The following is a 57,671-nucleotide window of genomic DNA, read 5'->3' on the forward strand; positions in this document are numbered from 1 at the left end:
CTAATACGCGTTCGCTCGCCGCTACTAGCGTAATCACTTTTGTTTTCTCTTCCTCCGGGTACTTAGATGTTTCAGTTCTCCGGGTTCGCCTCCTTTCGGATACTATATCTTCAATATAGTGGGTTGCCCCATTCGGATATCTGCGGATCAATTTGTATGTGCCAATCCCCGCAGCTTTTCGCAGCTTATCACGTCCTTCTTCGCCTCTGAGAGCCTAGGCATTCCCCATACGCCCTTAATAAGCTTGTATGCTTTTTACCTAATATGCTCGCACAACCACCTTAACGATGGTCGTTAACTTTTTTGTTTTGCTATTATTACAATAGAATTCTTACAAACCCTATCTCATAATAAGCGTTAGTTTCTCGTATTCTTTATTTCTCAATATGTCAATGAACGATCGCGAGTCGCGATAGACGTATAAACAATCTATGCTTCCCACTGCAAACTCTGAAGATTATCTTTCAAATCTCCAGGCATTGCCTGGTGGAGAATATCGGAGTCGAACCGATGACCTCCTGCGTGCAAGGCAGGCGCTCTAGCCAGCTGAGCTAATCCCCCATTTTCAGTGATCAGTTAACAGTTATCAGTTAACAGTACTTATAACGGCTACTCAACCTCTAAAATTTCCTTTTTGTTATTTCAAATGAACTTCCGTGTCTCAAGTTTAACTTTAAACTTTTAAACCTTCAACTTTAAACTCGCGCTTTGCGCGGTCGTAGTCTCAGGCAGACTCGAACTGCCGACCTCTACATTATCAGTGTAGCGCTCTAACCAGCTGAGCTATGAGACTGTCCATAACAGTTTTAAAGTTTACCAGTTAAAAGTCACAAAGCAATACTACTTTCTACTTTTCAACTTTTTACTTTAATACTGTAGTTTATCGAATTGACATTAAGAATCAAGACCTTAAAGGCTTGCTTTTGAACTTCCCTTTATTTAATTGCGATTCTCTTTTGAAAGAGAATGCTCTAGAAAGGAGGTGTTCCAGCCGCACCTTCCGGTACGGCTACCTTGTTACGACTTAGCCCCAGTTACCAGTTTTACCCTAGGCCGCTCCTTGCGGTAACGGACTTCAGGTACCCCCGGCTTCCATGGCTTGACGGGCGGTGTGTACAAGGCCCGGGAACGTATTCACCGCATCATGGCTGATATGCGATTACTAGCGATTCCAGCTTCACGTAGTCGAGTTGCAGACTACGATCCGAACTGTGATAGGGTTTATAGATTCGCTCCTTCTCGCGAAGTGGCTGCTCTCTGTCCCTACCATTGTAGCACGTGTGTGGCCCAGGACGTAAGGGCCGTGATGATTTGACGTCATCCCCACCTTCCTCACGGTTTGCACCGGCAGTCTGGCTAGAGTTCCCACCATTACGTGCTGGCAACTAACCACAGGGGTTGCGCTCGTTATAGGACTTAACCTGACACCTCACGGCACGAGCTGACGACAACCATGCAGCACCTTGCAATCTGTCCGAAGAAATATCTGTTTCCAAATACGTCAGACTGCATTTAAGCCCTGGTAAGGTTCCTCGCGTATCATCGAATTAAACCACATGCTCCACCGCTTGTGCGGGCCCCCGTCAATTCCTTTGAGTTTCATTCTTGCGAACGTACTCCCCAGGTGGGTTACTTATCACTTTCGCTTAACCACCCAGCCCTCAATTAGGCCGGACAGCTAGTAACCATCGTTTACGGCGTAGACTACCAGGGTATCTAATCCTGTTCGCTACCTACGCTTTCGTCCATCAGCGTCAATATAGTATTAGTGATCTGCCTTCGCAATCGGTATTCTGTGTAATATCTATGCATTTCACCGCTACACTACACATTCTAACCACTTCATACTAATTCAAGGTCTACAGTATCAATGGCAGTTCTACAGTTAAGCTGCAGACTTTCACCACTGACTTATAGACCCGCCTACGGACCCTTTAAACCCAATGATTCCGGATAACGCTTGGATCCTCCGTATTACCGCGGCTGCTGGCACGGAGTTAGCCGATCCTTATTCATAGAGTACCGTCAGCTCCTTACACGTAAGGAGGGTTCTTCCTCTGTAAAAGCAGTTTACAACCCATAGGGCCGTCTTCCTGCACGCGGCATGGCTGGATCAGGCTCTCGCCCATTGTCCAATATTCCTCACTGCTGCCTCCCGTAGGAGTCTGGTCCGTGTCTCAGTACCAGTGTGGGGGATCTCCCTCTCAGGACCCCTACCTATCGTAGCCATGGTAAGCCGTTACCTTACCATCTAGCTAATAGGACGCATGCTCATCTCTTACCGTAACCTTTAATCATAAACTGAGGCCAGTCTATAATACTATGAGGTATTAATCCACGTTTCCATGGGCTATCCCTCAGTAAGAGGTAGATTGCATACGCGTTACGCACCCGTGCGCCGGTCGTCAGCAGAGTGCAAGCACTCCCTGTTACCCCTCGACTTGCATGTGTTAGGCCTGCCGCTAGCGTTCATCCTGAGCCAGGATCAAACTCTTCATCGTTGTTTCATTAATATGTGACAACTAAATAAATGTTTTCCTTCTCAAGAAGTCTAAAGCTCAAAAGTTTGACTCTTTATAGTCTTAATTCTTAATCTTTACGCTATACCAATCTTAATAAATTAAGATTGATATCGTCTAGTCAATTCAATATGTCAATGAACTTATTCAAAGTCCGGGTTCCTAAAAACCCTTTCGGTAGAAATTAAGGAATCGAACCTTACCAACACCCCATCCGGTATCTCCTAGTCACTCAGTATATTAAGAGCATTTTTACTTGTTCTAAAAGCGGTTGCAAATGTACAACTAATTTTTAAACTCACAAGAAAAAATTAAAATTTATTTTTTCTTAATTTTAAACCCTCAACCCTTCCAAAGAACCTCGCCGTTAAAGCGGCTGCAAATATACAACTCTTTTTCTTTAACCACCAAAACTTTTTTTAAGTTTTTTTTCAGTCTAAAATATCACGCTATCCCAATGAACATCCGCCATAACACCCTATCTACTCCGGCGTTAAGCGGCTGCAAATATACAGCCTTTTATTTCTTTCCTGCAAAACTTTTTTAAGTTTTTTTTTAGAACCTTTTTTCACTATACCTCTCAATGAACATCCGCCTCCAAAATACCACCTCAGCGGCTAAGCGGATGCAAATATATATCCTAATTTCGATTCAGCAACATAAAAATCAACAAATTTTAAAATTAATTTAATACCTAATTATACTCTGTTAATTTTCAACTATTTAAAATGAAATAAAAATTGCGTTAGGGATAGCAACGGCATCCTTGGTGCAACTGTCCTCAAATATTAATAGATTTTGATATCCTACTTACACCTTATGTATAGTTGTGACCACCTATAATATAAAAGCACCAAGATATAGTGAATAGCCCGATCACTATATAATAGTGAAACGTCCATAAAATACTAAATACTTGTATTGCGCAAACAACTACAACCTCTTATCTTTGCCAACTATAATAACGACTATAATATATAGACATGATAAAGGTAACATTGCCGGATGGCAGTATTAAGGAACTTGAACAAGGCTCTACTCCTATGGATGTGGCACAAAGTATAAGTGCCGGGCTTGCGAGAAATGTGATTTCAGCAAAATATAATGACACCATTGTAGAAACCTCTACTCCTTTAACAACAGATGGTAATCTTACCCTATACACCTGGAACGATGATGAAGGGAAGAAGGCTTTTTGGCATTCTACCTCTCACGTTATGGCACAAGCTATTCAGGATTTATATCCTGGAGCTAAATTAACCATCGGACCAGCCATTGAAAATGGTTTTTACTATGATGTTGATTTTGGGGAACAAAAAATTTCTGAAAGCGATTTCTCTAAAATCGAAAATCGCATGTTAGAAATTGCTCGTGGCAAACATGATTTTAAAATGCGCGAGGTTACCAAAAAAGAAGCTTTGGATTATTATAAGAAAATTAATAATCCTTTTAAAGTGGAATTAATCGAAAATCTTGAGGACGGCACTATTACTTTTTGTGATCATGACACATTTACCGATTTATGTCGTGGAGGTCATATTCCAAACACCGGAATTATAAAAGCAGTAAAACTTATGAACGTTGCCGGGGCTTATTGGAGAGGTGACGAAAAAAATCCACAACTTACCCGTGTGTATGGTACAAGTTTTCCCAAGCAAAAGGAATTAAAAGAATATTTAGAACTTCTGGAAGAAGCTAAAAAAAGAGATCATAGAAAACTAGGCAAGGAATTAGAGTTATTTACTTTTTCCCAAAAGGTTGGACAGGGGTTACCTTTATGGTTACCTAAAGGAGCTGCTTTAAGAGAACGCCTGGAAAATTTCCTAAAAAAAGCCCAGAAAAAAGCTGGCTACGAAATGGTCGTTAGCCCACATATAGGTCATAAAGAGCTATATGTAACTTCTGGCCATTACGCTAAATATGGTGAAGACAGCTTCCAACCTATTAAAACACCCCATGAAGGTGAGGAATTTTTACTAAAACCGATGAATTGCCCTCACCATTGTGAAATGTATAATTCGCAATCATGGAGTTATCGCGATCTTCCTAAAAGATTTGCGGAGTTTGGCACCGTATATCGTTATGAGCAAAGTGGAGAGCTACATGGTTTAACCCGGGTACGTGGATTTACTCAGGATGATGCTCATATTTTTTGTACTCCAGAGCAATTGGATGAAGAGTTTAAAAAAGTTATTGATCTTACATTATATGTATTCGACAGTTTAGGTTTTGAAAACTTCACAGCCCAGGTTTCTCTACGTGACCCTGAAAACAAAGAAAAATATATTGGAAGTGATGATGTATGGGAAAAAGCGGAAAACGCAATTATCAATGCAGCTAAAGAGAAAGGTCTAAACTACGTTATCGAGACTGGTGAAGCTGCTTTTTACGGTCCCAAGTTAGACTTCATGGTAAAGGATGCTTTAGGCAGAAGCTGGCAACTTGGCACCATTCAGGTAGATTACAACTTACCAGAGCGTTTTGACCTGACATATAAAGGAAGTGACAATGAGTCTCATCGCCCGGTAATGATTCACCGAGCGCCATTTGGAAGTATGGAAAGATTTATCGCTATTCTTTTAGAGCACACCGCAGGGAACTTTCCGCTATGGTTAATGCCTGAGCAGGCTATCATTCTCTCACTCAGCGAGAAATACGAAAAATATAGCCAAAAAGTTTTAAGTTTATTAGAAAATCACGAAATTCGCGCCGTACTTGATAACCGAAACGAAACCATTGGTAAAAAAATAAGGGAAGCCGAAGTGCAAAAGTTCCCTTATATGCTTATTGTTGGAGAACAAGAAGCAAAAGATGGTACGGTTTCTGTACGAAAACACGGCGAGGGAGATATTGGTACAATGCCAGTTGAAGAATTCGCTCAAATAATTAAAAATGAAATCGAGAGGACGCTTAAAGCGTTTGAAGTTTAACTAAAATATTGAAGCCATAGCAATACGAAGAAAAAAATCGAGACAACAAAGAACAACTCGTAAAGAAGATCAACACAGAATTAACCAAAAAATTCGGGCTAAAGAAGTTCGTTTAGTAGGTGATAATGTTGAAATGGATGTATATCCTATCGAGAAGGCTTTAGCCATCGCTGAAGATCTTGGACTTGATTTAGTGGAAATTTCTCCAGATGCCAAACCACCAGTTGTAAAGGCAATGGACTATAAGAAGTTCCTTTACGAACAAAAGAAACGTGAAAAAGCCATGAAGGCTAAAGCTAGTAAAGTTGTCGTTAAGGAAATTCGTTTTGGCCCTAATACAGATGATCACGACTACGAATTTAAAAAAAGAAATGCTGAAAAGTTTCTTAAAGACGGGGCTAAATTAAAAGCATTTGTATTCTTTAAAGGTCGTTCTATTGTATTTAAGGATAAAGGAGAAATACTTTTACTACGTCTGGCCACAGATCTAGAAGAGTTTGGAAAGGTGGAACAGATGCCTAAACTTGAAGGTAAACGAATGACAATGTTCATGGCACCTACAACCAATAAAAAGAAATAATAAATTAAGAGAGTTTTAATTATAAAAAAAGGATAGCATGCCTAAAATGAAAACAAAATCCAGCGCTAAAAAGCGTTTTAAGCTTACAGGTACTGGAAAAATTAAAAGAAAGCACGCGTTTAAAAGTCACATCTTAACAAAGAAGTCTAAAAAACGTAAGCTTGCGTTGACGCACAGTACATTAGTATCTGATGCTGATACCAATAATGTTAAACTTCAATTACGTTTAAAGTAATCTGAAAGCTTAACGGTTTAAATCATTTATAAACCCTGGAGTTGGGCAAATTAGAGTTTATCCTCTAATTTAAAAGTATCGATTTAAGATCGCCTGCTACAAAATTTTAAAATTATGCCAAGATCAGTAAATTCTGTTGCAAAAAGAGCTAGAAGAAAAAAGGTTCTTAAGCAAGCAAAAGGCTACTTTGGAAGACGTAAAAACGTTTGGACAGTAGCAAAAAATGCAGTTGAAAAAGCTATGCTTTACTCTTATAGAGATCGCAAAGCTAAAAAACGTAATTTCCGTTCATTATGGATTATGCGTATTAATGCTGCTGCTCGTCAACAAGGAATGTCTTATTCGCAATTTATGGGTAAAGTAAAAGCTAATGAAATTGGATTAAACCGTAAGGTTTTAGCTGATTTAGCAATGAACCACCCAGAGGCGTTTAAAGCAATTGTTGATAAAGTAAAATAAATAAAAACAATTATTACTCTCTTATAAAAAAACCGGTTTCAAAAGAAGCCGGTTTTTTTATAAGAGAGTAATAATTAAAACTCCTAGTAATGTCCCGATAGTTAAATTGTGATCTCTTTTGTAAAAGAAACAAAGCATATGCACAAAATTGATCATTTGATTTTATCCAAGTTTACAGATGCTACATATACTTATAAAATAATCAAAAGAAACCTGGGAAACATAAAGGCCAACCACCTACGCACTAGAAAACCTGTCTACTGCTTTAAAAAATTCCCAAAATTATACCCGAAATACGATATCCTTTATCTTTACCCACTAACATGAAGCTCTAAAGTAAGCGAAAAGAATTTGCTGAAATATAGCATACGGTAATTGCAAGCAAGCATATCCTTTCCCTATCATTATTTCTAAAAATTGGTTACATTGACCATTGATCTTTACATTCATTCCTCTCAACTAAGCTAAAACGACACATCATCTAAAAAAAAATTAAAGCAGCTCAATGCTTATTATTTTTACCCTATACAAAAGATGAAAAATTAGTGGTTAGGTGATAAAAAGCAGTAGCGGAATTTGTTATAATTGGTGAATTATAAATGTTTTCATTATAATGCTACTGCTTTTTTTAGAATCTTACTTAAAAAATAAAAGCTCCCTTTAGGAGCTTCTTTTATAACGTCAAATATATTTAGCTAATTGCAGAAAGTCTTCAACCGGCAAACACTTCCAAACATAGCTAATTCTAATGATTACTACCTGGTTCAAAAAATTAAGACTCAATTATTCAGAAAGAAAAGTAGTGGTCGCGCTATCTAAAATAACAACCTCTTCTACTTCTTGATCGCTTTGGTCTATAATTGGAATCAAAAAGACCTACTGCAAGACTCACCATGAATTGATGAATCCTTCTGTTTTCAAAAGAGGCAAGATTAATTCTATAAGCACTCTCAATCATATCGATGGTATAAGGCTCATTAGAACTAAAGTTATACTCATAACGCGCATCCAGTTCAAACCGACCAAAATGTGCTTTTAAACCAATATTCGCTGATAGATAACTACTCGCAATATCTACCACACCTCCCTGAGTTTCCATACCTTCTAATGTAGCATCTCCAACCATACTATTATAAGCAGGCCCTATATAAGCATCGATAGGCCCCCAAACATGATATCCAAATAAAAGAGGAACATTAATTTTATTCATCTTATACTCTGCAGGCCTGGCATCAAAAGGAAATTCTGTCACTACTGTGTTATACAGACCCTCAAGTCTTAAGAAATATTTCCCCAAATTATACTGTCCAAAAATCCCGCCATGAAACCCTTCACTTGGATTCGAAAAATAAGTATCTCCCGTATAATTTGCTCCTGAAGTTAAGCCTTTAATTTCACCACCATGACCAATATTAACACCTCCTTTAAGGCCGATCCTAAAATCCTGTGAAAAAGCACTGTGACTAATAAATAAAATAAAAATAAAAAGAGTAATAATGTTTTTCATTAACTAATAAGTTTAGTGAAAAGTTAATGAGGTAAATATATTAATTCTGAAATAAACTCATTAATTTTTTTTAAAATTACCTAAAAAGAAACATCCAATACAATCTATTGATTATGAATATAATAAATAAAAATAACTCAATTAAATGCAAAAAACACATCAATAAATTAAAAATAAAAAATGGAGGTAAGCCAAAAAATAATTAGATCGCATTTATATCATTTTCCGCTATCCAAACAAAATACTAATTTCATATCGCCACCCACTTCAAATCATAAAAAAACCTCACAGCGGGTAACTGTGAGGTTCTTGTTTCAGTATAAAAGATCAATTAAATAATCTTATTTCTTTTTCTGTCGTTTTCTGTCAGATAAATCTTTCTTAGACGTAAGTGATTTGGAGTAACTTCTACATACTCATCTTTTTGAATATATTCTAAAGCTTCTTCCAAAGAGAACTTAATTGCAGGAACGATCTTCGCTTTTTCATCAGCTCCTGAGGAACGTACGTTAGAAAGCTTTTTGGTTTTGGTAATATTTACCACCATATCATCCTGGCGTGAATTTTCACCAATCACCTGACCTTCATAAATATCTTCTCCCGGATCCACAAAAAACTTCCCGCGGTCTTGAAGTTTATCAATAGAATAAGGAATTGCAGTACCTTTTTCCATAGAAACTAAAGAACCATTTAAACGCTCTGGAATTCCACCTTTTAAGGGTTGGTATTCTTTAAAGCGGTGTGCCATAATCGCTTCTCCGGCAGTCGCAGTTAATAACTGGTTACGTAAACCTATAATTCCACGAGAAGGAATAATAAATTCACAAACCATACGCTCTCCTTTAGCCTCCATAGATAACATTTCTCCTTTACGAAGCGTTACCATTTCTACCGCTTTACCAGATACATTCTCTGGAAGGTCGATCGTTAGTTCTTCCACCGGCTCACATTTTACACCATCAATTTCCTTAATGATTACCTGTGGCTGTCCTATTTGTAGTTCGTAGCCTTCACGACGCATTGTCTCGATAAGTACCGATAAATGCAATACCCCACGACCATACACTAAGAATTTATCTGCACTATCTGTTTCATTAACCCGCAATGCAAGATTTTTCTCTAATTCTTTAGTTAGTCTTTCTTTAATATGTCTCGAGGTTACAAATTTACCATCTTTACCAAAGAAAGGAGAATCGTTAATAGTGAAAAGCATACTCATTGTAGGCTCATCGATAGCTATAGTTTTAAGACCTTCAGGATTTTCAAAATCAGCAATAGTATCCCCAATTTCAAAACCATCTAATCCAACTACCGCACAAATATCACCAGCTTCTACAGTCTCTATCTTACGCCTACCCAGGCCTTCAAAAGTATGAAGCTCTTTTATTTTTGTTTTCTTAATAGAGCCGTCTCTTTTAACCAAAGAAACATTCATCCCTTCTTTTAAAATACCTCGTTGTAAACGACCAATTGCAATTCTTCCTGTAAATGAAGAAAAATCTAAAGAAGTAATAAGCATTTGTGGTGTTCCTTCTTTATCTACTTTTGGAGAAGGAATATGCTCGATCACCATATCCAGTAATGGCTCGATATTTTCAGTTTGGTTTTTCCAATCTTCACTCATCCAGTTGTTCTTGGCAGAACCATACACCGTTGGAAAATCTAACTGCCATTCTTCAGCTCCAAGTTCAAACATTAAGTCAAAAACTTTTTCGTGTACCTCATCTGGCGTACAGTTTTCTTTATCGACTTTGTTTATAACAACACAAGGCTTAAGACCAAGATCAATTGCTTTTTGTAACACAAAGCGAGTTTGCGGCATAGGCCCCTCAAAAGCATCTACCAAAAGTAAAACACCATCTGCCATATTTAGCACACGCTCTACCTCTCCACCAAAATCGGCGTGACCAGGAGTATCGATAATGTTAATCTTTGTATCTTTATAAACTACAGATACATTCTTAGAAGTGATGGTAATACCACGCTCTCTTTCAAGATCGTTATTATCCAAAATAAGATCACCTGTATTCTCGTTTTCTCGAAATAAACGACAATGGTACATGATCTTATCAACCAGGGTAGTTTTACCGTGGTCTACGTGCGCAATAATTGCAATATTTTTAATAGCTGCCATAAAAGCCTGTTTTTAAAGGGCGCAAATATACAGCTATTTTTCGCCAAATAAATATTATTTAAAAAAATAATTTAAAAGTAACATTTTGTTTCACAAACACTTACACACCAGATAAGCTTTTAAATTTCAATTAGCTATAAATCCGGGCTATTTACCTCTTAACAACAGAAGTAAATAAGTAGTCTAACATTTTCCCTTTCTTTAACGAAAATCACACGGTGAGCATTAGAATAGAATTTAAATTACTAGAAATCAAACCTTCTATATCTCATAATCATTTGCCGTTATCTTAGTCCAGTATTTGCGGGAGAAGGATGATAGGAAAAATAGCCATGGAATAAAGTTAGAAACTAAGTTTTCAATATGAAATAAATAATACCCCAAAGTACTTTTTAGTGCGCTAATTTTATGCTTACTTTTGACCTAAAGCTCCTGCTATGTCCATTTCAGTAGAAAACATATCAAAATTTTATGGGGATCAAAAAGCCCTAAATCAGGTTTCATTTTCTGTTAATAAAGGAGAAATCGTGGGTTTTCTTGGCCCCAATGGCGCCGGAAAATCGACACTTATGAAAATCCTAACCGGTTATTTAAAACCTTCTAAAGGTACGGCCAGCGTAAATGGATATGACATCGAAACCCAATTAAACGATTTACAAAAAAGTATTGGCTACCTGCCGGAACACAATCCTTTATATGCTGAAATGTATGTACGCGAATATTTAGCTTTTAATGCTAAAATCTACGGTACCGAAAAAGAGCGTATAGAAGAGGTGATTAAATTAACCAATCTCACTCCCGAAGCCAATAAAAAAATTGATCAGCTTTCTAAAGGATATCGCCAGCGTGTGGGTCTGGCGGCCGCATTATTGCACAACCCTCAGGTGCTTATTTTAGATGAACCTACCACTGGTCTTGATCCCAACCAACTTGTCGAAATTCGTAGCCTGATCAAAAATATTGCTAAAGACAAAACCATTTTTCTATCTACCCACATTATGCAGGAAGTTGAAGCCATCTGTGATCGAGTAATTATCATTAATCATGGTGAAATTATCACCAACCAGAAATTAGTCGATCTTAGAAAAGGCCAGGAGCAAATAATCGAAGTAGAATTTGATTATCGTATTGAAATGATCGCCCTACAACAGCTTCCGCACTTAAAAGATGTAAAAAATCCCGCTGGTTTTGTGTATGAACTCACATTTGAAACCGCTGAAGATATGCGTTCAACAGTTTTTGATTTTGCACATGATAACGGACTAAAAACACTTCAACTGAATCAAAAAACCAAAAATCTGGAGAGTTTGTTTACTGAACTTACTCAAAAAAGACATTAATATTTTACTGATGACAAAACACTTTTTCTACTTGATTTCCCTTTTGATGATATCGGTTAGCTGCAATAACCAGAATCAGCAAAACGCTTCAAAAAAATCAGAAACTACAGTAGATAATGTTTCTACACCTATTCAAAAAGTTAAGAGAGACACTTTAAAATCTACTTTACCGTCACAACATTCTACAACCTATTATAGTAGTCAGGATTCTCTAGCTGGTATTGAAGTTAAAAAAGATTCGCTCATCATGTTTTATACAGGTAACACAACTAAAGCTTCAGATCATTATCAAATGAACTTTTCCGATACTTTATATAAAGACGGTACACTTCTAAAAAAAGGTCCATTTTTAACCTTAAAGAACGACTCCTCCGCCCTTCAATATATCGTTAATGAGTGGAACGATACTATTATTTCATTAATCTATTTAGAAAGGGGAAACACCTTAACCTATATTAAAAACTAAACTTAATTGACCAGTATACGTTTGGCTGGGATATCAAAAGTAATTATTTCACCAATCCAGTTAATTCCCATAATCCCTTCGTAGATTAGTCCGTCGATAAATGTTGCTCGAAAACCAATCTGCTCAGCATTTACTTTTAAATCACTAAGCCTGGATACTTCCGCAAAATAATACTGATTTCCTTGTTCGGGCTTAAAAGAACTCGGGATATATTTAGATTCTACCTGTGTAGAATCAATCCCAAGGGCTTCCATATATCTGGAATTAAAACGATAAACATCAAAACCGGCACCGCTATCTAAACCAACGTGTAATTCTAAAGAATCCAGTTGTACAATTGTTCCAACACTCACTTTTACATTTCTGTCATTATTAATTTCCAATGGCATTTCGAACTTTATATTCTCTTTCCTTCGCCGAAGTGATTCTTCAGATTCAATAACCAGTTTATTTTCTTCAAAATTGACCGTAAAAGCTTTGTGCTGAAGTGGGGTTAAAGAAATTAATCCATCTAACGGAAAATCGATATCATACACTGCAAATTGCTCATCTTCTATGCTGAAGTTTGCTATTTTTAGTACCTCAGATTGATATAAATCTGAAGTTATCGCTTCACCGGTGGCGCGATGACCGGTATAAAAATGAGTTGTTTTTTCAAGACTATCGATTTTATCGGCAAAATCTTTGGTGAGCAAATTCATACCCGCCCCAGTATCGAAAACAAAATTACCGGGAACGCCATTTACACTTGCCTTGATCATAATATGCCCATTAGGACTCAGTTTAAACGGAATTTCAATCTTTTCTTTGGTATAATGCTGTGCGTAAAAAACAGTTGAAAACAATAAAAATGTAACTAGTAAAAATCCTTTCTTCATAACTTCCTCTTTATTATTCCACGAATTAAAAGAAGATTTGTTACAAAAAAAGCCTCATATTTTATGGAATATGAGGCTTTTGGCATTTCAATTTTCAGCAATTAAAGCCTACTATTTCTTTTCTGAAAGTTTTAAAATATCACCAAATACACCACGAGCAGTTACGGCAGCACCCGCGCCAGCTCCCTGAATCACGATTGGGCGATCGCCATAGGATTCGGTATAAATTTCAAAAATAGAATCGGCTCCTTTTACCTGCCCTAAACTACTTTCATCAGGCACAGAAACCAGTTTTACTTCTAACTCTCCTTTATCCTGCTGCAAATCTCCCGACAAATCACCTATATATCGTAAAACATGATTAGGTTTTTGCTCTTCTTTTATTTTCTGATAAGTCTCATCTAATTCTTCCAATTTCGCTACAAATGTTTTTGCATCACCACCACGTAAATCTTCCGGCACCAGATTATTTATTTTCACATCAGTAAACTCATTATGAAGGTCAAGTTCCCTGGCCAAAATCAATAATTTTCGACCAACATCATTTCCGTTTAAATCTTCCCGAGGATCCGGCTCAGTAAATCCTTTGTCGATGGCTTCTTTCAACACACTACTAAAGGATCGATCTTCCGCAGAAAAAGTATTGAATAAATAACTTAGAGTTCCTGAAAAAACACCACGAATCCTGGTAATATTCTCTCCGGAAAGATGTAAAATTCTTATGGTATCAATTAAAGGTAAACCTGCACCAACATTGGTTTCATATAGATATTGTTTCTGATTTTTCTCTAAGTTTTCGCGCAGTGCTGCATAAAAATCAAAATCTAAAGTATTTGCAATCTTATTGGAAGAGACCAAATCAAAACCATGATCTACCAGTTTATTATAATGCTGAACAAACTCCTTACTGGCCGTATTATCTACCGCAATCAGGTTTTCCAGGTGGAATAATTTCGCGTATTTAATTACTTCATCAATTGAAGCTTCTTGCTGCGCCTCTTCCAGTTGCGTTTTCCATTCTGAACCAATTCCGGTAGCATGAAGCAATAATTTTCTGGAATTCGAAACAGCAAAAATATTCAGTTTTACCTTTTTACGCTCCTCGATTGAAGCAGCCGAATCTAAAATCTGACTTATTAGAGTGCCCCCAACCGTTCCGTGACCAAAAATCGCGATATTAATCTTTTTACAAATCTCAAAGATCTCTCCGTGAATTACGTTTAAGGCTTTGTTAAGCTGAGATTTTTTCACCACCAAACTCACGTTTTTCCCCGTTACCGTATTATTGAAAAGCAACGGCACGATCTGGTTCCTGATTAAGGCATCGTATGGTTTATGGAAAGTACTTAGATCCTGACCAACGATTGAGATCACCGAAACATCATCGACTACTGAAATTTTGTTGACGTCTTTAGAATAAAAATCACTTTCAAATTCTCGTTCTAAAGCTTTTACGGCCCGTATGGCATTTTCAGCATCAACCACCAAACCAATCCCTCTTTCCGAAGAACCCTGGGAAATAATACTTACACTTATTTGTGCATCCCCAAGCGCTCGGAAAATCCTTGCATCCACACCAGATTTCCCGAGTAGACCACGACCTTCTAGATTTAGCAAGGCTGTATGCTCCAAAACCGAAAGGGATTTCATTCCTTCTTTATTTGGTTTTGCCGTGATCAAAGTGCCCTGATTATCATTATTAAAGGTATTCAGGATACGAAGCGGAATATTCTTTTCGATTAACGGAATTATTGTTTTTGCATGTAAAATCGTCGCTCCAAAATTCGCAAGCTCATTCGCTTCGTTATAAGACAGCTGTTCGATGCGTTGTGCACTTGGCACTAAATCTGGATTTGCTGTATAAATTCCATCTACATGCGTATAATTTTGTAACTCTTCGGCATCCAGGTAATTCGCGATTAAAGAAGCCGTATAATTACTACCATTCCTCCCCAAAGTGGTGGTTTCATTTTTAGCATTCGACCCAATAAAACCAGTCACGATATTCACCGTTTTACCATTGAATTCTTCAAAATGCTTTACGACATTTTCTTTAGAAAGCACCTCTAAAGGCTGAGCATTTCCAAAAATATCATCGGTTTTTATCAACTGGCGGCTATCGGTAAAATTGGCTTTATAACCACGTTTTTTTAAAATTTCAGTAATCAATTTAGCCGACATTAGTTCTCCCTGAGAAAGTAACTGATCCTTAATTTTAGGGCTATAATCACCAAGCAAACAAACACCTTCAAGTAGCTTCTCGATACTTTTAAATTCTTCGGAAAAATCTACAAAATCATATTCGGAAATCTGATAGGCTTTAAACTTCTCGAAAGCTGAAGCAAAATCTTCGTTCTCTGATGCTTTCTCCAGTAAATTTTCAAGCTGATCTGTGGTTTTTCCTCGTGCTGAAACCACCACTGCAATACGCTCTTCATTTTGAATCTTTTCTTCTATAATTTCTAAAACCCTATTGATACCTTCTCCGTTGGCTAGAGATTTTCCGCCAAACTTTACTACTTTCATTTTATTTGCTTTTTGAAAAATGCCTGCAATTATATTCTCCAGTTGTTTAAATTCGATTAAAAATGCATCATGACCGTGTAATGAATGAATTTCGCCATACGTCACTTTATTGCTGCTTTGCGCTAGCTGCTTATAAGTTTCCCTGTTTTCTTCTGCTGTAAAAAAGAGATCTGAATCGACCCCAATAATGCAAATATTGGCTTTAATACTCTCCAATACTTTGTCCAATTCTGGACGGCCACGGGAAACATCGATAGTTTTTAAAAGTTGATTCATTAATTTGTAAGCTCCCACCTGAAAACGTTCCTGAAGTTTCGCGCCGTGATGTAGCAACCAGCTTTCTACATTAAAAACCTGAAGTTCCTCATTTGTGGTTCTTTTAAAACGGGATTTAAACGACTCCGGGGTTCGGTAACACAGCATCGCATGCATGCGCGCATCATGCACCGGATTTTTAGAATTATTTAAAAACAATTCCTGAATCTGGCAATTGGCGATAAGCCAGTCAGTCGATTTCCAATCTGTGGCCACCGTGATTAAATTATCGGTAATTTCTGGACTAAGCGCCGCCATTTCCCAGGCAATTCCGCCACCCAAAGAACCACCAACTAAGGCAAAAAGATGATCGATTTTTAATGAATCTAAACCTAAAAGAAATATTCTGGCAATATCTCTTGCGACAAAGTCTTTATAGTTCTCGATTAAAATACCGTCATAACCATTTCCTGGAACATTAAATGCCAGGATGGTATATTTATCGGTATCTATACATTTTTCTTTACCAACCACATCTTTCCACCAACCGGTTTCACCGGCAACTTCAGAATTCCCTGTAAGCGCATGATTAATCATCACAATAGGTGCCGAATGTAACGGCTGACCGAATATATGATACGACAGGGTAATATCTTGTGTACTGCCACTTAATGTGGTAAAATCTTTAAGCTGTAATTGTAATAGATCTTGTTTCAACTTTTCTATTTTTTAAACTTTTAAAGCTTAAAACAGACTGACATCAGCATACATCCTTGTGATAGGAGTGCGCTTTGTTACGATCAAGAAAAGTTTTTGCGATTAATTCGGTGAAGAATCATTCTGTTATCTATCCGAAAATCGGTAGAACGTAGCACCTTCTTTGTTTGCAAAGGGTTGCTAAGGCTTCTGCGGGTCTATTCCCTCAGCCTTTCTTGATAACAATCAGTAAGTTTCTGAACTTTGTAACCACAAATTACGGTAATAATTTACGATCAACCAACATTTTTTTGGGTTTAGTTTAGTAGGTATTATAGAGAATTGAGTAGTGATACTTTTTTGGGTTCTGCCTTGAGCTATCAGCGGAAAGATTTCGCCGTTCGGCTATGCTTCACTTGCCTGTTAGCAAAATTCAAGACTAATAAGAATTCAATATACTTTCTTTCTTTTTGATTGCTTTGAAAAAGCTATTTTTCAATTCTTTCTATTCTTTTTTTTATCCACTTTTCAATTCAACCTTCAGCATTCAAAATAATTAAGTCCTGACTCTTGATTCTCCAAATCTAAAAGCGCAGCGATCTAAATTCTAACTACTAACAGCTTTAGCGGTCTAACTACTAAAATACCGCTTCAGCAATCTTTTTAATATTCGAGCTTTTTCCCATCGAATAGAAATGTAGTACCGGTACTCCCGCTTCTTTCAATTCTTTTGTTTGTTGAATCGCCCATTCGATTCCCACTTCTCTGACTTCTTTATTATTCTTACAAGCCTCTACATTATCAATTAGGTCTTGTGGCAGATCAATGCTAAATACATGCGGTAGCAATTGTAAATGCTTCTTTACAGCAATAGGTTTAATGCCAGGGATTATAGGTACATTTATGCCCATTTGCTTTGCTTTCTCTACAAACTCAAAATACGCCTGATTATTAAAAAACATTTGAGTCACCACATAATCGGCGCCGGCATCTACCTTTGCTTTTAATTTTTTAAGATCGGTTTCTAAAGAAGGTGATTCTAAATGCTTCTCAGGATAACCGGCCACCCCAACACAAAAATCGGCATGATTATCAGAATCAATAACTTCATTTAAATATTTTCCTTTGGATAGGTCTTTAATTTGACCTACAAGCTCATTGGCATAACAATGTCCACCAGTTGTAGGTTCAAAATAACGCTGATGTTTCATCGCATCACCTCGTAATGCCATCACATTTTCGATTCCTAAATAATGACAATCTACTAACACATATTCGGTTTCTTCTTTTGTAAACCCACCGCAAAGCACATGCGGAATAGTATCTACATCGTACTTTTGCTTTATTGCCGCACAAATACCAACTGTACCGGGACGCATTCTGGTAATTTTACGTTCTAGCAATCCATCTTCCCGCTTAATGTAGATATGCTCTTCTCTAGAAGTCGTTACATCTATAAATGGCGGATTAAATTCCATTAAAGGATCGATATTATCGTATAATTCCTGAATATTTTTTCCCTTTTGTGGAGGAACAATTTCAAATGAAAAAAGAGTTTTTCCTTTTGCGTTTTCTATATGCTCGGTTACTTTCATTGTCTTAAGCTGCTAATCGCTGATAGCTGTTAGCCGTCAGCTCATTTTTAATCTGCAATATTTGGGTTAAGCCATTTTTCGGCCTTTTTATAATCAATGCCTTTACGTTCGGCAAAATCTTTAACCTGATCTTCTTTTATCTTTCCTAGTCCGAAATACCTCGCTTCAGGATTTGCAAAATAATAACCACTTACGCTAGCTGCGGGCCACATGGCTAAACTTTCAGTAAGTTTTACGCCAATGCGCTCTTCAACCTTTAAAATATCCCAAATGGTTAATTTCTCTAAATGATCTGGACAGGCCGGATATCCAGGTGCCGGACGAATACCTTTATAATTTTCTTTAATAAGTTCTTCGTTAGTTAGATTTTCTTCGGAAGCATATCCCCAATCTTCTTTTCTGATTTTTTTGTGCAAATACTCAGCAAAGGCTTCGGCAAAACGATCGGCTAGCGCTTTGATCATAATCGAATTATAATCGTCATGATTTTTCTCAAATTCGGCTGCTAATTCCTGCGTTCCGAATCCCGTAGAAACACAAAAACAACCCATATAATCTTTAATACCGCTTTCTTTTGGCGCGATATAATCTGAAAGCGCGAAATTAGGTTTTCCGGCATGCTTTTTTAATTGTTGTCGTAGCGTTCTAAAAATGGCTGTTTTTTCTTCAGAATCTTGATGATAATACACCTCTATATCATCATGATTTACGGTATTCGCTTCAAATAAACCGTAAATTGCTTTCGCTTTTAGCAGTTTTTCATCTAAAATACGCTTCAACAAAACTTTAGCATCTTCAAAAAGCGATGTTGCCTGCTCTCCTACTACTTTATCTTCTAAAATATTAGGATAACGACCATGTAGATCCCAACTTCTAAAAAACGGACTCCAATCGATATAAGGTACTAATTCATTTAAATCGAAATCTTCAAGAATCTGAATTCCTAAACGATTTGGTTTCGTGATATTGGTTGTTTTCCAATCTATTTTATAATTGTTTTCTCGAGCTTCTTCAATAGACAGAAAACTTTTTACTTTACTACGTTTTCCAAAATTGTTTCGGAAAACCTCGTATTCTGCCTTAAGGTTTTCTTTATAGGTTTCCCTTGTCTTTTTATTCAACAAATCACCAACAACCGTAACTGCTCGTGAAGCATCGTTAACATGTGCCACAGCGTGCATATATTGCGGATCGATTTTTACCGCCGTATGTGCTTTAGACGTTGTAGCCCCACCAATAAGTAAAGGCACATTAAAGTTTTGTCGTTGCATTTCTTTAGCCAAAAAAACCATCTCATCTAAAGAAGGCGTTATTAGTCCGCTTAAACCTATAGCATCAACATTATTCGCTTTTGCTGCATCAATAATTTTCTCTGGCGGTACCATTACGCCAAGATCAATAATTTCGTAATTATTACATCCTAAAACTACGCTTACAATATTTTTACCAATATCGTGAACATCTCCTTTTACGGTGGCCATCAACACTTTTCCGGCAGGTTCTCGTTTACTAGTTTTATCATTTTCAATAAAAGGTAATAAATAAGCTACGGCTTTTTTCATTACCCGTGCCGATTTTACTACCTGTGGGAGAAACATTTTCCCACTTCCAAAGAGATCTCCAACCACATTCATCCCTATCATCAACGAGCCTTCAATTACATCGATAGGCCGCTCTGCTTCCAGTCTGGCTGCTTCTACATCTTCAACAATATAAGCATCTACTCCTTTAACAAGCGCATGGGTTATCCGGTCTTGAATACTACCCTCTCGCCAACTTAAATCGACTTTACTGGTTTTTGCGGTTCCTTTTACTGTTTCAGCAAAATCCAACAAACGCTCGGTAGCATCGTCTCTACGATCTAAAATTACATCTTCTACATGCTCTAGTAAATCTTTTGGAATTTGATCGTAAACCTCCAATAATGCGGGGTTTACAATTCCCATATTCATTCCGGCCTTTATGGCATAATAAAGAAACACAGAGTGCATAGCTTCCCGTACAGGATTATTTCCACGGAAAGAAAAAGATACATTACTTACCCCACCGCTTACGCTACAATACGGTAAGTTTTCTTTTACCCATGCCGTTGCCTCAATAAAATCTATAGCATTTCTACGATGCTCATCCATACCTGTTCCTACAGGAAAGATATTTAAGTCGAAAATAATATCCTCTGGTGGAAAATTTACTTTATCTACAAGGACGTCGTAGGAACGTTTTGAAATTTCAATTCTGCGATCGTAATTATCGGCTTGCCCAACCTCATCAAAAGCCATAACGATAACAGCAGCACCATAACGCTTTATTTTCCTTGCATGTTCTATGAATTGCGCTTCACCTTCTTTTAATGAAATAGAATTCACTACGCATTTCCCTTGTACCACTTGCAAACCAGCCTCGATAATTTCCCATTTAGAACTATCTATCATTATCGGAACACGAGCAATATCAGGCTCGGCTACAATCAAATTTAGGAACTTTACCATGGCTTCTTTACCATCGATAAGTCCGTCGTCCATATTAATATCGATAATCTGTGCACCACCATCTACCTGATCTCTGGCCACATCTAAAGCTTCATCAAATTTTTCTTCCTTGATTAACCTTAAAAATCGTTTAGAACCGGCTACATTAGTACGTTCTCCTACGTTTACAAAATTGCTATCTGGAGTAATAATTAAAGGTTCCAGACCCGACAATTGTAATGGTCGATAATCGGTTTTTCCTGAAGTATTATTGGCTAAATTATGATCTAATCCTTCCATTTTTAGGCCGAAGCTTTTTTATGTTGAAGACTTTTTATAGGTCTAGGTTTGTAATCTTTAGCAATATTTGCAATTGCTTTTATATGATCTGGTGTTGTACCGCAACATCCTCCTAAGATGTTAACTAAACTTTTATCGAGATATTCTTTAGTTTGAATCGCCATTTCATCGGGAGATTCATCGTACTCTCCAAAAGCGTTTGGCAAACCGGCATTGGGATAGGCCGAAACACCATATTGTGTTTTATAAGACAATACTTCTAAATGCGGAGTTAGCTGTTTTGCCCCCAATGCACAATTAAAACCAATACTTAATAATGGAATATGTGAAACTGATATAAGAAAAGCTTCTGCGGTTTGCCCAGATAAGGTTCTACCTGAAGCATCGGTAATCGTACCGCTTACCATCACCGGAATATCCAAATCTAATTCTTCTTTAAGTTCATCTATTGCAAAAAGAGCTGCTTTAGCATTTAAAGTATCGAATACGGTCTCTACCAACAAAATGTCTACTCCTCCTTTTATTAAGGCTCTTGCTTGTTGTTTATACGCGACTCTAAGTTCGTCAAAAGAAATTGCCCGATACCCGGGATCATTTACATCTGGAGACATACTTGCTGTTTTGTTTGTAGGTCCCATCGCTCCGGCAACAAATTTAGGTTGATCGGGATTTGCTTCAGTTAATTCTGTAGCTACTTGTTTAGCGATTTTAGCCGACTCGTAATTTAATTCATCAACGAGTTCTTCCATTTGATAATCGGCCATAGCAATGGTAGTTCCCGAAAATGTATTAGTTTCCACAATATCGGCTCCTGCCTGAAAGTATTTCTTATGGATCGTGGCTATTGCCTCGGGTTGGGTGATAGAAAGGAGATCATTATTTCCCTGTAATGACACCGGCCAATCTTTAAAACGATCGCCACGGAAGTCTTCTTCAGTAAATTTATATTCCTGAAGCATGGTTCCCATTGCTCCATCAAGGATTAATATTTTTTCGGCTAGTAATTCTTCTAATTTCGACATGTTATTCTGTTCTAAACGCTATCAAAAAAGAAGAAAAAGGAAGTCTTGATGTTATCTATCTACGAAAAAAACGTAGTAGAAGGTAGCACCTTCTCTATAATACACAGAGGGTTGCTAAGGTTTCACCGGGTCTAATCCCTCAACCTTTCTTGATAACGCTATTATGTTAATGAACTCAGCCCGCTAATATACGGTGTTCTCTTATAATTACAAGAGAATGAGCGAAAATCTTGATTATCTTCTTTTCAATTTTTACTGAAGAAGGTAGCTAATTCATCAATCCTTTACTGAAATTCATTCTGTTCATTTTTTCCATTGATAAAAAAACAACCAAAAAAAATATAGACTGACGAATCTTGCTTGAAATTGTATGTTCTGAAGTTAAATTTTAGAAACTCGCTTCGCTCAAACAACCTTGTGTTTTTTATGCTTCTCTCCCTTCCAATTTTATAAGGAATTTTCGATAGGCCAAGAATCATTAAAGATCAAAAAGAAAATCAATTATTACTTTACAACTTCCCCATTTACATATACTTCGTAAGATATTTCAGCAGCTTTTTCCAGCATTTTTGCTACCGAGCAGTATTTATCCATTGAAAGCTCTACGGCACGCAGTGCTTTTTGTGGAGTAACATCTCCTTTCAGCATAAAATTTAAATGAATTTTTTTAAAAACATTTGGCACAGCTCCATCTTCTCTAAAGCCTTCTACTTCTACCTGAAGATCTTCTAGCTCTATTTTCTGCTTTTTAAGAATCATCACCACATCAATACTGCTACAACCGGCAATACCACGAAGTAACATATCCATTGGGCTACCTCCCTGTGGGTTTTCTTCAGATTTATTATCTAAATGAACAATATCTCCACGTTCATTTTTGGTCTCAAAGTGATAGGCATCGTTAAGCCTTTTTAGAAAGATTTTCATAGGTCTCAATATTCTTACTATTCTTAAATTAGCTCATTAAAATCTGAGAATCTATATCTAATTAAAAGATCTCATTTCTTCTATTTTAATTCGGAATCAAATATACGAAACGTGCAATGATTCTTTTGTAACCTTTGCTACTTTGAAGTTAGTTATAAAAAACGCCATTTCTGATTTATGAAATGACGTTTTTTACAATATAAGATTTAGATTTCTCCGCTTCGCTACGCTTCGGTCGAAATGACATTGATATCACATTAACACATCACCAAATTGTCTAATTTCTAACAGCAAAGCGATCTAAAGTCTAACTCCTAACCTATACTCTGTACTACTTCTTTTTTGGCTTCTTTTTTAGATCCATCGAATCCTTCTACTCCACCTACCGTAGTATATTTAAGCACATACTTTTTATCTGGGAAAATTCTTTGGTACGCACTCTGACACATAATCGCTGCCTCATGAAAACCGGATAAAATCAGTTTTAATTTTCCTTTATAGGTATTTACATCTCCAATCGCATAAACACCGGGAATATTGGTCGCATAATCATAAGAATTATCCACTTTAATGGCATTCTTTTCGATTTCTAATCCCCAATTTCCAATTGGCCCTAATTTTGGTGATAATCCAAATAGTGGAATAAAATGATCTACATCTCTGAATTCTTCTCCACGTGCTTCATCTTTATGACGAATCACTACCTGTTCTAACTCATTTTCTCCGTTAAGACCCACCACCTCAGCATTAGTGATCATTTCAATTTTACCGAGTTTGGACAATTCAGATACCTTTTCTACAGAATCTAAAGCGCCCCTAAATTCTTTTCTTCGGTGTACCAGGGCTACTTCTTCAGCAACATCAGCTAAATAAATGGCCCAATCTAAAGCAGAATCTCCACCACCGGCAATCACTACTTTCTTATCGCGATATATTTCAGGGTCTTTAATAAAATATTCTACGCCTTTATCTTCATAATCAGTAATATTTTGAATTGGCGGTTTACGAGGTTCAAAAGAACCTAAACCTCCTGCAATGGCTACTACGGGAGCCTGATGCTTTGTTCCTTTATTGGTAGTTACGATAAAGGTTCCATCGTCTAACTTTTCTAAAGTCTCTGCACGTTCTCCTAAAGTAAATCCAGGCTCAAAAGGTTTTATTTGTTCCATCAGATTATTCACCAAATCCCCGGCATTAATTTCCGGGAATGCAGGAATATCATAAATCGGTTTCTTTGGATAAATTTCTGAACATTGCCCACCCGGCTGGGGTAAGGCATCGATTAAATGTGTTTTCAATTTTAATAATCCCGCTTCAAAAACGGTAAATAATCCTGTGGGGCCTGCTCCTATAATTAGGATATCTGTTTTAATCATTTTTATCTCTCTTTACGATTAAGGATTCGGTTATAGTATTTAATTGTTCCACCTTGGCTTCAAAATCGCCTTTAATGGTTTTACGATATTCATTAAGATTTTCGACCATTCGGTTAACATCCTCCGGAATCACTTCTTCAAAAAACTGACGTAAGCGCTTGGCCGTTGTTGGTGATTTTCCGTTGGTGGAAATCGCTATTTTCACATTGCCTTTATTGACAATACCTCCCATATAAAAATCACATAACTCGGGCGTATCGGCAATATTAGCCAGCAAATACCTTCGCTTGGCATGTCGATGTACTCTTTTATTTAACCGGGCATCGTTGGTCGCGGCAACTACAATATGACGTTTTTTTAAATATTTCTTTCGATATCTGCCTTTGATTAATTTTATATCGTGTTTTTTGGCAAGTGCTTCGGTTTCTGGAGCAAACCATTTGGCCACGACCTCTACATTCGCATTAGGACTTGACTTCAATAAGAAATGTAATTTCTCATGCCCTACATTTCCCCCTCCTACAACAAGAATGTTTAGGTTATTTACTTTTAAAAAAACAGGATATAATTCGTTTCTTGCTTTCATATTTTTCTAGCAATTAGCCTTCAGCAAAAATTTCAAAATTCCATGTTTAAAATTCAACAAAACATGATATAGGTTCTTTTTTTTGAAAAAATTTACTTTTTGGTTTTAACAATTAGCTTTAGCAGAAATAACTTACGGTTAACTATCAAAGAGCTTTTAGCTACCTGCCAGCAGTTTTTCTCTAACCTTAATACTAATTTTTCATTAGCTTATTTTCACATCTTCAAATTACCACATTATCACGTGCTATTCTCTTGTCTATGTTCTAACAGCGCAGCGGTCTAATCTCTAACTTCTAATTATGCTGCCCCTATTTTTAAAAATTTTGAATAGGCCGAAGCTGAAAATCCGCTAACTTCTTTGAGTTCTTTAGGCAATTGATGGCTTTCTTTTACAACCTCACCTATTACGATGATTGAAGGTGCAGTAAGTTGTTTTTCTGCAACGACTTTTTCAATAGTCTTTATAGTTCCAAAACCTGATTTTTCATTGATAGTGGTTCCATTTTGAATAATACCCACCGGTGTATCTTCTTTCCCGAATTCACTAAAAATCTTTACGATTTCGGAAAGCTTACTCATTCCCATTAAAATGACAACTGTTGCGGTAGATTGCGCGGCCAGATATACATCACTCGATAATTTCCTAGCAGAAGTTGTTCCTGTAATCACCCAAAAACTTTCTGCAGTTCCGCGCTGCGTAAGCGGAATCCCAACGTTGGCCGGAACAGAAATAGACGAGGTGATTCCTGAAACCACTGCAGTATCTAAGCCTTTACTCCGGGCGTAATTAATCTCTTCAGAACCTCTCCCAAAGATAAAAGGGTCTCCACCTTTAAGTCGAACTACGTGACCACGCTCATTCGCATAATTCACAATAAGATCATTGATTTCATCCTGAGAATATCGATGTTTATTTTTTCGTTTCCCAACATATATATGCTCAGCTTGTGGCGCATAGTCCAATAATTCTCTATTGATAAGCGCATCGTATAAAACTACTTTAGCTGATTTTAGTGTATTTAAAGCTTTTAAAGTGATTAGCTCAGGATCACCCGGACCGGCACCAACTACACTTAATTTTGGTAGATTATACATCTTGTACCTCCTTCGTTCTATAGGCATCTACCCTTTTTAAGAATAAACGCGCATCTTCGATATATTTCTGAGCAAATTCTTCGCTAGGTTCATGTTCATTTAATTGATACGTGAACTCTTTAAAAGAAGTTGAAAGTTCAATTTTACCGGTTTCTACAAATAGCTCGTCAAATTGCGCTATTATTCCGGCTTGGGTATTGGTTTTTACATCGTCGGCTAACAACAATGCTTTTGCTGAATTTACGATTGAAGTATAGGAATGGTAAATAGAATCTGCCCATGCTTTACGATCTAAAGCGCTTTGCGCGTTGTCAATCTTCTCTTCACTTTCAAAAAGTAAGGTGGCAATAAGATCGATCACCACACCGGCACATTCTCCTACTCCAACCGCTTTGATATAAGGTTTTTCATGCCCCCAATCGATAAAATCATTTTCGCTAAGATCTGAGGTATCTGCCAAGTCTTTTAATAAATCGTAGAAATAAGTTTTCCCTTGTCGATCATAATATTGGATAAATTTTTCATCACTTCTTGCATTCGCATCAAAATCATTCAATAAAACTCTTAAGGCTTCCGGGCCGCGTTTACTGGGAACTTTTACCACTTTATCGGCAAAGCGGCCTTCTCCATTTCCTAAAACACCGCCCCCAAGTAATACCTGTAATGCAGGTGCTACGGCTTTCCCCGATTTAATCGACATTCCCTGAAAACCGATTTCAGCCATATTATGCTGCCCGCAGGCATTCATACAACCACTTATTTTTATAGTAATATCCTTCCCATTAATAAACTGCGGATATTCTTCTTTTAAAACATCTTCCAAAACATCTGCAATCCCGGTACTACTGGCAATTCCTAAATTACAAGTATCCGTACCTGGGCAAGCGGTAATATCTACCGTTTTATCGTAACCGGTTTCTGCATACCCCAATTTCTTTAATTCAGTATAGAAAAAGGGTAATAGTTCTTCCCGTACATGACGAACTAAAATATCCTGACGTAAGCTTAGGCGAATTTCGTTTCCCGCGTATTTCTTAATCAAACCGGCTAATTGTCTGGCTCCTCCGGTATAAAAATCACCTAAAGGTACACGTATTCCAATAGCAAATAGTCCTTCCTGTTTCTGCGGGATAACATTGGTATTTCGCCAAACCTTGTAATCCTTTTCATCTTCAATTTTTATTGAAGGAACCTCAATATCCTGAAGTGGTGGAGCAGCCTCGAATTTATCGATATGAAATTCTACTTTTTCTTGAGATAAAGCTTTTTTCTGTTCATCAACTAATTCTAAGAAAGCTTCTAAGCCTATATCCTTGATTAAAAACTTCATTCTCGCTTTTAACCGTTTTGCCCGTTCCCCGTGACGATCAAATACTCGAAGAACCGATTCTATAAGCGGAATAATTTTTTCAGCTTCAATAAAATCATATAATTTATCGGCATGGCGCGGTTGTGAACCCAGTCCGCCACCCAACATTACTTTAAAGCCTCGTTTTCCGTTTTTTAACTTCGGAATAAACCCAAGATCATGGATATAGCTTAAGGCCGTATCCTCATCTGTTGCAGAAAATGCAATTTTAAACTTACGTCCCATTTCCTGGCAAATTGGGTTCCGTAGAAAAAATCGAAAAGCAGCATCAGCATAAGGGGAAACATCAAAAGGTTCATCAACATCAATCCCGGCTGTTGGCGACGCCGTAATATTTCTTACAGTATTTCCACAGGCCTCACGGAGTGTAATATCATCCTTTTCAAGCTGCGCCCAAAGTTCGGGCGTACGATCTAAGCTTACATAATGAATCTGGATATCCTGGCGGGTAGTGATATGTAGTCTTCCGGTAGAATATTCATCAGATACATCAGCAATACGATGTAATTGCTCTGAAGTTACTTTTCCAAAAGGCAGTTTTATACGAACCATTTGTACACCAGCCTGCCTTTGGCCGTAAACTCCACGCGCAAGGCGCAGGCTTCGGAATTTCTCTTCATCTGCTTTGCCTTCGCGAAACAGTCGAATTTTCTTTTCTAAATCGATGATGTCTTTTTCGACAACAGGATTTTCAATTTCGGTTCTAAAACTTTGCATGGATAATTTATTTTAATTGAGAGGAATCTGTTTAAAACAGAAGGAAACAAAAAAGTCCTTTTCAGTTTACACTTAAAAGGACTTTATATATAACTAAATACAATGATGACTTTTAAGTGCATATTATGCTACGCAAACACATCGATTTAAACCACATCACTTTTGTATTTACAATAAATTTCATCTTTAATATTGCTTAAATTAAATATCACTTTTATTACGCGTGTAGTCCACATTCTCTATTGGACAATACTTTTGTCGGATCAAAATATTTATGCTCATTAGGAAGATTATACTCTTCTAAATAAAGATCCAGTTTTTCATCACTCCAATGATAAAAAGGACTTACTTTTAAAAGACCATCCTTACTGTAGCTAAGAATATCGATACTATCACGGAAAGCAGTTTGTCCTTTACGGAGATTGGTAAACCAGATATCCGGCTGCTGCTCTCTCATCGCTCTTTGAAAAGGTTCTAATTTTACCTGACGGGTAAATTCATCGTGATCTGAACTATCTACCTGCGGAATTCCACCAAACATCGCATCACGATAGGCAGCAGTTTGCTTGGGTATATAAATTTTAACATTTAGATCCAGAATATCAATCACCTCTTTAGCATGCTTATAGGTTTGCGGAGTATTATAGCCGGTATCACACCAAACCACCTGAACATCAGATTTGATTTTAGAAACGGCATGTAAAATTGCCACCTCATAAGGTCTAAAATTAGTTGTTACTACGGGTCGCTTACTGTTTAAAATCACCCATTGGATAATTTCTTCAGGGCCTATGCCTTTTAATTGCTGATTAAGGATTTTTAATTCTTTCTCTGTATACCTTTTCATAATCTTATCTTTCCTGAAGTCCACTTTTTCATCTAATTCCACTAAACCTATTGTCCTATAGATTTAGTAGGTTAATAACACAAAAGTAAACTTCCTTTTTTTATACACCAACAAATTGTTGGTTATTTTTTGATTTTTAACATTTTTTATTTAAAAATACATCTAGCTTAAATCGGCCAGTGTATTTTCACCAAGCACATTTAAGGTGCTATCACGAACCTGAATCATTAATTTATGAACAGCACAGGTTTGCTCATCAGGGCAGTCTTCGCATTTTTCATAATAATTAAGACTTACACAGGGAACCATTGCTATAGGGCCTTCTAATACTCTAATGATGGCAGTCATTTTAATATCTTCGGGTTCCTTAATAAGATAATAACCTCCGCCCTTGCCTTTTTTTGAGCCTAAAAATCCCGATTTACGCAGTATTAATAGAATACTTTCCAGAAACTTAAGCGAGATATTTTCACTCTTCGCAATTTCCGAAGTTTGCACAGGATTTCTTTCTGGTTGCCTTGCTATAAAGGTTAAGGCTTTAATTCCGTATTTTGTTTTCTTTGAAAGCATACGGCGAAGATAAATAATTTTAATATTTCAACTTCACCATACACTTTCTCAAAAATTCATTTAATGTTGAAGAACGTACTGATGGTCGCCATCTGCCATCTTAACTGAAGGGACTTAAGATAAGGCTTGTTTTATATCTTCAATAATATCATCAATATGTTCTAATCCAACCGAGGTTCTAATCAATCCATCAGTTATCCCTACTTCTAAACGATCTTCTTCACTTAACTTGCTGTGGGTTGTACTTGCCGGATGGGTAACGATGCTTCTGGTATCCCCTAAATTGGCACTTCTAGAACACATTTTTACTGAGTTTACGAATTTTCTCCCGGCAGCGATCCCTCCTTTAATTTCAAAAGAAATAATATTGCCTCCTAAACGCATTTGTTTTTTTGCAATCTCGTATTGCGGATGGGATTTTAGGAACGGATATTTTACTTGCTGAACATTAGGATGGTTTTCTAAGAATTCGGCTAATTTCAGAGCATTTTCAGAATGCTTTTCTAAACGTACTGCTAAAGTTTCTAAACTCTTTGAAAGAATCCATGCATTAAAAGGGCTGAGTGCCGGGCCGGTATTTCTGGAAAATAAGTAAATCTCCCTAATAAGATCGGCATTTCCCACGGTAACTCCGCCTAAGACCCTTCCCTGCCCATCAATCATCTTTGTAGCCGAATGGATCACCAAATGCGCTCCATACTTAATAGGATTTTGAATATAAGGAGTTGCAAAGCAGTTATCGATTACTAAAATTAGCTTATGTTTTTTAGCAATTTCGCTAAGTACTTCTAAATCGATAATATCGACACCGGGATTGGTTGGTGTTTCGGCAAAAATGATTTTTGTTTCAGGCTTGATTAATCTTTCAATAGCATCTACTTCATCAATCTTAAAATAACTGTGTGAAATATTCCATTTTGGAAAAAACTTTGTAAAAAGAGAATGAGTACTTCCAAAAACCGATCTTGAGGAAATTATATGATCCCCGCTATTTAATAAAGCTGCAAGGGTAGAAAACACAGCACTCATCCCGGTAGCAAAAGCATAACCTGTTTCTGCCCCTTCCATTTTAGCTATTTTTTCAACAAATTCTGACGTATTGGGGTTCGAGAACCTGCTATAAATATTTCTTTCTTTTTCTTCGGAAAATGAAGCTCGCATATCCTCAGCATCTTCAAAGATATAACTTGAGGTTAGGTACAAAGGAGATGAATGTTCTAAAAACTGTGAACGTTCTATCTGAGTACGTATAGCTTCAGTTTCAAAATGTGGAGTAGACATACTATAAGGGTTTTATATCTTTAATTACTAGTATTTTTAAGAGTAAGCTCATCAAAAGTACTCATTATTTTATTCTCACTTTATATTTTTGAAAATACCAATTTCAAATCAGCTTTTAAATCTTCGATATCTTCAAGACCTACAGACAAACGTATTAAATCCTTAGAAACACCAGTGGCTTGCTGTGCTTTATCATCAAGTTGTTGATGGGTGGTGCTAGCAGGATGAATAATTAAAGATTTTGTATCTCCTATGTTAGCCAATAAGGAGAATAATTTTGTTTCGTTAGCGATAATCTTAGCAGAATCATACCCCCCTTTCACTCCAAAAGTAAGAACGCCACTCTGTCCCTCTGGCAAATATTCCTGAGCCAGTTTGTAATATGGACTATCGCTTAATCCCGGATAGTTTACCCAGGTTACCACTTCTTGTTCTTGCAACCATTTAGCCAGTGCCAAAGCATTTTCGCTATGCCCCTTAATTCTTATTTTTAAAGTTTCAAGTCCCTGAATTATCTGGAAAGCATTGAATGGACTTAAGGCCGCCCCGTAATCACGTAATCCTTCTACCCTTATTTTGGCTATAAAAGCAGCATTACCTAAAGCTTCATGATATATCAATCCATGATATCCAGGCGAAGGTTCTGTAAATTCAGGAAAATTACCGCTAGCCCAGTCAAACGTACCGGCATCGATGATAGCGCCGCCTAAAGATGTTCCATTACCACTAATGTACTTTGTTAGAGATTCTATTACGATATTGGCGCCAAACTCAATTGGTTTTAATAAATAAGGGGTGGCTACTGTATTATCTACAATAAAGGGGATCTTATGTGCTTTGGCTTGTTTAGAGATATTTTTTAAGTCTAAGACATCTAATTTGGGATTTCCCAAAGACTCTGCAAAGATAGCTCTTGTATTTTCCTGGACAGCTTCCCCAAAATTCTCAGGTTTTGAGGGATCTACAAAAGTAGTGGTGATCCCAAGTCTTGGTAGTGTTACGCTTAACAGGTTATAAGTACCTCCATACAAACTGCTGGAAGCCACGATATGATCGCCTGCTTTTAGTAAGGTTAATAAAGTGGTATTAATAGCCGCTGTTCCAGATGCGGTTACTACCGCGCCAATTCCTCCTTCTAAAGCAGCCAGTCTTTGTTCTAAGATATCGTTAGTAGGATTATTTAAACGGGTATAAATATATCCCGGTTGTGCTAACGAAAACCTCCCGGCTGCCTCATCGGCATCTTTAAAAACATAAGAAGTGGTTTGGTAAATAGGAACAGCTCTTGTTCCTCCGTGAATGGTTACATCGTGACCTGCATGTAAAGCGTTTGTAGCAAATTTATTTAAACTCATTTTTTTATTCTTTAAGATTCATAAGCGATCTCCCTTTATCAGGCTATTGCCCGGGAGATCTTATTCGATTAACCTTTCCTGTTTGGGCAATAGCAAATCATGCTTTTATTTGTCATCATTTGCAGTATTAAAATTTATGGCAAAAAAAAGCCGCTGTAAAATACAGCGGCTCATTTTGCAAATTATAGTTTTAATTTTAAGCAATAGCGCGCGCTGCGGAAATTCTCCACATCATAAAGCGCATCATATTGTTTAAAATCATTTCTCTCATGTTTTCGTGATACAAAGATAAATGCGAAAATAATTCAAAACCAAAATTTTTTGAGTAAAAAATTTAAATATTAATATGTAGTGAGCTAAGAATTAACTAAAAACAGGCTTAATATGATACCGAAACCTCAGTAAAACAAGCGATATGCTATGAATTTAAACAAACTAATTATTTTAATAAAAAATCCATTCCCAGATTTCAAACTAAAAAGAAGTTAAAGAAAGTTGGAGTAAAAACAATTTTTATACATTTGTAGCCAGATTAATAACAGGGAAAGATTTGACTGATTGCAACCCTAATACTTCTAATCATTTTAGAAGTATGCCAAAGAAAATAATTTGGTTAAAATGCTAAAGCAGTAATACTTTTATAGTCTGCCTTTACGTCAAATTTATCCCTTCTTTTTATAATATAAAGCGTAGATTTATGGCTTACTTATTTACTTCAGAAAGTGTTTCTGAAGGACACCCAGATAAGATTGCAGATCAGATTAGTGATACTTTATTGGATAATTTTCTGGCTTTTGATGAAGAATCAAAAGTAGCCTGCGAAACTTTAGTAACAACAGGACAGGTAGTATTAGCCGGCGAAGTTCGCTCTAACACGTATCTGGACGTACAACAAATCGCCCGTGACGTAATCAATGACATTGGATACACAAAAGGTGCTTATCAATTTAGCGGGGATTCTTGTGGTGTGATTTCTTTAATCCACGAGCAATCACCAGATATTAATCAGGGTGTAGACCGTGCTACCAAAGAAGAACAGGGGGCTGGCGACCAGGGAATGATGTTTGGTTATGCTACTACAGAGACCGCTAACTTTATGCCTTTGGCTTTAGATATTTCTCACAAAATGGTGTACGAACTTGCTGAGCTAAGACGCGAAGGAAACGAAATTCCTTATTTACGCCCAGACGCGAAAAGCCAGGTAACTATCGAATATAGTGATGACAATATTCCCCAGCGCATCGTAGCCATCGTACTTTCCACACAGCATGATCAGTTTATGGAAAATGATGAGGAAATGTTGGCTAAAATTAAGAAAGATATTATTGAGATCCTAATGCCGCGTGTCATTGCACAACTCCCTGAATATGTACAGGAATTGTTTAACAATGACATCAAATATCATATAAACCCTACCGGAAAATTTGTAATTGGCGGACCGCATGGAGATGCCGGACTTACCGGTAGAAAAATCATCGTGGATACTTACGGTGGTAAAGGTGCTCATGGTGGTGGTGCTTTTTCTGGTAAAGATCCTAGTAAAGTAGACCGCTCTGCAGCTTATGCTTCCAGACATATTGCCAAAAACCTGGTCGCAGCCGGAGTTGCAGACGAAGTTTTGGTTCAGGTATCGTATGCTATTGGTGTGGTAGAACCAACTTCGATTTCTGTAGATACTTATGGAACATCTAAAGTGGCAATGAGCAATGGTGAGATCGCTAAAAAAGTAGGTGAAATTTTTGATATGCGACCTTTCGCTATCGAAGAGCGCTTAAATCTTAGAAATCCTATTTATCGCGAAACTGCTGCTTATGGGCATATGGGAAAAGAACCCAAAAAAGTAACCAAGATCTTTAAAAGTCCTTATAACGGCGAAATTAAGAAAGAAGTAGAACTATTTACATGGGAAAAATTAGACTATGTAGATAAGGTAAAAGATGCTTTTGGATTATAGTTATTATACCTAAGATCCAAAAGCTTATTGGCACCTCCAATAGAGGATACCAGAGGATACCACGATACCGATAATTAGTCACCGGGAAGCTCTGAAATTGTAAAAGGTTTTCTGGTCCACTTCTCATGGACATACTGCTAATTTATAGATTTGAATAGCTTATGAAATTACTTGGAACCCATAAAAATTTAAAATATTACCTATCAAATGATATTAAAGCATTTTATTTTTCTCCAATTTTAGCCTATGTAAAGTATAAACTAGACGAAGACTGGGATGATTATAACGAGTTTTTTCATGCGTGCCGCCTTTTCGAAAATTTAAAGAAAAACGATAAGCTTAGCATCGATTCACATTTACTATTTAAAAACGATCATTTGATAGGTTGCGCATTTATTGTGCGTGGTAATATCGCAGATAACGAAGGACGATATACGATTATTGAGGAAAAAACGGCTCTTCAAATCAAATACTTTCACATTACCGAAAAAGGTAAGGGATATGGCAAAAACTGGTTAAAAGAAATAATAATTCCATATTATTCGGAATTAGAATACAAAAGGATTTATGTAAATTCCAGTCACCCGCTTTCCTTCGCTTTCTACGAAAGATTGGGGGAACGAATTGCCAATTATACACAACCTAGCGATAATAATCTATTTGAAAGAAAAGGTGCAAGTTTTCTCTTAAATTTAGAGTATCCTAAATAAGTAGTTACTAAAATAAGCCGTAGGCCATATAAAATTAGATTAACAGTAATAAACTAGCAAAATCCCCTCGTCATAAGGGGATTTTTTATTACACCTACTTTTTTTATTAAAAATATTAACGTTTATTTGAGAGGTTATTAACATTTTTATGAAGCGCTTACAATCAATCTGCACGTTTATCACGTGTATTTGGCTATGTGCTGTTTCAGCACAAAGTAATCAGGTCTTTCAATCAAAAACACCAAACTGGGTTACTCCAATAGAGGCTAAACTCTCTTCAGAAAAAAAAGAACTCGATAATGCTCCTTTTCTTTATCTGCTTGTCGATTCACAATACAATTTAATTGAGCAAAAGGCCTATCGTCACATGGCTTTTAAAGTTCTTAATAGTGAAGGTGTGCAGGAAATGAGCGATTTCACTATTGAATTTGATCCCGATTTTCAAAGCTTGTTTATACACAAAATCAATATTTACCGTGAAGGAAAAGTCATTGACCAGTTAGATTTAAACCAAATTAAAACCGTACAGCGTGAAACCAATTTAGAGCGGCATTTATATGATGGCTCCCTTTCTGCTCTTTTTAATCTAACAGAAGTAAGAGTAGGCGACATCATTGAATATAGCTATACACGCCAGGGATTTACCCCTGTTCATCATGGAAAGTTTTCTACAGAAGAGTATTTGGAATATTCGCTTCCCGTGGTATATATCTACGGAAGATATATTGTTCCTAAGACAGAACCCCTAGAGATCAGGTTTTTTAACGGAAATACTAAACCCGAAATTACAGCGCATGCAAACTATATAGAATATGTAGTAAAAAACGAAAATCCCGAAACCACTCTTTACGATGCAAACGTACCAGTTTGGTATGATGCATCACAATCTTACCAGATCTCCCAGTTTCAATCCTGGAATGATGTGGCTAAAAATTATAATCAGTATTATCAAATATCAGCTGCAGATAGAAACTGGTTACACGCAAAGGCCAAAGAAATTGTGGAAGCCGATACCATTTTCGATGATTCCATTGTTCCGTTAGTTAGGTTTGTTCAGGATAAAATAAGGTATTTAGGTTTCGAAAATGGCTTAAGCTCCCATAAACCCAGTAATCCTAAAGATATTTTTAACCGCAGATATGGTGATTGTAAAGACAAATCCTTTTTGCTGAGTGAACTTTTAAAGTCCTATCAAATCGATGCGCACCCAATTCTGGTTAATTCTTCTTTCGGAAACACCATAAATGAAGATTTACCATCTCCAAATTCTTTTGATCATTGCATTGTGCAGTATAAAAAATTCAATAAGGATTATTTTATTGATCCCACGATAAGCAATCAGGGCATTGATGCTGAAGAAATCTTCACACCAGATTATGGGTACGGACTTATTTTAGATGATAACACTACAGCACTTACTAAATTCGAAAAACCTGATTACGGAAAAGCCAATATCACTGAAACCTTTATTATCGATTCTATTGGAGGGTCAACACGACTTAAAGTAGAAACGGTTTATACGGGTTCTAAAGCAGATAATACCAGGGCCGAATTTAATGCGAACGGTTTAAGCAGTATTCAAAAAAGCTATCTTGATTTCTATAGTCTTGCCTATAATGATATCGAAGTAGCTCAAGATATGTATTTTAAAGATGACCGTAACCAAAAGAATACCTTTACGGTCTACGAAGAATATGTAATCCCTAATCACTGGGCAGCAATGCCAGAGGATCCCGAGCAGATCTATTCAGAATACTACGCATTGGCAATCGATAATTTTATGTTTCCGCAGAAAACTGCAAAACGTAAATCTCCTTATTATATTAACGAAAGCACTAATGTCGATTATAATATCGTCATTTTCACCCCTGAAAAATGGAGCATTAAACCCGACTATTATAAATCAGACAATCCTTATTTTGAATATACCTATGAAACCAAATACTCGAATGCCAGGATTGACCTTATCCATAAATACAAAGCTTTAAGTGATCATGTACCTGCTGAAGATTATTCAGAATTTCTAAAAGCGCACGAAAAAGCCTCGGAAAATATATCGTATTACCTTACCTATAATACAGGAATGGCTCAAAGTTTAGCCGCTACGGGTGATTCTGATATTTCCTGGTTTGCAGTTATTTTATTTTTAGTGGTATTTACCGGTGTGGGATTTCTATGTCGTTTAATTTATACCAACTACGAGATTCCGTCAAAAGCACATCCAGATGATCATCGTCCCATTGGGGGTTGGTTAGTTTTAATAGCAATAGGGCTTTGTATTTCTCCAATACTTAGCTTCTTTCCTATGATCAGCAATGATTATTTCACCTCTAATTATTTTTCACTTTGGTCCACCGGGAATGAAGCTTTAGTATTACTTGTATTTTTTGAAGTTATTTTCAACGCTGCTTCGATTGCTTTTAATATTTTAATATTGATCATTTTCTTTAAAAGAAGATCAATCGCTCCAAGACTGATAATTGCCTTTTATGCCTTTAATCTTATAGGCTTAAGTATAGATGCTCTGGCGGCATCAACTATTCCATCTATACAGTCTATAACCGCGACTGCAGACATCTACAGTGAAGTACTAAAATCATTAATCAGCTGCTTGATATGGATTCCTTATTTTATATATTCTGAACGAGTTAAGGATACTTTTGTAAATACTTATAAAAAGCACAACACAGCAGCAAATGACATTGAAAACATGGATCTAATTAAAGATTAGGGTTAACTATTTAAAATACAAACCCAAAACGACCAAAATCCCCCAAATAGCTTCAGGGGATTTTTTAGTTTAACTATTGTTATGATTCTTTTCGATTTTATCCTTTTCTTCGGAAACCTTTAACAGCAGCGGGGCTTTTTAATCCTTAAATTTAGAAGGATAACAAAAGCAATCCCATGTCCTTTTTCAAAAAAGTTAGAAACACGGTAAACCTGTTAAAGTCGGTTGATATGGATCAACTGGCAAAAATCAACCAACAAATTGATTTATCTGAAGCCATGAAGACTTTAGGTAAATTAGATGAGCGCCAACTTGCCGGACTCATGAAAATGTTAAAAACAAAGCGTCACAAATCGCAAAGTGACCTCCCTCCTATAGATGGCGATTTTTACAATCTGGATTACAAACTTACCAAAGAACAGCGTGAATTGCAGATGAAAGTACGCCATCTTATGGAAGATGAGATTCGGCCTTTAGTCAATGATCACTGGAATCGGGCAAAATTCCCATTCGAGATCATCGAAAAATTCAAAAAACTGAATATTGCCGGTATTCCTTACGAAGGCTATGGTTGCCCTAATCTTCCATTTTTAATGGAAGGGATTATTGCTCAGGAAATTGCCAGGGTAGATGTTTCTACCTCAACTTTCTTTGGTGTTCACAGTGGCTTGGCTATGGGCTCTATTTATTTATGCGGTAGCGAAGAACAAAAGCAAAAATGGCTTCCACAGATGCAAAAACTAGAGAAAATTGGGGCTTTCGGATTAACCGAACCTAACGTAGGCTCTGGTGTGGCCGGTGGATTAGAAACCACCTGTAAGTTTGATGGTGAAAACTGGATTTTAAACGGACAAAAAAAATGGATTGGTAATGCCACTTTCGCCGATGTGACTATTATTTGGGCACGTGATGAAGATAGCAACCAGGTGAAAGGATTTTTGGTAGAAAAAGACAATCCAGGCTTTAAAGCTGAAAAAATGGAAGATAAAATGGCACTTCGTATCGTACAAAATGCCATTATCACGCTTACGGATTGTAAAGTTGCAGAGAGTGATCGATTGCAAAACGCCAATTCGTTTAAAGATACGGCCAATGTATTACGAATGACGCGTGCCGGTGTGGCCTGGCAGGCAGTGGGCTGTGCTCGTGGTGCCTATGAAAGTGCTTTAAAGTATACCCGAAAAAGAGAACAATTTGGGCGACCAATTGCTTCGTATCAATTAGTACAAAACCATCTGGTAGAAATGGTTTCTAACCTTACTGCCATGCAAACTTTATGTTTTAGACTTTCAGAAATGCAGGATCAGGATATGCTTACCGATGAGCATGCCTCTTTAGCTAAAGTTTACTGCAGTATGAGGATGCGGGATGTGGTAAGCCGTGCTCGTGAAGTAATGGGCGGTAACGGAATTTTACTAGAACACGATGTTGCTCGTTTTGTAGCCGACGCCGAGGCTATTTATAGTTACGAGGGAACCAAGGAAATAAACTCATTAATAGTGGGTAGAGCCATTACAGGCTATAGTGCTTTTGTTAGCTAACAATCAAATTAAAAATCAAAACCCTAGATAGGGTAAAAAATTAGAATTAAATGTCAGTATTAGTTGTAGCTCCCGGGAGAGATGTATCCCACTGGGTAGAAACCCTTAAAAGTCAACATCCGGGAATGAATGTTTATGTTTATCCTGAAGATCATGATAATGAAGAAGTAGAATTCGCCATTACATGGAAGCATCCACGCGGACTATTCAAAAACTATCCGAATTTAAAAGTTGTAGCCTCCATGGGAGCCGGTGTGGATCATATCACTTCAGACCCTGAATTTCCGGAAGATGTGAAAATCACAAGAGTGGTAGATAAACAATTAACCAGTGATTTAAGCGAGTTTGTTCTGGCCCTGGTACTAAATCATACCCGACACCTTTCGGCCTATAAACATCAGGAAAAAGATAGTAACTGGAATGTGCTAAAATATTGTCGCAATAGTGATATGAAAGTTGGAATAATGGGAATGGGCGTTATTGGTACTGCCACAGCTCAGCTTTTAGCCAAAAATAACTTTAAAGTCTCAGGTTGGTCCCGTACAGAAAAAGATTGTGAAGACATCACCTCGTATTACGGTGATAATAGTCTGGAAGATTTTTTACAAGCCTCTGAAATTTTGATATGCCTTTTACCGTTAACCGATGCAACCAGCGGAATTTTAAATAAAGAATTGTTTGAAAAACTTCCAAAAGGAGCTTATGTGATCAATGTTGGTCGTGGGGAACATTTAGAAGAAAACGATCTTATAGAAATGATCGATAGTGGGCATCTTGCCGGTGCTGCTTTAGATGTTTTTAAAGAAGAGCCTTTACCAGAAGACCATGCTTTTTGGGAACATGAAAGAATCACCATTACTCCACATACCGCAAGTTTAACCGAAGCTGAATCTGTTATCCCTCAAATTGTAGAAAATTACGAACGTTTTCAGGATGGCGAAGAACTTAAGAACCTGGTAGAACAGGATCGTGGTTATTAATTACTTAAACTATGCTCATCAAAAATATCCTAGTGGCTGTAGATTTTAATGAAGCCGTTGGCGAAATGCTCACCTATGCTGAACATTTTGCTGAAAAATTCGAAGCAAAAGTATGGCTGGTTCATGTAGCTGAAGCAGATCCTGATTTTGTGGGCTATGAAATTGGGCCACAATATATTCGCGATACCAAAGCTGAAGAGTTTAGACAGGAACATCGAATGCTACAACAGCTTTGCGATTCATTCATCCAAAATAATATAGATTCTGAAGCACTTCTAATTCAAGGCTCTACCGTTGAAACTATTTTAGAAGAAGCCAAAAAACTGAACACGGATATGTTGATTGTTGGCACCCACAAGCACGGATTCTTTTATAATCTTTTTGCAGAAAGTGTCGCTATGGAAATTCTAAAGCAATCAAAAATCCCAGTGTTTACGGTTCCTATTGAAGAGTGATAATTCATCTAAAAGATTTTTTACTACTGCTGAAATTGGTTATTTTTCGAACCAATTTCAGCAGTTATTTTTATGGAAGTTTTCACCAAAGAAAGATTATTACAAGTACACGAGCGTATCTCTCCCTACATTCACGAAACCCCAATTTTAACTTCACGCTTAATTAATGAAATTGCTGATTGCTCCATCTATTTTAAATGCGAGAATTTTCAAAAAATGGGTGCTTTTAAAATGCGTGGTGCCACCAATGCTATTTTACAGCTTAGCCAGGAAGATCAGAAAAAGGGAGTAGTTACGCATTCTTCAGGAAATTTCGCTCAGGCATTATCTTTGGCCGCTAAAAGCTTAGGAATTACAGCCTATATTGTGATGCCCTCTAGCGCTCCACAAGTTAAAAAAGATGCTGTTAAAACTTACGGCGGAATAATCATTGAATGCCCACCGACTTTAAAAAACCGTGAGGAAACCGCTCAAAAAATCGTTGAGGAAAAAGGAGCTACATTTGTACATCCTTCTAATGATATCGAAGTGATTTTAGGACAGGGAACAGCTGCTTTAGAATTGCTTCAAAAGCAACCTCATCTTGATCTCGTGATTACCCCTATTGGTGGTGGCGGACTTATAGGCGGTACTGCACTGGCTGTAAATTTATTTGCTAAAAGTGCAAAAACCATAGGCGCTGAACCTTTTGAAGTAGATGATGCCTATCGCTCGCTAATTTCAGGGACAATTGAAACTAACCAGAGTACAAATACCATCGCAGATGGATTAAAAACGCAGCTTGGCGACCAGAACTTCCCGATCATTCAAAAACACGTGGAAGAAATCATTAGAGTGACGGAAGAGGAGATCAAAAATGCGCTAAAATTAATATGGGAACGCATGAAAATTATAGTAGAACCATCCAGTGCTGTAGCTTTAGCAGCCGTTTTAAAAGAACCCGCTAAATTTAAAAACAAGCAAATTGGTGTAATCATTTCTGGCGGAAATGTAGATTTTAATCAAATCCAGCTATAAGCGAGGATAATTTAACAGCTTGTTTAAAGTAATACTATACTTGAACCAAATAATAATTTTCAACATTTACTCTTACCTAATTTAGCTTAAAATAAAAATTCAAATGAAAAAAATATTAATTTTAAGCGTAATGGTCTTATTAGGCTGCGTTACTGTTTCAAACGCACAAATCCAAGAAGGTAACTTTATGATTGGAAGTGACTTTGGTAGCGGACTCATCAACCCGGGAAATAACAGTATCCTTGGGTTAAACTTTGGGTTAAACGATGGTGCCGGATATAATTTGGGATTGAGCCCAAAAGTAGGGTACTTTGTGCGAGATAACTTTATGTTAGGTGCAGTAGCAAATATTGGTTTTACTAAATCTCCAGAAAGCAGTGGCTCTACTGAAACCACCGTTTACGGTTTTCAGGCGCTATCCCGTTATTATTTAAGTCCGGGTGAAAAAGGAGTCGATAATCTTTTAAAACATGGACGATTTTTTATAGAAGCCAATGCAGGTATAGCAGGAGTAAATGTGGCTGGTGGTGCTACTACTAATGGTTTTGCCTTCGGTGTTGGCCCGGGATATTCTTATTTTATTACAAATAATGTAGCCTTAGAAACCAATTTAAAATATAATGGTTTAGTAGGCGGGGGAAATACAACTTATCAAAATGCTTTAGGATTAAATTTTGGTGTTCAGGTATTTATACCATCTTCTCGAGCTAAAGAACTTCGAGATAACCCTGATATGAGATAGTTATCTTACAATATACTAAGTGCGGGCTGTCTAAAAATGACTTTTTAGACAGCCCTTTTTAATTATTTTGATTTCTCAACACACTTATCGTGACCAACATTTGTCCGATATGTCTTTGGCTATGTTCTGCGGCGTGAAAGTATAGCCCAATAAGACTAGAGGGTAATTGCTTTCTTCCAACTGTTCGTTTTTGTGTAAGCTTTTCTTCAGCGGTGTTCTTAAATATGTCTATGGCCTGCGCTACTTTTTCAGTAAAAGCCTGAGTCAAATGATCAATTTTAATTTCTGGAATTTCTGCACCTTCATTCCTAAGATATTCAAACTGTTTTTCAGAAAGTTGCTGTTCTTCCGCATAAGTTAACATTCGATCTAAAACTCCGGTGATATGTTGTAAATGAAATCCAACACTGGCTCTTCCAGCCGGTCGCTTCCAAAGTAAAAACTCGGGAAAACCCTCCGTATATTTAAACACCTCCTCTTTAGACTGTAATAGCGCATGTGCGGCCGGTTGTAGTAATGTCGAAATACCCGGCAGCTCCCCTCTTAACCAGACTTCAGGTTTCTTGTTGTTCATCATAACTCTTAAAAATGGGATAAGTTTATTTCTCCATAAAATTTACTATATCTATTTTGATTAATAAACCTATTTTCAACAAAATTTAAACTTGACCAAAATAGCAGAAGACTGTAAATAAACGACCTCAGGCCACAATCATCAACTATTAATTATTTTTTTCCAGGCATCCCGATCCCGCTATCTTGATGAGAACAGAGCATTATCACGTTAACTATGTTACAACATCAAATAGTTTATGATTTCTTTAAAATTAATGTGCTAAAAAATATACGTTATTTAATAGATTAAACTCAGCCTTACTTATAACCATGGAACTTTACATTACAGCGGCGATAATTTTTATTGGGATTTTTCTTTTTATAAAGGATTATTTCTCGATCGATACCACCTCTATTCTTATCATGGCGCTTTTTATTGTAAGCGGAGTTCTTAGTCCTGAAGAAGGTTTTTCCGGGTTTAACCACCCTGCTACTATTACGCTGGGCTGCATGTTTGTGGTGAGCGCTGCTATTTTTAAAAGCGGGATCATCGATAGCTTTAGTGATAAGATCATCAGGATAGCAAAGATAAATTACGTTTTTGCCCTCATGATCTTTTGTTTTTCTGCTGCCTTATTTTCAGCATTTATAAACGATACCGCTGTAGTAGCTATATTAATACCAATGGCCTTACTGGTTTGTAGAGAAACCGGCATAAACCCCTCTAGGTTATTAATTCCTATTTCTTTTTCGGCATTATTTGGCGGCACCTGTACTTTAATAGGCACCTCAACAAATATTTTGGTAAGCGGAATTGCTAAAAAAAGTGGATTGGAGCCCTTTAATATGTTCGAGTTTACACTACCTGCTTTATGTTTACTTGCCATTGGTTTAACCTACCTTATTATGGTAGGTCCCTGGTTATTACCTAAACGTGCGGGAGCTCATGAAAGTGGTCTTACCAAAGAAGCTCAAAATTATTTAGCAGAAGTTGTTTTAGGCAAAGACAGCACAGATGTAGACCATGCTATCGTACAATCGAAACTGGTAAGCCAGTATGGCGCTCAAATCCTGTCGATTAAAAGAAACCATCATCGTATGTATGAAATCAATGGAGATACGATATTACGCGCTGAAGATTCCATGAAAATTTTGATCGATCCGCAACACCTTTCACAATTGATGGATAAGGGTGGGTATACCTTAATAGGTGATAAAACAAATCTTCTGGAGTCCGAAAATAAAAAAGACAATAAGGACGAAAAAACGATCTATGAAGTAATGATCCCTTATGGTTCTCCCTTAGCCGAGCGTTCTTTGCGACAACTAAATTTCAGAAATATTTACTACGCATCGGTATTAGCCCTTAGGCACCGTAAAGAAATTATCACACAAGATTTTTCAAACGTGGTTTTAAAAGAAGGTGATATGCTATTGCTATATGCCGCACAAAAAGATATTCAGGCCTTAACCTCCAGAAAATTAATGGTGGTGTTATCTAATTACCAGGCTAAAAAAATAAATTATAAAAAAGCGATCCCGGCTTTATTGATCACCCTTGGGGTAGTTTTATCTGCCGCACTAAATCTAACCTCTATCTTAATTAGTGCAATGGTTGGTAGTTTATTATTAGTTACGACCTCTATTTTAAAACCAAAAGAAGCTTACGATGCTATAGAATGGAAAGTTATTTTTATGATGGCCGGGGTACTCTCTATGGGAAAAGCTTTAGAAAAAACCGGAGGATCTGAATTGATATCGCAGTTTATCTTCGAGCAAATTGGCGATCTTAACCCTAGCATTATATTAAGTTTGGTTTTTCTTATTACCTTTCTATCTACAAACATACTAAGCAGTAAAGCCGCAGCCGCATTAATGGCTCCTATTGTTATAAGCCTTGCCGGCGCTTTACAGTTAAGCGAAAAACCATTTTTAATTGGAGTGATGTTTGCCTGTTCATTAACTTTTATGACACCGGTTAGCTATCCAACAAACACTATGGTCTATGGTGCTGGAAACTATAAGTTTAATGATTTTTTAAAGTTTGGAACACCATTAAATTTTATTATTTGGATTGCAGCATCGTTTATTATCCCGGTGTTCTTCCCTTTTGAAGTTTAATTTTTGAAGCTTTTAATTATGAGAAGAGTAAAACTGAGTAATCCTTTTAAAACAAGAATCATTGATGAGAAACTTATCAGGGAACATCTTGCTTTAGAAAGGACAAAACTTGCAAACGAACGGACGCTACTTGCGTACATCAGAGCTTCACTATACTTACTTATAGGTGGGCTTGCGCTCCTCCAAATTAAAGAATATCCCGAATTACATTGGTTGGGATACGGTGCATTTTCAGTAAGTATTATATTTTTGTCGGTAGGGATCATACGGTACATTCACCTAAATAGAAAACTAACCCGACTTTTACGTCCCGAAACAACATCTGAAAATAACGAATCTTAACATCTGTTTTGCTACAGTCTATTTTTCATTACTCCATGCATTTTTTAGCGATAGGAATCATCGCTTATTTTTTTGATAAAAAAACCTGGAAACAAAATTGGATTATATTGGCTGTCACCATGCTGGTGGATATAGATCATATCTTTGCCAGTCCTTTTTTTGACCCTAATCGCTGCGGAATTGGTTTTCATCCCCTCCACTCCCAAATTGCAATTATCTGTTATATTTTAGGAGCTGTTTTTTTAAAAAAAGGAATTTTTAAACTGATTTTTATAGGCTTATGCTTTCACATGCTAACCGATTTTATAGATTGTTTATGGACATTCTCCAAATGCGGAGACTGTTATGAAAATTCAGCTTTAAAACAACTCATTTCAAATAGCATGTAAAAAACAAAAGCCGTTTTTAAGAAAAAACGACCTCTGCATCTTCAATAGAAGATAAAACTAAGCAACTTTAAATCTAATTTCCCTTTTTATAAAATTATATGCCGGTTATCGAATTTGGCCATTTTAAAGTCTATTTTTAGTCAAAATGTTCTCTTTGACTGCATTATTTTTATCCTTTACTTGTTAGGAAGGATTGAAGTATTCCTGTTCTTCTTTGGTCAGCATACGTGATTTTATGATAAACCTTTTTCCTTTGGGTATTTCTAGAGAAAAGCTCGCACCTCTACCTGGTGTTACATCTACAGTAAGATGCGTATGTTTCCAATATGCGAATTGATCATGACTCATGTAAAAAGGTACCTCCCCTACTTCCCCCAAATAAATATCATTATCATCCAGATAAAAATCTTCTTTGGGTAGCAGCATTGGTGATGAACCATCACAACACCCCCCGCTTTGATGAAAAATCACCTTGCCGTGCGCTGCTTTAAGTTTTTCTAACAACACTGCAGCCTGTTTGGTGATATCTACTCGTTTATAATTCATATTTTAAAAGAATCCCAGTTTATTCTTATCGTAAGAAATAAGCATATTCTTAGCCTGACGATAATGATTAAGCATCATTAAATGATTTTCGCGACCAAAACCAGATTTTTTATAGCCGCCAAATGGTGCGTGTGCAGGATAATCATGATAGCAATTCACCCAAACACGACCTGCTTTTATCGCCCGCGGGATTTGATATAATTGGTGCGCATCCCGCGTCCAGACTCCGGCGCCTAATCCGTAAAGGGTATCGTTGGCAATTTCTAAAGCTTCTGCTTCGTCTTTAAAAGTACAAACCGAAACTACCGGACCAAAAATCTCTTCCTGGAAAACCCGCATTTTATTATGTCCCTTTAAAATTGTGGGTTTTATATAAAATCCGTTCCCCAAATCGCCATCCAGTTTTGCAGCTTCTCCTCCCGTTAAAACTTCGGCACCTTCCTCTTTACCTATATTTATATAGGATAAAATTTTCTCATACTGATCATTCGAGGCCTGGGCTCCCATCATGGTATCGGGACTAAATGGATCACCCATTTTTATAGCTTCAGTTCTGGCAATAACCTTTTCGATGAAGGCTTCATAAATATCCTCCTGAATTAATAATCTGGAAGGACAGGTACATACCTCTCCCTGATTTAGAGCAAATAATACGGCACCTTCAATACACTTATCTAAAAACTCATCATCGTGATCCATAATGCTATTAAAAAAAACATTAGGTGATTTCCCTCCAAGTTCCATCGTTACCGGATGCAGGTTTTTAGAAGCATATTGCATAATTAACTGCCCGGTAGTGGTTTCTCCCGTAAAGGCTACTTTATCTACGTTGGGACTGGAAGCTAAAGGTTTACCGGCTTCCGGCCCAAAACCATGAATCACATTAAATACCCCTTTAGGCAATAAGTGCCCTACTTTTTCGGCAAATATTGTTGCTGAAACTGGAGTTTGTTCTGCCGGTTTTAAAACGATACAGTTTCCTGCTGCTAAGGCAGGAGCCACCTTCCAGGCCATCATTAATAATGGGAAGTTCCAAGGTATAATTTGAGCAACTACTCCTAAAGGTTCCTGAATAATTAATGAGAGTGTATTTTTATTTAATTCTGAAGCACTACCTTCCTCAGCCCTAATTACTGAAGCAAAATATCTAAAATGATCTACAGCCAAAGGCAGATCGGCATTTAAGGTTTCACGAATCGCTTTCCCGTTATCCGAAGTTTCGATCTGGGCAAAATATTCAAGGTGCTCTTCTAAAATATCGGCTATTTTCTGAAGAATCGCCGAGCGCTCCGCAACTGAGGTATTTCCCCATTCTTCTTTAGCAGCATTAGCAGCTGCAATCGCATTTTTAACATCTGCATCTTTAGACCTTGGGAACTTTGCAATAAGCGAATTATCTACTGGAGAATGATTATCAAAATACTCTCCATCGACAGGTGCTATAAATGCTCCGTTAATGTAATTGCCATATTTTTCCTGGAATTTTGGTTTAGAATAACTCATAATAACTATGCTTTTAATATTTAAACTTAAAACTCCATAATTATTTGCTTTAAAAATTGAACTTTCCTATTTTTAATTACTACATTACTATCAATTTAACAATTATAACAAGTTTGAATTATAATCTTTTAAAATACGAAAGTTCAAGAAAGCTACAAACTTTCATTGAAAACCGGACGATCTACAGTGCTGATTATGCAGAACTTAATGTTTTTGAAACGCAGCAAATCGCAAAGAAAGTCGACTTGCAATTTTCGTATCCTATTATTGCCAGTATGCTTTCTGGAAAAAAGATTATGCACTTAAAGCACCGTAATCCATTCGATTTCTTTCCTGGCGAAAGTGTTGTGTTGCCTTCCAACGAAAAAATGATTATCGATTTCCCTTTAGCAACCACAACGGCTCCTACCCGGTGTTTAGCCCTGGGAATTCATCCTGATAAAATTCAGGAAACCGTGCGTTATTTTAATGAAAACACCAGAATAGAGTTTGAAAATGACAACTATGATCTTCAGGGAAATTCTGCCCATCTTGAAAATAACATACAGGTCCAATATGTTTTGGATCGCATTTTTAAGACCTTTTTAAGTGATGAAAAAGCCAAAGATGTTTTATTGGATCTTATGGTAAAAGAACTGGTGATTAGGCTACTTCAAACCAAAGCGAAATTAATGTTACTGGATGATTCTTCGCTTTTTGATAATAATCGCATGGCTTTTATCGTGAAATATATGCGTGAAAATTTATCCAAAAACATCTCGGTAGATCAACTCGCGGCAAAAGCCTGTATGAGCAGCTCAAATTTCTACAAGACCTTTAGAAATACACTGGGTGAAAGCCCAATTGATTATTTAAATACTGAGCGTATAAAATACGCGAAGAAGTTAATTCAGCAAACTACAGATAAGCTGGCCGATATTGCATTTCAGGCTGGATTTAACAATGTAAGCTATTTTAACCGCCAGTTCAAAAAGCTGGAAAGCATCACCCCCAATCAATATCGAAAAAATGTAAGAGCTAACAAGTATGTCTCTTAAACTACCTCAGGACGGCCCACTAGGTATTATATTAGAAAATTATTATTCTCTAGAGCTATCAATATCCCGATAGCAAGGAAACGGGAAGTGGGCAAAGCATTTAACCTGGATTTACCGGGTAAAGTTTAAAAAAAACTTAAAATTATCGCATTTTTATATTAGATACTTAAGTTTCTATACCTTAGACATCAATAATTTAAATTTCGATAAAAGGAATTTAAATTGTGGGATTATTGTATTTTGTAAGAATTAGTGGACTTTGTAAAAAGTATGATGAAGTAAATCTTGTATCTTTACACCCTAAAATTTTATCCACACAAACTAAGCGAAGAATAAATATTATGCATGTAGCGATTGCAGGGAATATTGGAGCCGGTAAAACCACGCTAACAAGATTACTCGCCAAACATTACAAATGGGAACCCCATTACGAAGACGTTCTGGAAAATCCTTATCTTGAAGATTTCTACAATAAGATGGAACGTTGGTCTTTTAATCTGCAAATCTATTTTTTAAACAGTAGATTTAGACAAATATTGCAGATTAGGGAAAGTGGTAAAAAGATCATTCAGGATCGTACTATTTATGAGGATGCTTATATTTTTGCTCCTAACTTACATGCTATGGGTTTGATGACCAATAGGGATTTTGAAAATTATCGCTCTTTGTTCGAACTTATGGAAAGTGTAGTAAAGGGACCGGATTTGCTTATTTATTTAAGGAGCAGTATCCCTAATTTAGTTGCCCAAATACAAAAAAGAGGAAGAGATTATGAAAACTCAATTTCTATCGACTATTTAAGTCGGCTTAATGAGCGCTATGAGGCCTGGGTTCACGATTATGACAAGGGAAATTTGTTAATCGTTGATGTAGATAATATTAACTTTGTAGACAACCCGGAAGATCTTGGCGACATTATTAATAAAATTGACGGAGAAATAAACGGATTATTTTAAATTTTAGATTATGGAATCTACTAAACTTAAGCGACCTAAACATAAAGGCTCCCCAAAGCTTTTTGAAAACCCTATGTTAGAAAAATTAACGCATACGCACATTTCTGCACCGTTAATTATTTTCTTTGTTACATCGGTAGCACTTATCTACTACGGTATTTTTGAAAAAGGCTTTAGAACACCTGAAATATTAGCATGGTTTGCCGGCGGATTATTATTTTTCACTTTAATTGAATATCTAGCGCATCGCTATTTATATCATATCCCGGCCACTACACCAAGAAGGCAAAAAATATCGTATACCATGCATGGTGTACACCATGATTATCCAAAAGATAAATCGAGACTGGCTATGCCACCTGTACTAAGTTTAATCGTAGCTTCTGTTCTATTTATAATTTACAGAGCAATTTTGGGCGATTATGTATTTGGATTTTTAGCGGGATTTTTAGTGGGGTACGCAGGTTATCTTGCCGTACACTATTCGGTACATGCTTTTAAAGTACCTAACAACTTTTTAAAAATTTTGTGGCATCATCATAGTATTCATCATTATCGTGAACCAGACCGGGCTTTTGGCGTATCCTCACCATTTTGGGATCATATTTTTAGAACAATGCCAAGACAAACACCTGCCAGCGACAGAACTGCGGTAGGAAAAAGTATAGACGATGAGAATATGGGAAAAGCGCATGCCCATTAGATCTTTTTTTTTAGATCTTAAAAATAATAAAGCCAGATGATTTTATCATCTGGCTTTTGTTTTAAACAATAAATCCGTTTTCCCGGGCATGAGCAATTGCTTCAGTCGAATTATGAACCATTAATACGGGAGTACTTTCAAAATTATCGATAATACTATGTACACGTTCCATCTGCTTTTTATGATTCACGCTTCGTAGATAAATGGCTAATATTCTATCGGAATGTTGCGCTGCAATATCTGTATAAATGGTTGCATCATGCTCGCCGCTATCACCAATCAGAATAAATTTTAAATCGGGATAGGTTTTAAGAATATTAAAAATCTCTCGCTGTTTATGAGGCTTTTCAGGCTTGATGCTGTTTTCAAAGGGATGCCGCATATCCCGAAGCAATATAGGCCCCTTGGGGAACCCATTATAATCCAAAAACAGCTTTAAATACTCATACATATTCCAGGGACTGTTACTTAAGTAAAATACAGGATTACGGTTACCCTCTGCCTTACCTTTATGCAAAAGCTTATATAAATTTGGCGCACCTTTTAGAGGCATCCTTTTATAAGCATTGGTAAGTAACGAATTTTTAAGCAGGCGCCATTTTAAAAATGAAGTGACCCCCGTATGTAAAATCGTATCATCAATATCGCTAATTACACCATATTCTGCATCTACAGAAGGAATTAAAAATCTTCCCTTAAAAGGATTACCTAGAAGCTCGGTTTTTGGTTCTAATTCTTCCTTATAATATAAATGATAATCCACCCACCCCTGATCATCTGCCACTTCTCCGATATTATTCTCTAAAGTTTGATTAAATAGAAAATAACCTTCGTCGTTGGTAGTGGTTTTAAGGTTTATTTTACCGGGAATTTCCAGTTCCACTTCAGCATCAGGAATCTCAAAACTATCAAATTGCTTATAAGTATTTACAAAAGTTTTCCATTTGTTTTGATCCTGGTGTATTTTAAGTGGGGCATTATCCAAAACCCGCCCTTTTACAAACAATCTGGAATAAGTACCATAACTTCGATAAGGAGTTATAAGCACCTGATCCAGGTTTTTATAGCGCCCCAATATTTTTTTTATTCGTTTAAACATTCAAGTAATTTCGTTCTATAAGTTTACTAATTTTATTCGGCATTCAGATTTCCGATTGCTTTTTCCATATCGATGGGTTTGGAAAGCAGACTACTGAAAAGATCCCCTTCTTCTGAAAGTCGATGAGGGACATTAAAAATATTAAAATCAGTAATTTTTAAACCGCTCTTCACCTCATCCCATTTTAAAGGTGTTGATACTGTTGCTCCTTTTCGAGGTCTAACAGCATATGGTGCTGCAATGGTTTGTCCCCGGCGATTTTGTAAATAATCGAGGTAAATTTTTCCTTTTCGGGCTTTTACCGCCCGTTCCATACTAGTGAGTTCAGGCAATTTATCCTGTACAAAATAGCAGAGTAATTTTATAAAATCTCGGCCTTCTTTATAAGAATATATACCAGCAAACGGAATATAAATATGCAGGCCACGTGATCCTGAAGTTTTACAATACCCTTCAATTTTTGCTAAATCCAGCACCTCTTTAACCACCTGGGCAGTTTCAATAACCTCCTCAAAAGTATTATGAGTTGAAGGATCCAAATCAATCACTCCATAGTCTGGCCGATCCAAATCCTGAATTTTAGAGTGCCAGGGATTAATTTCAATACACCCCAAATTTACCATATATAATAAAGTGGCTTCATTTTGGCACAGCATATACTCGATCTTCTTGTTCGCAGATTCTGAGTAAATAGTAGTTGTATGGATCCAATCTGGTAAACTTTCGTTATCCTTCTGATAAAAACCTTTTTGCTGAATTCCGTTAGGATGACGATGTAAATTTTGCGGACGATCTAGTAGATATGGAAGCATTGTGTCTGAAACCTGAAGGTAATACTCTATAAGATCATATTTTCTTATTTTTTCTTTTGGCCAGTACATTTTACCCAGATTGGTAAAGGGTACTGAAATCCCTTCTATATCAAGATTCCCTGAATTTGAAGTCGCTTGCCCCGAAACATCAGGAGGTTCAGGAGTTTTAATTTGGACTTCTGACTGTACTTCTAGAGCGGTCTTATCGTTACGCAAACCTTTAAAAACCGGATGTCGCAACGCCCCAGCTTTGGTCCATTCAGAAAACTTCACTTCACAAATCAGTTCAGGATGTATCCAGTTTGGAGTTTTGCCTTTCAGGTTTATTTTTTTGGCAAAAGGGGACGATTCCATAGCAAGACTTTCCATTTTTCCTAGCAGTTCTTTTTGCTGATCGTTAGAAAAACCACTTCCGCAGTTGCCTACATAGGTAAGTTCTCCCTCTTTATACATCCCTAAAATTAGTGATCCAAAAACAGCTCCTTTAGAATCGGTATATCCGCAAATTATAGCTTCTTCACTTTCTACCGCTTTAATTTTTAGCCAGCTTTCGGTACGATATCCCAGTGCATAGGTAGAATCATTTTTTTTGGCGATCACTCCTTCCATGCCACTATCAATAGCTTTTTTATAAAAAGTCATCCCCATACCTTCTATATGATCGCAATAAAAAGTATGGTCTAAACCTTCCAAAACTTCTGGGATAAGACTTTTTCGGTCTTTAAGGGGCAGCTCTAGCATACTATGCCCATTTAAAAAAAGCATATCAAAAACATAGAATCTTAAGGTTCCGGGAGTTTTGCTATGGTAATTTTGTAGTGCCTGAAAATCCGGAAGACCATTTTTATCCACGATCACCACTTCGCCATCCAAAATCACCTGGTGATCAATCTGCTCTAAATCCTTTACCAGTTTTGGGAATTTGGAATTATAATTTATTCCGTTTCGGGAATAAATACGAACTTTACCATCATCTACATGTGCCATTAATCGATAACCGTCCCATTTTAACTCATAAATCCAATCGGGATGATTAAAAATTTCTTTTGCTGTTGAGGCCAACATTGGTTTTACAGTATCTTCAGGTTTTAGTTTTCGTACTTTGGGCGCTTTTCCCTTTTTATGTGCTACAGCAGTTTTTACAGCATAAGCTTCCGCATCATATATAAGATCTGTTGCAAATTCATCCTTCTTTTTAATTAGCAACCAATGGTTGTCTTTGCCCTGCTTGGTATTTACAAGTGCAAATTCGCCTTTAAGTTTTTTTCCTAAAAATTGAAGTTTCAAATCTCCGTTTTGATATTGCTGAAGCAGATTTTTATCGCTTAGTGCACTGGAAAATTGACCTTCGTCCCAAATATCCATCTGGCCAGCGCCATAATTACCTTTGGGAATTTCTCCTTCAAATTTTAAATATGTAATAGGGTGATCTTCCGTATGTACGGCAAGTCGTTTATCAGCAGGGTTCATTGATGGACCTTTAGGAACCGCCCAACTTTTAAGGGTGCCACCAATTTCAAGGCGCAAATCGTAATGTAAACGCCTGGCCTGGTGTCGCTGAATTACAAATCGATGTAAGTTTTCGCTATTTTCTTCAGCCGTAGGTTCAGGAGTATGACTAAAATTTCGTTTCTTTTGATACTCGTCTAAACTCACAATCAGCTGGCTTTATTCTTTTTCTTTTTATCTAAACTGGCTTTTAATTGCGCCATTAAATCTTTTGCCGGTGTTGGTTTGCTATCATAATCCTCTGTCTCTGGAGTTTCGCCGGCAGCCTTAGAATCGATTATCTTTTGTAATTGCTCGTTATAAACATCTTTAAATTTATCTAAACTAAAGCTTGTAGTATATTGATCGATAAGCGAAATCGCCATATCTACTTCTTTCTTTTGTACTTTGGTTTTTGGTAATTTTAGCTCTTTTGGATTTCTAATCTCATTCGCAAATCTAATAACATGCAGTACCAATGCATCATTATAAACTCCTACCAGGCTAAGATGTTCCTTTTGGCGCATCACAAAAGTAGCTACTCCCAGCTTTTTGGTTTTCTTTAAAGCATTACGAAGCAAATTATACGATTTACCGCCTTCCTTTTCCGGTTCTAAAAAGTAAGGTTTTTTAAATAAGACATCTGCAACTTCTTTTTCTTCGATAAATTCTTCGATATCGATGGTTTTGCTTTTCTTCATATTGGCCTTTTCAAAATCTTCTTTTTCCAAGACCACATACCCTTCATCTTTTTTAAATCCTTTTACGATATCCTTCCACTCTACTTCTTTGCCGGTATCTTCGTTTACACGCTTATATCGAATCCTGCCATGATCACGACGGTCTAACATATCGAGATCGAGCTTTCGATCTTCAGAACCCGAATATAATTTTACAGGGATCGACACCAACCCAAAACTTATTGAACCATTCCAAATAGATCTCATATTTTCTCTGCTTTCTTTTAAAATTAAAGGAAATATGAGCGTACCTACGTTGTAAAGACGTTAAAATAAATGCACTGGGGAAATTTCGAATCCTTATATGCTAAAAAACATATAAAAATAAAAAAGCAATAACTACCGTTATTGCTTCGCTGCCTCATTAGGACTAAATTATTTTAAAATGTATTATAATTTAAGACGATTTTGATCCCCTTCGTAGCTCTCATATCGCTTAATACATTCTTTGATGATTTGTTTTGCTTCTGCAGCATCACCCCAATCACCAACATCAACTTTTTTCTTTTCCAGATCTTTATATACTTTAAAGAAATGTTCGATCTCTTTAATCAAGTGACCATTTAATTCCTTAAGATCATTAAGTCTATTCCAGATAGGATCTGAAACGGGTACACAAATAATTTTCTCATCTGGTCCTTTTTCATCTGCCATATGGAATACACCAATAGGTTTTACTTCCATAACGATACCAGGAAAAGTAGGCTCACTTACAAGCACAAGAACATCTAATGGATCATCGTCTAAAGCTAAAGTTTCTGGAATAAAACCATAATCTGCAGGATACATCATTGAAGAAAAAATCATCCTGTCGTAACGTACTTTTTTTAACTGAAAATCGTATTCGTATTTATTTCTACTTCCCTTCGGAATTTCAATTAGTACATCAAAAGTTTCTGACATTTTATTTGTTTTTGTTGAACTTTAATAGATTATCAAATATAGTGAATTCTATTCTTAACACTGCTGATTTAGAAGTGAAAACCAAAATTTATAGTCACTCCAAATTTTCGTGCATCGGGATTCTCTAAATAATTTCCCCGAAAATGAGCATCGATTCTTAATATCTTAAAAATATTCCCTATTCCTAAGCTATACTCCCAGTAAGGTTCGTCATTAGGCGCTACCAATGGAATATCCGAAGCATTTAAGCGAACATTATCATCTGAGATTTCTCCCCAAACTCCTTTTATCCCAACAATTTCACGCAAATTTAAATCCCTTAAGAGTGGAAGCCGTGAGAATAAACGACCGTTAAAATTATGTTCAAAATGAGCGGCTACATAAGTATCGGTCACAAATTCATAATAATCCAATTGTGAGAAGGTGTTATAAAGCTGGAAATAAGTCTGGTTCCCCGGTACAACGCTTAATAAGGCCAATGGTACTTCCCCGTAAGTTTTACCAGCTTCAAAACTTACATTGGCCCTTCCGAAACCTCCGATCATTAAGGGTTGATTATAAAAAAGCTGAAGCTTTTTATAATCAAAATCACTTTGAAAAATATTCTTAACACCTAGTGTATAATTTAGAAAAATAGTGGCATGATCGTCTTCCACCTCTTCCCGCTCTACACCATAGCCGGCTGTTTTTCTACCGGGGGTATACATAAGAAGATTAGAAATTTCGGTTTGTTTTAGTTCAGAAGACACCTGGGTTCTGGTTTCATCAGTATAAAAATCAAGACTAAAACCTTCAGAGGCTGCTTCAATTTCACGATAAGAACCACTCACCCTAAAAGTTAAATTATTAACCGGTTCAATTTCCACTGCTAACACAGAAAGATTAATCGAACTTAGACTATTATTGCCACTTGTACTAATTAATGCTGAAGAGGCTAAACTTCGTCCTAAAACATCGGTGGTATTGGTTAGATTGGTTCCTAATTGCTCTACATCTCGTCTATTCCCGGCTGAAATTATTAAACGGTTCTCTGGATCCAGTAATATTTTACCCTGAATTCCATATTTAAACTTATTATCCTTAAAACCGTAGGCGCCATAACCTTCAATACGCCATTTATCATGTTGCGAAAAATAGGTGCGCCCACCGCCTCTTAATCGTATCCCTTCTACATCATTAAATCCGACGGAAGAAAATATAGGTCCGTAATCCCAGCCATCAAAATCCAGATAGCCGGTGGCAAGTGCAGTAGACACATTATATAAGCGCTTAAATTGTTTTACGGTTTTGAGCGTATCCAGCATATCGTATACGCCGCGTTCATCACCATTTAATTCTTCAAGCCTGTTTTCCTGCCAAAAATCATCTTCGCGATTATAAACTTCTTCCCTAAACCTGTTTACCTGTTTATTATAAAAAGATGATGGACGCTCTTTATCAAACTCATATTGGTCATAAAGCACCGTTCTTTTTCCGTAGACGCCACGTGAATCTTCCTTATCCCGTAAAGCGAAATCTGCCTGAAAAAAATCTCTTTTTAATAAGAAAACAGAATCGTTTAAAACATCGAATTCCTGCTCTATATAAACTCCTTTCACCCAGTTAAGGTTAGCTCCCTTAGACATTTCTAAATTAATATCTTTTATGGCCCAGGTGGTATCATTAACCCAAAAATCACCGCTAAACGTAAGTTCATTTTCCCTTCTGGGGTAATAAAAAATATTATAACAATATTTACCATCTACATAAGCGGTATCAGCTAACACATAATTGTAAACATTAATACCGGTTTTAGAAAGAGGACTAACAAAGTTTTTATCAAAAAATCGCAGATAATTATCATACACATCGATCTCATCATAAATATCACGTACCGTTGAAATTAATACCTGGTTATCACTAAAACCAGAATTTTTATTTCCTTTTAATTCGGTAAGCTCCTGCCCGGTGGTATTATCCCCGTACACTCTACTAACAGATTCGTTTAAAAAAATAGGTAAATAAGTTTTACCGGTAATTCGGTTAGTATCCAAATCTTCAAAAATAAACTCCATTCCGTTAAATATCCGGCTCTTAATTAGCGCGCTATCAATGGTATTAAGATCGAATTCCAGTTTCTCATACCTGCGGTAAGCGTATTGATCGAATTTCTTTACCCCATTATCCCGTCTGTTGGCCCAAATCTTCCTTAGGATATCTATAGCGGGATTATTCTTTTTCGAGGTCTTGCCCTTGTATATTTTCACTTCTGAAAGCGACTCAGATGAAGCGTAGAGCGTAACCTTTAAATTATTTACATCCTTATTCTTAAG

At 36.8% G+C, this 57,671-nt stretch carries 44 protein-coding genes, 2 tRNA genes, 2 rRNA genes and 2 riboswitches (2 of these 50 cut by a window edge); of the genes, 20 read left to right on the forward strand and 28 right to left on the reverse strand.

Features of this window, described 5'->3' with window-relative positions:
- The 4 genes from ZPR_RS17080 to ZPR_RS17095 all read right to left on the reverse strand — a co-directional run.
- Positions 1-251: ribosomal RNA gene (locus tag ZPR_RS17080) — 23S ribosomal RNA — on the reverse strand; it reaches 2,583 nt to the left of the window's first position.
- A 233-nt stretch (positions 252-484) separates the two neighbouring features.
- Positions 485-561: transfer RNA gene (locus ZPR_RS17085), tRNA-Ala, on the reverse strand.
- A gap of 158 nt (positions 562-719) precedes the next feature.
- A tRNA-Ile gene (locus tag ZPR_RS17090) sits at positions 720-793 on the reverse strand.
- A gap of 182 nt (positions 794-975) precedes the next feature.
- Positions 976-2,501: ribosomal RNA gene (locus ZPR_RS17095) — 16S ribosomal RNA — on the reverse strand.
- Together the 16S and 23S rRNA genes with 2 tRNA genes alongside form the textbook arrangement of a ribosomal RNA operon.
- A 1,001-nt stretch (positions 2,502-3,502) precedes the next feature.
- Between ZPR_RS17095 and thrS the strand changes: the two genes are divergently transcribed.
- The 4 genes from thrS (at position 3,503) to rplT (ending at position 6,723) form a co-directional block, all read left to right on the forward strand.
- Positions 3,503-5,449: a threonine--tRNA ligase gene (thrS, locus tag ZPR_RS17100; RefSeq protein WP_013073008.1), complete on the forward strand. Its 1,947-nt coding sequence runs from the start codon at positions 3,503-3,505 to the stop codon at positions 5,447-5,449.
- Between the two features lie 22 nt (positions 5,450-5,471).
- Positions 5,472-6,029 (forward strand): translation initiation factor IF-3, encoded by a 558-nt coding sequence (gene infC / locus ZPR_RS17105; protein WP_083759789.1) that lies wholly within the window; start codon positions 5,472-5,474, stop codon positions 6,027-6,029.
- 37 nt (positions 6,030-6,066) lie between these two features.
- Positions 6,067-6,264, forward strand: a complete 198-nt coding sequence (gene rpmI / locus ZPR_RS17110) for a 50S ribosomal protein L35 (protein WP_041579045.1) — start codon at positions 6,067-6,069, stop codon at positions 6,262-6,264.
- Between the two features lie 114 nt (positions 6,265-6,378).
- Entirely contained in the window at positions 6,379-6,723 is a 345-nt protein-coding gene (rplT, locus tag ZPR_RS17115) for a 50S ribosomal protein L20 (protein WP_013073011.1), read from the forward strand.
- 811 nt (positions 6,724-7,534) lie between these two features.
- On the opposite strand, the gene ZPR_RS17120 is transcribed toward rplT, so the two are convergent.
- A complete protein-coding gene (locus ZPR_RS17120; RefSeq protein ID WP_013073012.1) occupies positions 7,535-8,230 on the reverse strand; it encodes an outer membrane beta-barrel protein in 696 nt (231 codons plus the stop codon).
- Positions 8,231-8,561: 331 nt separating this feature from the next.
- Positions 8,562-10,364 carry a translational GTPase TypA gene (typA, locus tag ZPR_RS17125; protein ID WP_013073013.1) on the reverse strand — a complete coding sequence of 601 codons (1,803 nt, stop codon included), beginning with the start codon at positions 10,362-10,364 and terminating at the stop codon, positions 8,562-8,564.
- 437 nt (positions 10,365-10,801) lie between these two features.
- Between typA and gldA the strand changes: the two genes are divergently transcribed.
- Both gldA and ZPR_RS17135 read left to right on the forward strand, forming a co-directional pair.
- Positions 10,802-11,704, forward strand: a complete 903-nt coding sequence (gldA, locus tag ZPR_RS17130) for a gliding motility-associated ABC transporter ATP-binding subunit GldA (protein ID WP_013073014.1) — start codon at positions 10,802-10,804, stop codon at positions 11,702-11,704.
- Between the two features lie 10 nt (positions 11,705-11,714).
- Positions 11,715-12,170 carry a hypothetical protein gene (locus tag ZPR_RS17135; protein WP_148211763.1) on the forward strand — a complete coding sequence of 152 codons (456 nt, stop codon included), beginning with the start codon at positions 11,715-11,717 and terminating at the stop codon, positions 12,168-12,170.
- 2 nt (positions 12,171-12,172) lie between these two features.
- Here the strand turns inward: ZPR_RS17135 and ZPR_RS17140 are convergent, their stop codons facing one another.
- From ZPR_RS17140 to ZPR_RS17205, 14 genes are all read right to left on the reverse strand, one after another.
- Complete coding sequence (locus ZPR_RS17140; protein WP_013073016.1) at positions 12,173-13,048, reverse strand: retropepsin-like aspartic protease; 876 nt, start codon at positions 13,046-13,048, stop codon at positions 12,173-12,175.
- 111 nt (positions 13,049-13,159) lie between these two features.
- A complete protein-coding gene (gene thrA, locus ZPR_RS17145) occupies positions 13,160-16,546 on the reverse strand; it encodes a bifunctional aspartate kinase/homoserine dehydrogenase I (protein WP_041579046.1) in 3,387 nt (1,128 codons plus the stop codon).
- 123 nt (positions 16,547-16,669) lie between these two features.
- A riboswitch (SAM riboswitch) is annotated at positions 16,670-16,771 on the reverse strand.
- Positions 16,772-17,163: 392 nt separating this feature from the next.
- On the reverse strand, positions 17,164-18,120 hold the full coding sequence (gene metF, locus ZPR_RS17150; RefSeq protein WP_013073018.1) for a methylenetetrahydrofolate reductase [NAD(P)H]: 957 nt from the start codon (positions 18,118-18,120) through the stop codon (positions 17,164-17,166).
- 47 nt (positions 18,121-18,167) lie between these two features.
- A complete protein-coding gene (metH, locus tag ZPR_RS17155) occupies positions 18,168-20,888 on the reverse strand; it encodes a methionine synthase (RefSeq protein WP_013073019.1) in 2,721 nt (906 codons plus the stop codon).
- A gap of 2 nt (positions 20,889-20,890) precedes the next feature.
- Positions 20,891-21,910 carry a homocysteine S-methyltransferase family protein gene (locus ZPR_RS17160; protein WP_013073020.1) on the reverse strand — a complete coding sequence of 340 codons (1,020 nt, stop codon included), beginning with the start codon at positions 21,908-21,910 and terminating at the stop codon, positions 20,891-20,893.
- Between the two features lie 48 nt (positions 21,911-21,958).
- A riboswitch (SAM riboswitch) is annotated at positions 21,959-22,069 on the reverse strand.
- A gap of 345 nt (positions 22,070-22,414) precedes the next feature.
- Positions 22,415-22,837 carry an OsmC family protein gene (locus ZPR_RS17165; protein ID WP_013073021.1) on the reverse strand — a complete coding sequence of 141 codons (423 nt, stop codon included), beginning with the start codon at positions 22,835-22,837 and terminating at the stop codon, positions 22,415-22,417.
- Between the two features lie 314 nt (positions 22,838-23,151).
- The gene (locus ZPR_RS17170; RefSeq protein ID WP_013073022.1) at positions 23,152-24,213 is read right to left on the reverse strand and encodes an NAD(P)/FAD-dependent oxidoreductase; all 1,062 of its coding nucleotides are present in this window, start codon (positions 24,211-24,213) and stop codon (positions 23,152-23,154) included.
- Complete coding sequence (locus tag ZPR_RS17175; protein ID WP_013073023.1) at positions 24,206-24,799, reverse strand: precorrin-2 dehydrogenase/sirohydrochlorin ferrochelatase family protein; 594 nt, start codon at positions 24,797-24,799, stop codon at positions 24,206-24,208. The genes ZPR_RS17170 and ZPR_RS17175 overlap by 8 nt, the downstream gene beginning before the upstream one ends.
- Before the next feature lie 299 nt (positions 24,800-25,098).
- Complete coding sequence (gene cobA, locus ZPR_RS17180) at positions 25,099-25,923, reverse strand: uroporphyrinogen-III C-methyltransferase (protein ID WP_233421320.1); 825 nt, start codon at positions 25,921-25,923, stop codon at positions 25,099-25,101.
- Positions 25,889-27,982 (reverse strand): HEPN domain-containing protein, encoded by a 2,094-nt coding sequence (locus tag ZPR_RS17185; protein ID WP_013073025.1) that lies wholly within the window; start codon positions 27,980-27,982, stop codon positions 25,889-25,891. Before ZPR_RS17185 ends, cobA begins: the two co-directional genes overlap by 35 nt.
- A 217-nt stretch (positions 27,983-28,199) precedes the next feature.
- A complete protein-coding gene (locus tag ZPR_RS17190; RefSeq protein ID WP_041580085.1) occupies positions 28,200-28,829 on the reverse strand; it encodes a phosphoadenosine phosphosulfate reductase domain-containing protein in 630 nt (209 codons plus the stop codon).
- A 162-nt stretch (positions 28,830-28,991) separates the two neighbouring features.
- Complete coding sequence (locus ZPR_RS17195) at positions 28,992-29,399, reverse strand: RrF2 family transcriptional regulator (RefSeq protein ID WP_013073027.1); 408 nt, start codon at positions 29,397-29,399, stop codon at positions 28,992-28,994.
- A gap of 114 nt (positions 29,400-29,513) precedes the next feature.
- The gene (locus tag ZPR_RS17200; protein WP_013073028.1) at positions 29,514-30,680 is read right to left on the reverse strand and encodes a trans-sulfuration enzyme family protein; all 1,167 of its coding nucleotides are present in this window, start codon (positions 30,678-30,680) and stop codon (positions 29,514-29,516) included.
- Between the two features lie 80 nt (positions 30,681-30,760).
- Complete coding sequence (locus ZPR_RS17205; protein ID WP_013073029.1) at positions 30,761-32,035, reverse strand: O-acetylhomoserine aminocarboxypropyltransferase/cysteine synthase family protein; 1,275 nt, start codon at positions 32,033-32,035, stop codon at positions 30,761-30,763.
- A gap of 697 nt (positions 32,036-32,732) precedes the next feature.
- Here ZPR_RS17205 and metK point away from each other — a divergent pair.
- The 8 genes from metK (at position 32,733) to ZPR_RS17245 (ending at position 42,165) form a co-directional block, all read left to right on the forward strand.
- Positions 32,733-33,989, forward strand: a complete 1,257-nt coding sequence (gene metK, locus ZPR_RS17210; protein WP_013073030.1) for a methionine adenosyltransferase — start codon at positions 32,733-32,735, stop codon at positions 33,987-33,989.
- Between the two features lie 161 nt (positions 33,990-34,150).
- Entirely contained in the window at positions 34,151-34,699 is a 549-nt protein-coding gene (locus tag ZPR_RS17215) for a hypothetical protein (RefSeq protein ID WP_013073031.1), read from the forward strand.
- A gap of 148 nt (positions 34,700-34,847) precedes the next feature.
- Positions 34,848-37,430 (forward strand): DUF3857 domain-containing protein, encoded by a 2,583-nt coding sequence (locus ZPR_RS17220; RefSeq protein ID WP_013073032.1) that lies wholly within the window; start codon positions 34,848-34,850, stop codon positions 37,428-37,430.
- 176 nt (positions 37,431-37,606) lie between these two features.
- Positions 37,607-38,971 (forward strand): acyl-CoA dehydrogenase family protein, encoded by a 1,365-nt coding sequence (locus tag ZPR_RS17225; protein WP_013073033.1) that lies wholly within the window; start codon positions 37,607-37,609, stop codon positions 38,969-38,971.
- 50 nt (positions 38,972-39,021) lie between these two features.
- Entirely contained in the window at positions 39,022-39,951 is a 930-nt protein-coding gene (locus ZPR_RS17230; protein ID WP_013073034.1) for a 2-hydroxyacid dehydrogenase, read from the forward strand.
- Positions 39,952-39,962: 11 nt separating this feature from the next.
- Positions 39,963-40,406, forward strand: coding sequence for a universal stress protein (locus ZPR_RS17235; RefSeq protein WP_041579047.1), 444 nt, complete (start codon positions 39,963-39,965; stop codon positions 40,404-40,406).
- A 72-nt stretch (positions 40,407-40,478) separates the two neighbouring features.
- Complete coding sequence (locus ZPR_RS17240; RefSeq protein WP_013073036.1) at positions 40,479-41,423, forward strand: pyridoxal-phosphate dependent enzyme; 945 nt, start codon at positions 40,479-40,481, stop codon at positions 41,421-41,423.
- Between the two features lie 103 nt (positions 41,424-41,526).
- Positions 41,527-42,165: a hypothetical protein gene (locus ZPR_RS17245; protein ID WP_013073037.1), complete on the forward strand. Its 639-nt coding sequence runs from the start codon at positions 41,527-41,529 to the stop codon at positions 42,163-42,165.
- Positions 42,166-42,223: 58 nt separating this feature from the next.
- Here the strand turns inward: ZPR_RS17245 and ZPR_RS17250 are convergent, their stop codons facing one another.
- Positions 42,224-42,742 (reverse strand): DinB family protein, encoded by a 519-nt coding sequence (locus ZPR_RS17250; RefSeq protein ID WP_013073038.1) that lies wholly within the window; start codon positions 42,740-42,742, stop codon positions 42,224-42,226.
- 308 nt (positions 42,743-43,050) lie between these two features.
- On the opposite strand from ZPR_RS17250, the gene ZPR_RS17255 reads away from it, so the two are divergent.
- Genes ZPR_RS17255 through ZPR_RS17265 form a run of 3 tightly spaced genes read left to right on the forward strand, consistent with a single transcriptional unit; the run spans position 43,051 to position 45,572 of the window.
- Positions 43,051-44,841: an SLC13 family permease gene (locus ZPR_RS17255; RefSeq protein WP_013073039.1), complete on the forward strand. Its 1,791-nt coding sequence runs from the start codon at positions 43,051-43,053 to the stop codon at positions 44,839-44,841.
- Between the two features lie 18 nt (positions 44,842-44,859).
- Positions 44,860-45,183, forward strand: coding sequence for a DUF202 domain-containing protein (locus ZPR_RS17260; protein WP_013073040.1), 324 nt, complete (start codon positions 44,860-44,862; stop codon positions 45,181-45,183).
- Positions 45,184-45,191: 8 nt separating this feature from the next.
- Complete coding sequence (locus tag ZPR_RS17265) at positions 45,192-45,572, forward strand: DUF6122 family protein (RefSeq protein ID WP_083759790.1); 381 nt, start codon at positions 45,192-45,194, stop codon at positions 45,570-45,572.
- Between the two features lie 183 nt (positions 45,573-45,755).
- Here the strand turns inward: ZPR_RS17265 and ZPR_RS17270 are convergent, their stop codons facing one another.
- Together ZPR_RS17270 and ZPR_RS17275 are read right to left on the reverse strand one after the other, a co-directional pair.
- Entirely contained in the window at positions 45,756-46,118 is a 363-nt protein-coding gene (locus tag ZPR_RS17270) for a DUF779 domain-containing protein (protein WP_013073042.1), read from the reverse strand.
- A gap of 3 nt (positions 46,119-46,121) precedes the next feature.
- Positions 46,122-47,621 carry an aldehyde dehydrogenase family protein gene (locus ZPR_RS17275; RefSeq protein ID WP_013073043.1) on the reverse strand — a complete coding sequence of 500 codons (1,500 nt, stop codon included), beginning with the start codon at positions 47,619-47,621 and terminating at the stop codon, positions 46,122-46,124.
- Positions 47,622-47,734: 113 nt separating this feature from the next.
- On the opposite strand from ZPR_RS17275, the gene ZPR_RS17280 reads away from it, so the two are divergent.
- The 3 genes from ZPR_RS17280 to ZPR_RS17290 all read left to right on the forward strand — a co-directional run bounded on the left by ZPR_RS17280 (position 47,735) and on the right by ZPR_RS17290 (position 50,317).
- The gene (locus tag ZPR_RS17280; protein ID WP_013073044.1) at positions 47,735-48,658 is read left to right on the forward strand and encodes an AraC family transcriptional regulator; all 924 of its coding nucleotides are present in this window, start codon (positions 47,735-47,737) and stop codon (positions 48,656-48,658) included.
- A gap of 341 nt (positions 48,659-48,999) precedes the next feature.
- Complete coding sequence (locus ZPR_RS17285; RefSeq protein ID WP_041580086.1) at positions 49,000-49,614, forward strand: deoxynucleoside kinase; 615 nt, start codon at positions 49,000-49,002, stop codon at positions 49,612-49,614.
- Positions 49,615-49,624: 10 nt separating this feature from the next.
- The gene (locus ZPR_RS17290; RefSeq protein WP_013073046.1) at positions 49,625-50,317 is read left to right on the forward strand and encodes a sterol desaturase family protein; all 693 of its coding nucleotides are present in this window, start codon (positions 49,625-49,627) and stop codon (positions 50,315-50,317) included.
- A 61-nt stretch (positions 50,318-50,378) separates the two neighbouring features.
- On the opposite strand, the gene ZPR_RS17295 is transcribed toward ZPR_RS17290, so the two are convergent.
- The 5 genes from ZPR_RS17295 to ZPR_RS17315 all read right to left on the reverse strand — a co-directional run.
- Positions 50,379-51,416 carry an App1 family protein gene (locus tag ZPR_RS17295; RefSeq protein WP_013073047.1) on the reverse strand — a complete coding sequence of 346 codons (1,038 nt, stop codon included), beginning with the start codon at positions 51,414-51,416 and terminating at the stop codon, positions 50,379-50,381.
- A 32-nt stretch (positions 51,417-51,448) separates the two neighbouring features.
- The gene (gene ligD / locus ZPR_RS17300) at positions 51,449-53,884 is read right to left on the reverse strand and encodes a DNA ligase D (RefSeq protein WP_013073048.1); all 2,436 of its coding nucleotides are present in this window, start codon (positions 53,882-53,884) and stop codon (positions 51,449-51,451) included.
- A gap of 2 nt (positions 53,885-53,886) precedes the next feature.
- A complete protein-coding gene (gene ku / locus ZPR_RS17305) occupies positions 53,887-54,663 on the reverse strand; it encodes a non-homologous end joining protein Ku (RefSeq protein WP_041579048.1) in 777 nt (258 codons plus the stop codon).
- A 183-nt stretch (positions 54,664-54,846) separates the two neighbouring features.
- Positions 54,847-55,359 (reverse strand): inorganic diphosphatase, encoded by a 513-nt coding sequence (locus ZPR_RS17310; RefSeq protein WP_013073050.1) that lies wholly within the window; start codon positions 55,357-55,359, stop codon positions 54,847-54,849.
- Between the two features lie 68 nt (positions 55,360-55,427).
- On the reverse strand, positions 55,428-57,671 hold the 3' portion of the coding sequence (locus ZPR_RS17315; RefSeq protein WP_013073051.1) for a DUF5686 and carboxypeptidase-like regulatory domain-containing protein. Its footprint extends 243 nt past the window's final position; only the last 2,244 of its 2,487 coding nucleotides appear in the window; its start codon lies beyond the right edge, outside the window; its stop codon occupies positions 55,428-55,430.

The sequence above is a fragment of the Zunongwangia profunda SM-A87 genome (assembly GCF_000023465.1).
Lineage (GTDB): Bacteria > Bacteroidota > Bacteroidia > Flavobacteriales > Flavobacteriaceae > Zunongwangia > Zunongwangia profunda.

Coding starts and splice junctions, on each gene's coding strand:
- thrS (WP_013073008.1), top strand. CDS start 3,503: ATGATAAAGGTAACATTGCCGGATGGCAGTATTAAGGAACTTGAACAA.
- rpmI (WP_041579045.1), top strand. CDS start 6,067: ATGCCTAAAATGAAAACAAAATCCAGCGCTAAAAAGCGTTTTAAGCTT.
- rplT (WP_013073011.1), top strand. CDS start 6,379: ATGCCAAGATCAGTAAATTCTGTTGCAAAAAGAGCTAGAAGAAAAAAG.
- ZPR_RS17120 (WP_013073012.1), bottom strand. CDS start 8,230: ATGAAAAACATTATTACTCTTTTTATTTTTATTTTATTTATTAGTCAC.
- typA (WP_013073013.1), bottom strand. CDS start 10,364: ATGGCAGCTATTAAAAATATTGCAATTATTGCGCACGTAGACCACGGT.
- gldA (WP_013073014.1), top strand. CDS start 10,802: ATGTCCATTTCAGTAGAAAACATATCAAAATTTTATGGGGATCAAAAA.
- ZPR_RS17135 (WP_148211763.1), top strand. CDS start 11,715: ATGACAAAACACTTTTTCTACTTGATTTCCCTTTTGATGATATCGGTT.
- ZPR_RS17140 (WP_013073016.1), bottom strand. CDS start 13,048: ATGAAGAAAGGATTTTTACTAGTTACATTTTTATTGTTTTCAACTGTT.
- metF (WP_013073018.1), bottom strand. CDS start 18,120: ATGAAAGTAACCGAGCATATAGAAAACGCAAAAGGAAAAACTCTTTTT.
- metH (WP_013073019.1), bottom strand. CDS start 20,888: ATGGAAGGATTAGATCATAATTTAGCCAATAATACTTCAGGAAAAACC.
- ZPR_RS17160 (WP_013073020.1), bottom strand. CDS start 21,910: ATGTCGAAATTAGAAGAATTACTAGCCGAAAAAATATTAATCCTTGAT.
- ZPR_RS17165 (WP_013073021.1), bottom strand. CDS start 22,837: ATGAAAATCTTTCTAAAAAGGCTTAACGATGCCTATCACTTTGAGACC.
- ZPR_RS17170 (WP_013073022.1), bottom strand. CDS start 24,213: ATGATTAAAACAGATATCCTAATTATAGGAGCAGGCCCCACAGGATTA.
- ZPR_RS17175 (WP_013073023.1), bottom strand. CDS start 24,799: ATGAAAGCAAGAAACGAATTATATCCTGTTTTTTTAAAAGTAAATAAC.
- cobA (WP_233421320.1), bottom strand. CDS start 25,923: ATGCCTATAGAACGAAGGAGGTACAAGATGTATAATCTACCAAAATTA.
- ZPR_RS17185 (WP_013073025.1), bottom strand. CDS start 27,982: ATGCAAAGTTTTAGAACCGAAATTGAAAATCCTGTTGTCGAAAAAGAC.
- ZPR_RS17190 (WP_041580085.1), bottom strand. CDS start 28,829: ATGAAAAGGTATACAGAGAAAGAATTAAAAATCCTTAATCAGCAATTA.
- ZPR_RS17195 (WP_013073027.1), bottom strand. CDS start 29,399: ATGCTTTCAAAGAAAACAAAATACGGAATTAAAGCCTTAACCTTTATA.
- ZPR_RS17200 (WP_013073028.1), bottom strand. CDS start 30,680: ATGTCTACTCCACATTTTGAAACTGAAGCTATACGTACTCAGATAGAA.
- ZPR_RS17205 (WP_013073029.1), bottom strand. CDS start 32,035: ATGAGTTTAAATAAATTTGCTACAAACGCTTTACATGCAGGTCACGAT.
- metK (WP_013073030.1), top strand. CDS start 32,733: ATGGCTTACTTATTTACTTCAGAAAGTGTTTCTGAAGGACACCCAGAT.
- ZPR_RS17215 (WP_013073031.1), top strand. CDS start 34,151: ATGAAATTACTTGGAACCCATAAAAATTTAAAATATTACCTATCAAAT.
- ZPR_RS17220 (WP_013073032.1), top strand. CDS start 34,848: ATGAAGCGCTTACAATCAATCTGCACGTTTATCACGTGTATTTGGCTA.
- ZPR_RS17225 (WP_013073033.1), top strand. CDS start 37,607: ATGTCCTTTTTCAAAAAAGTTAGAAACACGGTAAACCTGTTAAAGTCG.
- ZPR_RS17230 (WP_013073034.1), top strand. CDS start 39,022: ATGTCAGTATTAGTTGTAGCTCCCGGGAGAGATGTATCCCACTGGGTA.
- ZPR_RS17235 (WP_041579047.1), top strand. CDS start 39,963: ATGCTCATCAAAAATATCCTAGTGGCTGTAGATTTTAATGAAGCCGTT.
- ZPR_RS17240 (WP_013073036.1), top strand. CDS start 40,479: ATGGAAGTTTTCACCAAAGAAAGATTATTACAAGTACACGAGCGTATC.
- ZPR_RS17245 (WP_013073037.1), top strand. CDS start 41,527: ATGAAAAAAATATTAATTTTAAGCGTAATGGTCTTATTAGGCTGCGTT.
- ZPR_RS17250 (WP_013073038.1), bottom strand. CDS start 42,742: ATGATGAACAACAAGAAACCTGAAGTCTGGTTAAGAGGGGAGCTGCCG.
- ZPR_RS17255 (WP_013073039.1), top strand. CDS start 43,051: ATGGAACTTTACATTACAGCGGCGATAATTTTTATTGGGATTTTTCTT.
- ZPR_RS17260 (WP_013073040.1), top strand. CDS start 44,860: ATGAGAAGAGTAAAACTGAGTAATCCTTTTAAAACAAGAATCATTGAT.
- ZPR_RS17270 (WP_013073042.1), bottom strand. CDS start 46,118: ATGAATTATAAACGAGTAGATATCACCAAACAGGCTGCAGTGTTGTTA.
- ZPR_RS17275 (WP_013073043.1), bottom strand. CDS start 47,621: ATGAGTTATTCTAAACCAAAATTCCAGGAAAAATATGGCAATTACATT.
- ZPR_RS17285 (WP_041580086.1), top strand. CDS start 49,000: ATGCATGTAGCGATTGCAGGGAATATTGGAGCCGGTAAAACCACGCTA.
- ZPR_RS17290 (WP_013073046.1), top strand. CDS start 49,625: ATGGAATCTACTAAACTTAAGCGACCTAAACATAAAGGCTCCCCAAAG.
- ZPR_RS17295 (WP_013073047.1), bottom strand. CDS start 51,416: ATGTTTAAACGAATAAAAAAAATATTGGGGCGCTATAAAAACCTGGAT.
- ku (WP_041579048.1), bottom strand. CDS start 54,663: ATGAGATCTATTTGGAATGGTTCAATAAGTTTTGGGTTGGTGTCGATC.
- ZPR_RS17310 (WP_013073050.1), bottom strand. CDS start 55,359: ATGTCAGAAACTTTTGATGTACTAATTGAAATTCCGAAGGGAAGTAGA.